General features: G+C 71.8%; 46 protein-coding genes and 1 tRNA gene. 27 read left to right on the forward strand and 20 right to left on the reverse strand.

Annotated elements, in window-relative coordinates:
- Nucleotides 1-245: 245 nt before the first annotated feature.
- The 3 genes from ACIP5M_RS31355 to ACIP5M_RS31365 all read right to left on the reverse strand — a co-directional run bounded on the left by ACIP5M_RS31355 (nt 246) and on the right by ACIP5M_RS31365 (nt 3,637).
- The gene (locus ACIP5M_RS31355) at nt 246-1,058 is read right to left on the reverse strand and encodes a dioxygenase (RefSeq protein WP_401203013.1); all 813 of its coding nucleotides are present in this window, start codon (nt 1,056-1,058) and stop codon (nt 246-248) included.
- A 133-nt stretch (nt 1,059-1,191) separates the two neighbouring features.
- Nucleotides 1,192-2,739, reverse strand: a complete 1,548-nt coding sequence (locus tag ACIP5M_RS31360; RefSeq protein ID WP_401203015.1) for an MFS transporter — start codon at nt 2,737-2,739, stop codon at nt 1,192-1,194.
- 61 nt (nt 2,740-2,800) lie between these two features.
- Entirely contained in the window at nt 2,801-3,637 is an 837-nt protein-coding gene (locus ACIP5M_RS31365; RefSeq protein ID WP_401203018.1) for a TetR/AcrR family transcriptional regulator, read from the reverse strand.
- A gap of 266 nt (nt 3,638-3,903) precedes the next feature.
- Between ACIP5M_RS31365 and ACIP5M_RS31370 the strand changes: the two genes are divergently transcribed.
- From ACIP5M_RS31370 to ACIP5M_RS31390, 5 genes are all read left to right on the forward strand, one after another.
- A complete protein-coding gene (locus ACIP5M_RS31370) occupies nt 3,904-5,181 on the forward strand; it encodes a M6 family metalloprotease domain-containing protein (protein ID WP_401203020.1) in 1,278 nt (425 codons plus the stop codon).
- 79 nt (nt 5,182-5,260) lie between these two features.
- A complete protein-coding gene (locus ACIP5M_RS31375) occupies nt 5,261-5,671 on the forward strand; it encodes a VOC family protein (protein ID WP_401203023.1) in 411 nt (136 codons plus the stop codon).
- A gap of 134 nt (nt 5,672-5,805) precedes the next feature.
- Entirely contained in the window at nt 5,806-6,429 is a 624-nt protein-coding gene (locus ACIP5M_RS31380; RefSeq protein WP_401203026.1) for a glyoxalase, read from the forward strand.
- A gap of 28 nt (nt 6,430-6,457) precedes the next feature.
- Nucleotides 6,458-6,934, forward strand: coding sequence for an iron chaperone (locus tag ACIP5M_RS31385; protein WP_401203029.1), 477 nt, complete (start codon nt 6,458-6,460; stop codon nt 6,932-6,934).
- Nucleotides 6,935-7,047: 113 nt separating this feature from the next.
- Nucleotides 7,048-7,120, forward strand: a tRNA-Arg gene (locus ACIP5M_RS31390).
- A gap of 161 nt (nt 7,121-7,281) precedes the next feature.
- On the opposite strand, the gene ACIP5M_RS31395 is transcribed toward ACIP5M_RS31390, so the two are convergent.
- The 3 genes from ACIP5M_RS31395 to ACIP5M_RS31405 all read right to left on the reverse strand — a co-directional run bounded on the left by ACIP5M_RS31395 (nt 7,282) and on the right by ACIP5M_RS31405 (nt 11,854).
- Entirely contained in the window at nt 7,282-7,485 is a 204-nt protein-coding gene (locus ACIP5M_RS31395; protein ID WP_401203032.1) for a hypothetical protein, read from the reverse strand.
- 111 nt (nt 7,486-7,596) lie between these two features.
- Nucleotides 7,597-9,498 (reverse strand): MFS transporter, encoded by a 1,902-nt coding sequence (locus ACIP5M_RS31400; RefSeq protein WP_401203034.1) that lies wholly within the window; start codon nt 9,496-9,498, stop codon nt 7,597-7,599.
- Between the two features lie 103 nt (nt 9,499-9,601).
- Nucleotides 9,602-11,854: a hypothetical protein gene (locus ACIP5M_RS31405; RefSeq protein WP_401203036.1), complete on the reverse strand. Its 2,253-nt coding sequence runs from the start codon at nt 11,852-11,854 to the stop codon at nt 9,602-9,604.
- Between the two features lie 90 nt (nt 11,855-11,944).
- Between ACIP5M_RS31405 and ACIP5M_RS31410 the strand changes: the two genes are divergently transcribed.
- From ACIP5M_RS31410 to ACIP5M_RS31425, 4 genes are all read left to right on the forward strand, one after another.
- Nucleotides 11,945-12,571, forward strand: coding sequence for a hypothetical protein (locus ACIP5M_RS31410; protein ID WP_401203039.1), 627 nt, complete (start codon nt 11,945-11,947; stop codon nt 12,569-12,571).
- A 46-nt stretch (nt 12,572-12,617) separates the two neighbouring features.
- On the forward strand, nt 12,618-13,355 hold the full coding sequence (locus tag ACIP5M_RS31415; RefSeq protein WP_401203042.1) for a GPP34 family phosphoprotein: 738 nt from the start codon (nt 12,618-12,620) through the stop codon (nt 13,353-13,355).
- A 254-nt stretch (nt 13,356-13,609) separates the two neighbouring features.
- Nucleotides 13,610-14,494, forward strand: a complete 885-nt coding sequence (locus ACIP5M_RS31420) for a helix-turn-helix domain-containing protein (RefSeq protein WP_401203045.1) — start codon at nt 13,610-13,612, stop codon at nt 14,492-14,494.
- Between the two features lie 213 nt (nt 14,495-14,707).
- Nucleotides 14,708-14,917: a DUF397 domain-containing protein gene (locus ACIP5M_RS31425; protein ID WP_030706854.1), complete on the forward strand. Its 210-nt coding sequence runs from the start codon at nt 14,708-14,710 to the stop codon at nt 14,915-14,917.
- Nucleotides 14,918-15,051: 134 nt separating this feature from the next.
- Here ACIP5M_RS31425 and ACIP5M_RS31430 read toward each other — a convergent pair whose 3' ends face one another.
- A complete protein-coding gene (locus ACIP5M_RS31430) occupies nt 15,052-15,924 on the reverse strand; it encodes a hypothetical protein (protein ID WP_401203047.1) in 873 nt (290 codons plus the stop codon).
- 108 nt (nt 15,925-16,032) lie between these two features.
- On the opposite strand from ACIP5M_RS31430, the gene ACIP5M_RS31435 reads away from it, so the two are divergent.
- The 10 genes from ACIP5M_RS31435 to ACIP5M_RS31480 all read left to right on the forward strand — a co-directional run bounded on the left by ACIP5M_RS31435 (nt 16,033) and on the right by ACIP5M_RS31480 (nt 28,928).
- A complete protein-coding gene (locus ACIP5M_RS31435) occupies nt 16,033-17,271 on the forward strand; it encodes a PLP-dependent aminotransferase family protein (RefSeq protein ID WP_401203050.1) in 1,239 nt (412 codons plus the stop codon).
- Between the two features lie 102 nt (nt 17,272-17,373).
- Complete coding sequence (locus ACIP5M_RS31440) at nt 17,374-18,156, forward strand: SDR family oxidoreductase (RefSeq protein ID WP_401203052.1); 783 nt, start codon at nt 17,374-17,376, stop codon at nt 18,154-18,156.
- A 40-nt stretch (nt 18,157-18,196) separates the two neighbouring features.
- Nucleotides 18,197-20,788 carry a bifunctional FO biosynthesis protein CofGH gene (locus ACIP5M_RS31445; protein WP_401203054.1) on the forward strand — a complete coding sequence of 864 codons (2,592 nt, stop codon included), beginning with the start codon at nt 18,197-18,199 and terminating at the stop codon, nt 20,786-20,788.
- Between the two features lie 511 nt (nt 20,789-21,299).
- A complete protein-coding gene (locus ACIP5M_RS31450) occupies nt 21,300-22,406 on the forward strand; it encodes an ADP-ribosylglycohydrolase family protein (RefSeq protein ID WP_401203136.1) in 1,107 nt (368 codons plus the stop codon).
- Between the two features lie 29 nt (nt 22,407-22,435).
- On the forward strand, nt 22,436-23,815 hold the full coding sequence (locus ACIP5M_RS31455) for a glycoside hydrolase family 26 protein (protein ID WP_401203057.1): 1,380 nt from the start codon (nt 22,436-22,438) through the stop codon (nt 23,813-23,815).
- 138 nt (nt 23,816-23,953) lie between these two features.
- Nucleotides 23,954-24,676 (forward strand): hypothetical protein, encoded by a 723-nt coding sequence (locus ACIP5M_RS31460; RefSeq protein WP_401203059.1) that lies wholly within the window; start codon nt 23,954-23,956, stop codon nt 24,674-24,676.
- A 42-nt stretch (nt 24,677-24,718) separates the two neighbouring features.
- Nucleotides 24,719-26,170, forward strand: a complete 1,452-nt coding sequence (locus tag ACIP5M_RS31465) for a glycosyltransferase family 2 protein (RefSeq protein ID WP_401203061.1) — start codon at nt 24,719-24,721, stop codon at nt 26,168-26,170.
- Nucleotides 26,171-26,194: 24 nt separating this feature from the next.
- Nucleotides 26,195-27,439 (forward strand): glycoside hydrolase family 113, encoded by a 1,245-nt coding sequence (locus tag ACIP5M_RS31470; RefSeq protein ID WP_401203064.1) that lies wholly within the window; start codon nt 26,195-26,197, stop codon nt 27,437-27,439.
- A gap of 153 nt (nt 27,440-27,592) precedes the next feature.
- Nucleotides 27,593-28,453 (forward strand): LLM class F420-dependent oxidoreductase, encoded by an 861-nt coding sequence (locus ACIP5M_RS31475; protein WP_401203067.1) that lies wholly within the window; start codon nt 27,593-27,595, stop codon nt 28,451-28,453.
- 76 nt (nt 28,454-28,529) lie between these two features.
- The gene (locus tag ACIP5M_RS31480) at nt 28,530-28,928 is read left to right on the forward strand and encodes a VOC family protein (RefSeq protein WP_401203069.1); all 399 of its coding nucleotides are present in this window, start codon (nt 28,530-28,532) and stop codon (nt 28,926-28,928) included.
- Nucleotides 28,929-28,936: 8 nt separating this feature from the next.
- On the opposite strand, the gene ACIP5M_RS31485 is transcribed toward ACIP5M_RS31480, so the two are convergent.
- The 8 genes from ACIP5M_RS31485 to ACIP5M_RS31520 form a co-directional block, all read right to left on the reverse strand.
- Entirely contained in the window at nt 28,937-29,731 is a 795-nt protein-coding gene (locus ACIP5M_RS31485) for a DUF4239 domain-containing protein (protein WP_401203072.1), read from the reverse strand.
- Between the two features lie 48 nt (nt 29,732-29,779).
- Nucleotides 29,780-30,070 (reverse strand): hypothetical protein, encoded by a 291-nt coding sequence (locus ACIP5M_RS31490; RefSeq protein WP_401203074.1) that lies wholly within the window; start codon nt 30,068-30,070, stop codon nt 29,780-29,782.
- A 179-nt stretch (nt 30,071-30,249) separates the two neighbouring features.
- Nucleotides 30,250-31,815 carry an APC family permease gene (locus tag ACIP5M_RS31495; protein ID WP_401203077.1) on the reverse strand — a complete coding sequence of 522 codons (1,566 nt, stop codon included), beginning with the start codon at nt 31,813-31,815 and terminating at the stop codon, nt 30,250-30,252.
- Between the two features lie 231 nt (nt 31,816-32,046).
- A complete protein-coding gene (locus tag ACIP5M_RS31500; protein WP_401203080.1) occupies nt 32,047-33,522 on the reverse strand; it encodes an aldehyde dehydrogenase family protein in 1,476 nt (491 codons plus the stop codon).
- Complete coding sequence (locus tag ACIP5M_RS31505) at nt 33,519-35,258, reverse strand: amidohydrolase family protein (RefSeq protein WP_401203083.1); 1,740 nt, start codon at nt 35,256-35,258, stop codon at nt 33,519-33,521. The genes ACIP5M_RS31500 and ACIP5M_RS31505 overlap by 4 nt, the downstream gene beginning before the upstream one ends.
- A 402-nt stretch (nt 35,259-35,660) precedes the next feature.
- Nucleotides 35,661-36,782 carry an LLM class flavin-dependent oxidoreductase gene (locus ACIP5M_RS31510; protein WP_401203085.1) on the reverse strand — a complete coding sequence of 374 codons (1,122 nt, stop codon included), beginning with the start codon at nt 36,780-36,782 and terminating at the stop codon, nt 35,661-35,663.
- Between the two features lie 109 nt (nt 36,783-36,891).
- Nucleotides 36,892-37,677: an SDR family NAD(P)-dependent oxidoreductase gene (locus ACIP5M_RS31515; protein WP_401203088.1), complete on the reverse strand. Its 786-nt coding sequence runs from the start codon at nt 37,675-37,677 to the stop codon at nt 36,892-36,894.
- A 10-nt stretch (nt 37,678-37,687) separates the two neighbouring features.
- The gene (locus tag ACIP5M_RS31520) at nt 37,688-38,635 is read right to left on the reverse strand and encodes a TIGR03619 family F420-dependent LLM class oxidoreductase (RefSeq protein ID WP_401203091.1); all 948 of its coding nucleotides are present in this window, start codon (nt 38,633-38,635) and stop codon (nt 37,688-37,690) included.
- 174 nt (nt 38,636-38,809) lie between these two features.
- Here ACIP5M_RS31520 and ACIP5M_RS31525 point away from each other — a divergent pair, with 174 nt between their 5' ends.
- From ACIP5M_RS31525 to ACIP5M_RS31535, 3 genes are all read left to right on the forward strand, one after another.
- On the forward strand, nt 38,810-39,049 hold the full coding sequence (locus ACIP5M_RS31525) for a hypothetical protein (RefSeq protein WP_401203094.1): 240 nt from the start codon (nt 38,810-38,812) through the stop codon (nt 39,047-39,049).
- A gap of 71 nt (nt 39,050-39,120) precedes the next feature.
- Nucleotides 39,121-39,393: a hypothetical protein gene (locus tag ACIP5M_RS31530; RefSeq protein ID WP_401203097.1), complete on the forward strand. Its 273-nt coding sequence runs from the start codon at nt 39,121-39,123 to the stop codon at nt 39,391-39,393.
- Nucleotides 39,390-39,782, forward strand: a complete 393-nt coding sequence (locus ACIP5M_RS31535; protein ID WP_401203099.1) for a type II toxin-antitoxin system VapC family toxin — start codon at nt 39,390-39,392, stop codon at nt 39,780-39,782. Before ACIP5M_RS31530 ends, ACIP5M_RS31535 begins: the two co-directional genes overlap by 4 nt.
- Before the next feature lie 10 nt (nt 39,783-39,792).
- Here the strand turns inward: ACIP5M_RS31535 and ACIP5M_RS31540 are convergent, their stop codons facing one another.
- The 3 genes from ACIP5M_RS31540 to ACIP5M_RS31550 are packed head-to-tail and all read right to left on the reverse strand — an operon-like array spanning nt 39,793 to nt 42,532.
- On the reverse strand, nt 39,793-40,596 hold the full coding sequence (locus ACIP5M_RS31540) for a L,D-transpeptidase family protein (RefSeq protein WP_401203101.1): 804 nt from the start codon (nt 40,594-40,596) through the stop codon (nt 39,793-39,795).
- 32 nt (nt 40,597-40,628) lie between these two features.
- The gene (locus ACIP5M_RS31545) at nt 40,629-41,876 is read right to left on the reverse strand and encodes a sensor histidine kinase (RefSeq protein WP_401203104.1); all 1,248 of its coding nucleotides are present in this window, start codon (nt 41,874-41,876) and stop codon (nt 40,629-40,631) included.
- Entirely contained in the window at nt 41,873-42,532 is a 660-nt protein-coding gene (locus tag ACIP5M_RS31550) for a response regulator transcription factor (RefSeq protein ID WP_401203106.1), read from the reverse strand. The genes ACIP5M_RS31545 and ACIP5M_RS31550 overlap by 4 nt, the downstream gene beginning before the upstream one ends.
- 90 nt (nt 42,533-42,622) lie before the next feature.
- Here ACIP5M_RS31550 and ACIP5M_RS31555 point away from each other — a divergent pair, with 90 nt between their 5' ends.
- The 5 genes from ACIP5M_RS31555 to ACIP5M_RS31575 all read left to right on the forward strand — a co-directional run bounded on the left by ACIP5M_RS31555 (nt 42,623) and on the right by ACIP5M_RS31575 (nt 46,904).
- Nucleotides 42,623-43,129 (forward strand): hypothetical protein, encoded by a 507-nt coding sequence (locus tag ACIP5M_RS31555; RefSeq protein ID WP_401203108.1) that lies wholly within the window; start codon nt 42,623-42,625, stop codon nt 43,127-43,129.
- Nucleotides 43,126-44,253: a peptidoglycan-binding protein gene (locus tag ACIP5M_RS31560; protein ID WP_401203110.1), complete on the forward strand. Its 1,128-nt coding sequence runs from the start codon at nt 43,126-43,128 to the stop codon at nt 44,251-44,253. The genes ACIP5M_RS31555 and ACIP5M_RS31560 overlap by 4 nt, the downstream gene beginning before the upstream one ends.
- Entirely contained in the window at nt 44,250-44,978 is a 729-nt protein-coding gene (locus ACIP5M_RS31565; RefSeq protein WP_401203112.1) for an ABC transporter ATP-binding protein, read from the forward strand. The genes ACIP5M_RS31560 and ACIP5M_RS31565 overlap by 4 nt, the downstream gene beginning before the upstream one ends.
- Before the next feature lie 53 nt (nt 44,979-45,031).
- A complete protein-coding gene (locus tag ACIP5M_RS31570) occupies nt 45,032-46,225 on the forward strand; it encodes an ABC transporter permease (protein ID WP_401203115.1) in 1,194 nt (397 codons plus the stop codon).
- Between the two features lie 238 nt (nt 46,226-46,463).
- Complete coding sequence (locus tag ACIP5M_RS31575) at nt 46,464-46,904, forward strand: NUDIX hydrolase (RefSeq protein ID WP_401203118.1); 441 nt, start codon at nt 46,464-46,466, stop codon at nt 46,902-46,904.
- A 170-nt stretch (nt 46,905-47,074) separates the two neighbouring features.
- Here ACIP5M_RS31575 and ACIP5M_RS31580 read toward each other — a convergent pair whose 3' ends face one another.
- Together ACIP5M_RS31580 and ACIP5M_RS31585 are read right to left on the reverse strand one after the other, a co-directional pair.
- Nucleotides 47,075-47,905 (reverse strand): DUF4037 domain-containing protein, encoded by an 831-nt coding sequence (locus tag ACIP5M_RS31580; RefSeq protein ID WP_401203121.1) that lies wholly within the window; start codon nt 47,903-47,905, stop codon nt 47,075-47,077.
- A gap of 74 nt (nt 47,906-47,979) precedes the next feature.
- Nucleotides 47,980-48,837, reverse strand: a complete 858-nt coding sequence (locus ACIP5M_RS31585; RefSeq protein ID WP_401203124.1) for a trypsin-like serine peptidase — start codon at nt 48,835-48,837, stop codon at nt 47,980-47,982.
- Between the last annotated feature and the right edge of the window lie 420 nt (nt 48,838-49,257).

Consider the following 49,257-nt stretch of genomic DNA (forward strand, 5'->3'; position numbering starts at 1 on the left):
CCTCTTTTTCGCGATCTTGCAGTATCCTGCCCCGCCGCGAGAGGGCGCAGAGTGCCGCAAGGACACGAAGAGGTGCAGGTCAGGCCCGGAACGGAGACGGCCTGGCGGCTCTCGCGGAGGCGTACGACCACGGCGTCCGAGAGACCGCCGTCACGTCCGGCACGACCGTCTTCACCCGGAACAGCGCCGCCCGGGGCTGCACTCCCACCCTGAAGACGGCCCCCACCGGCTTCTGGTTGCCTGGACTAGCCGAACTGGAGGGACCGCTTCGAGAGGCCCATCCAGAAGCCGTCCACCGTGTCCCGGCGGGCGGTGAGGTCGCCCGAGGCTTCCGCGGCGCCGAGGGTGACGAACAGCGGGGCGAAGTGTTCCGTGCGGGGGTGGGCCAAGCGGCCGGAGGGGGACTTGGCCTCGAAGTCGAGCAGGGAGTCCAGGTCGCCGGCCGCCAGGGCCTCGTGGCCCCAGGCGTCGAACTCCGCCGACCAGGCGGGGACGCCCGCGTGCCGCAGGGCGGCAAGGTTGTGGGTGAAGAAGCCGCTCCCGACGATCAGGACGCCCTCGTCGCGGAGGGGCGCCAGCTTGCGGCCGATGTCCATCAGGCGGCGCGGGTCGAGGGTGGGCATGGACATCTGGAGGACCGGTATGTCGGCCCCGGGGAACATCTCGACCAGGGGGACGTACGCGCCGTGGTCCAGGCCGCGGTCCGGGATGTCCTGGACGGGGGTGCCGGGGGCCTGGAGGAGCGCGCGGACCGAGGCGGCGAGCTGCGGGGCGCCCGGGGCCTCGTAGCGGACCCGGTAGTAGTGCTCGGGGAATCCCCAGAAGTCGTAGACGAGCGGGACCGTTTCGGTGGCGCCGAGGGCGAGCGGGGCCTCCTCCCAGTGGGCGGAGACCATCAGGATCGCCGTCGGGCGCGGAAGGCTCGCGGACCAGGCGGCCAGTTCGCCCGGCCAGACCGGGTCGTCGGCGAGCGGCGGGGCGCCGTGGCTGAGGTAGAGGGCCGGCATGCGGGCCCCGCGCGGGGTCGCGGCCGGTGAGGTGGGGGGTCCAGGGGTCATGGGGGCGCTCCTCCGTCGTGGCTGCAGGGTCGCGGTCCGCACGAAAAGACTAACCCCGCTTGGTTCAAATTTGAACCAAGCGGGGTCTTCAGTCATTCCCGCAGCCGTTGCCGCGCGGGCGCCGGCGCGCCCGTCAGTGGGCGATCACCGGGATCTGGACCTCGGCGTCCTCGGCGACCTTGGCGCCGCCGTTGCCCGAGGCCACCGGGCCGCCCGTGCCCGGACGGCCGGTGTTGATCAGGGTCAGCGCGATCGTCGAGCTCGCGACCAGGATGCCGACCGCCCACCAGATGGCCGTGGAGTAGCCCTCGACCATGGCCTGTGCCTGGACCAGCTTGGCCGCCGCGCCGCCGGCGGCGGCTTCGGCCGCGTGGTCGGTCAGGTACGCGGTCGTCGCCGAGGCGGCGATGGTGTTCAGCAGCGCGGTGCCGATGGCGCCGCCGACCTGCTGCGAGGTGTTGACCATGGCGGAGGCGACACCGGCGTCGGCCGGGTTCACCCCGCCCGTGGCCAGTGACATGGCCGGCATGAACGCCGTACCCATGCCGAGGCCGAGCAGCAGCTGCGCCGGCAGGATCAGCGCCGGGTACGAGGACCCGACCTCGAGCTGGGTCAGCAGCAGCATGCCGGTGGCGGCGAGCAGGAAGCCCGGGCCCATCAGCAGGCGCGGCGGGACCCGCGTCATCAGGCGGGCGCCGATCTGGGTGGAGCCCGTGATCATGCCCGCGATCATCGGCAGGAAGGCGAAGCCGGTCTTGACGGGCGAGAAGCCCTTCACGACCTGGAGGTAGTAGGTGAGGAAGAGGAACAGGCCGAACATGGCGATGACGGCCAGGCCGAGCGAGAGGTAGACACCGCCGCGGTTGCGCTCCAGCAGGACGCGCAGCGGCAGCAGCGGGGACTTGACCCGGGACTCGGTGAAGACGAAGCCCAGCAGCAGGACGCCTGCGGCGACGAACATCAGGACGGTCACGGCGTCCGACCAGCCGGCCGACTCGGCGCGCGTGAACCCGTAGACCAGCGACACGAGACCCAGCGTGGACAGGACCACGCCCGGGATGTCGAGCGGCGCGCGGTTGCGGGAGCCGGCGGGCTCGCGGATGACCAGCCACGCACCCACGGCCGCGATGATCGCGAAGGGGATGTTGACGAAGAAGGTCCAGCGCCAGTTGAGGTACTCGGTGAGGAAGCCGCCGAGGATCAGGCCGACGGCGCCGCCGCCGCCCGCGATCGCACCGTAGATGCCGAAGGCCTTGGCGCGCTCCTTGGCGTCGGTGAACATGACGGCGAGCAGGGAGAGGGCCGCGGGGGCGAGCAGTGCGCCGAAGGCCCCCTGGAGGGCGCGGGCGCCCAGCATCATGGCCTCGCCGTTGGCGGCGCCGCCGAGCGCGGAGGCCAGGGCGAAGCCGGTGAGGCCGACGACGAAGGCGTTCTTGCGGCCCCACTTGTCGGCGATGCGGCCACCGAAGAGGAGCAGTCCGCCGAAGGCCAGCGCGTACGCGGTGATGACCCACTGGCGGTTGCCGTCGGAGATGCCGAGGTCGGTCTGGGCGGAGGGGAGGGCGATGTTCACGATGGTCGCGTCGAGGACGACCATCAACTGTGCCAGGGCTATGAAGACGAGCGCCTTCCAGCGGCTGGGATCGGCAGCCTGCGGGGGTGTCGCGGCTGTTTTCGGCATGGGGTTACCCACTCACTGTGCGGAATGACTGAAAAAGGAATGGTTCGGGAGGTCGGGCGGGTCACATGGCGGTCTGCCTCAGGTCGTCCAGCGTGGCGGCCGAACCGGGCAGCTCGGAGCGGGCCGGAGCCCTCAACCCGTCCAGGAACAGCTGGAGATGGCGGTGGGCGAAGCGGTCCGCCTCGAAGCAGGCGGTGCCCGGGAGGGGGCGGCTGAGCTGGGACAGGGCGATCGTCAGGTCGCCGGCGCCGATGTCCGTGCGGATCAGACCGGCGTCCTGACCGGCGGTCAGGAGGGTCTCGATGGCCGCGCCCAACGCGGTGCTCGCCGCGAGGAGTTCGGGGTGCTCGCGGTCGAAGTCATCGGCGAGCATGGGGCACAGGGCACCGATCCGCTCGTCGGCGGCGGTGTGCGTGAAGCGGCACAGCGCGGCGAAGGCGTCCGGCTCCTCGGCCAGGGCCGCCTCGGCCGAGGAGGTGACCCGGGCCATGACGAAGAGGACGACCTCGCGGATGAGGGTCGGGCGGTCGGGGAAGTGCCGGTAGAGGGTGGCGTTGCCGATGCCGGCCCGGCGGGCGATCTCGTCGAAGGCGGCCCCGGAGCCGAACTCGACGAGCATCTCGCGGGCGGCCGTCAGGATCCGCTCGCGGTTGCGGACGGCGTCGGCGCGCGGACGCGGCACCGGCCTGGACGCGGCGGGCTGGGGCGGGACCGCGGTGTGCGGCGGGTCCCCGGCGCACACCGGGGTCACACCCTGCGCCACGCTCGCGGCGGGAGCGGCGGGGGCGGCGGGAGCGGCCGGGGCCGCCGGAGCCGCCGGAGCCGCCGGGGCCACGTCCACCGCCGCGAAGCCGGCGAGGGGCCGGACCGTCGGCGTGGCGGTGGTGGGGCGCTTCATTCCGGGGCCTCCCTCGCGCTGACACGTCGTCGCGCTGGTCGATGCGTACGGGTTCCCCCAAACGGGGAGCCGGTCCCCACTTCGTGGGACTCACGTACAAACGGGGAACGGCTCCCCGGTTATTTCACTCGCCCGTGTGACCTGAGTCACGCGGGGATCCACGTTCGGCCTCTCCCGGCGCGCGGGTGCGCCTACGCCGTCGGAGGGTGATCGAACAGAGCGCAGACCGGGCAGGGCCGGCTGCCGCGGACCCGAAGGCGATCTCCATGACGCAGACCCGCCACCGGATACGCAGATCACGCCGCACCAGCGCGTACATCGGCCTGACCGCGCTGGCCCTCGGCGTCACGGCGACCGCGAGCACGGGGATATCCGGCCGACCCCACTCGGCGGCCGGGCCCGTGGCCGCGACCGCCGAATCGGTTCTCGCGCCGTGCCGGATCGCCGGCACGATGGGCGTCCAGATGTCCGAAGGCCTGCCGACGCCGTCCGGGTACTCCCGTTCCACCGGCGAGGTCCGCGCGCTGAACCTGATGATCGACTTCCCCGACGCCAAGGGCGAGGGCACGGCGCTCGACCGGCTGGCGGAGTTCTTCCCCAAGACCTCCGAGTGGTTCAGCACCAGCTCCTACGGCCGGCTCCGCTACCGGCCCGAGGCGCCGATAAGGACCTGGCTGCGCATGCCGATGCCGTTCGCGGCGTACGGGATCGAGCGCGGGTCCGCGTACGAGCCCGGCTACCGGCAGCTCGTCGAGCACATCGCGAAGGCCGCCGATCCCGAGGTGGACTTCAGCCGGTACGACCTGATCAACATCCTGGTGACCCCGAACGCCGGGCCGTCCGCCCTCGACACCGTCCTGTCCGTGACCTTCTCGGGCAACGGCGAGGCGCCGGTGGCCGACGGGGTGCCGCTCGCCAACACGTCCTTCGTCTACAGCCGCCAGGACGACGGCTCGGGCACCTACCGGGACACCGGCTACCGGGTGCTCCCCCACGAGAACGGGCACGTCTTCGGCCTGCCGGACCTGTACACCGCCGACGGCGGGGGCACGGTCGGGCACTGGGACATCATGAGCGAGGACTGGGGCGCCAACAACGACCTGCTCGGCTGGCACAAGTGGAAGCTGGGCTGGCTGGACGCGACGCAGGTCAGCTGCGCGTCGAAGTCGGGCGCCAGCGACCACACCCTGTCGCCGCTCGCGGTGGCGGGCGGGACCAAGCTGGCCTTCGTACCGCTGTCGGAGAGCTCCGGGTACGCGGTGGAGGTGCGGACGCGGGCCGGGAACGACGAGGCCGTCTGCAAGCCGGGCGTCCTCATCTACAAGGTGGACTCGGACGTGGACACCGGGCGGGGCCCGGTGACGGTTTCGGACAGCGCGGGCGCGAGCGGCGGCTGCACGCGGCGGCCCAATGTGCACGCGGAACTGTCGGACGCGCCGTTCCGGCCGGGCGAGACGTTCACCGACGAGAAGGCGGGAATCAGCATCTCGGTGGTGGGGGAACTGCGCAACGGCAGCTACCAGGTGCGCATCATCCGGCCGTAGGAGCGCAGGGCGGCGGGGGCCGCAGACGCGTCAGGATCGGAGAAGCGCCCTTCGCAGGGCGGGAGTTAACGTTTCGGCCATGGACATCACCATTCACACCACCTCGCTCCCGCACGACGACCCGGACGCCTCGCTGGCCTTCTACCGCGACACCCTCGGCTTCGAGGTCCGCAGCGACGTCGGGCAGGGCAGGATGCGCTGGATCACGGTCGGCCCCGTGGGGCAGCCCGGCACGTCCATCCTCCTGGCGCCGCCGGCCGCCGACCCCGGGATCACCGAGGCCGAGCGCCGCACCATCCTCGAAATGATGGCCAAGGGCACCTACGGCTGGATCCTGCTGGCCACCCGGGACCTCGACGGCACCTTCGAGAAGGTGCGGGCCGCCGAGGCCGAGGTCGTCCAGGAGCCGACCCTGCAGCCGTACGGGGTGCGCGACTGCGCGTTCCGCGATCCCGCGGGCAACCTGATCCGGATCCAAGAGCTCCGCTGAGCCGAGGAGGGGAGACGCCCATGTGCCGTCCCGGATGGGGGGAGGCGCTGACCGCCGCCGCCCGGCAGGAAGGTGACCGGACCGGTCAGGAATCGAGAAGCATCGGCGGCCGGGCCGCACCTAGCGTGAGGGACATGAACCCCATCGCATCCGTCACCCTCGAGGTGGCCGACCCCACGGCCGCCGACCGCTTCTACTCCGCCCTCGGACTGGGTGCCCGGGTACGCCTGCGGGCCTCGGAGGCGCCGACCACCGGCTTCCGCGGGTTCGTGGCGGCCCTCACCGTGTCCCAGCCGGCCAACGTCAACGCCTTCGTCGACGCGGCGCTCGACGCCGGCGCCACGGTCCTGAAGCCCGCCGCCAAATCCTTCTGGGGGTACGGCGGCGTCGTACGGGCCCCGGACGGGACGGTCTGGAAGATCGCGACGTCGGAGAAGAAGGACACCGGCCCGGCCGGGCTGCACATCGACGAGATGGTGCTCCTGCTGGGCGCCTCGGACATGAAGGCGAGCAAGCAGTTCTACGTCGACCGCGGCCTCTCCGTGGCCAAGAGCTACGGCCGCAAGTACGTCGAGTTCGCCGCGCAGCCGGGCGCCGTGAAGCCGGCCCTGTACCCGCGCCACACCCTGGCCAAGGACGTCGGCCTCCCGGCCGACGGCACCGGATCCCACCGGATCGTGCTCGGCACCGGTTCCGGTCCTTTCACCGACCCGGACGGCTTCGTCTGGGAAGCCGCCCCCGTACCGGCCACCCCCTGACCGGCGAAGGAAAGAGGAGAGTCCCGCGATGACATCCACGCAGACGTCCGGCAAGAGCAGCGGCACGGCCGACGAGAAGTACGACGGGTTCACGGAGGAGGAGCGGGGCGCGATGAAGGAACGCGCCCGGGAACTGAAGGCCGCCTCCCGCCGCGGCGCGCGCACCCCCAAGGCGGACCCGGAGACCGAGGTGCTCGCGAAGATCGCCGAGATGCCGGACGCGGACCGCGTCCTCGCCGAACGCCTCCACGCCCTGGTCAAGGCCGGCGCGCCGGACCTCGCGCCGAAGCTCTGGTACGGCATGCCCGCGTACGCCAGGAACGGCAAGGTCGTCTGCTTCTTCCAGAGCGCCCAGAAGTTCAAGACCCGGTACGCCACGCTCGGCTTCAGCGACCTGGCGGACCTCGACGAGGGAACCATGTGGCCGACGTCCTACGCCCTGACGAAGCTCACCCCCGCCGACGAGACCCGCATCGCCGCCCTCATCAGGAAGGCGGCGAACTGACCCTCCCGCTGCGGCGCGCAGGTCAGGCCGGCGCCACCGGTCATTCCTCTTCCCCGAAGCCCGTACTTATGGGGGCGCATCCGCGGAGCACGATCCGCTAGGCTGTCCGCGGCGCCTTCGTAGCTCAGGGGATAGAGCACGGCTCTCCTAAAGCCGGTGTCGCAGGTTCGAATCCTGCCGAGGGCACGGTGCGAGGACCCCCAGCCGGGATACGGCTGGGGGTCCTCGCGTTTCGGGTCGGGCTGTCAGGTCGGCGCAGAGGATGACGTTGTTGGCCAAAGTCCCTGGTCACAGGTACACGAAAGCCCTCCCGGCCGGAACCGGAAGGGCCAGACCACCGCACGGAATCAGCTGAGGCCTCTGCTGCGCTCGCCGATACGGTCACCCTGTGGAGTGCCGGCCCGCTTGAGGGCCGCCTTCGTGTGCGCTCCGCCCTTCACCTTGCTCCGTACCGGACCCTCGAAGCCGTGACCCGCCGCACGCGGCAGCTGGTCCTGCTCCTGCGCCTTCGCGATGGCCGCTCGAACGTCCTGCTTCAGCTCTTTGCCCATCCCGTCGTCAACTCCTTCGGGAGCACCCAATCGGACTACTGGGATCGTATGCACATATACGGACGAACGCACCCGGACCAGCACGTAACAATCCGGAAGGGTCGAGACCGCTCACGGCCGGGGCGGAACGGGACGCTCCGGCACCCCCAGCGCGGCGTTGACCAGCTCCTCCGGGCAGGGCGTGCCGCGCGGCAGCTGGTACTTCGCCGCGACCCGGTACTCCCCCGGCCCCGGCGCCAGCAGCTCCGTCCACACATCGCCCGCCGCGTCCGGAGCCGCCTTGAACAGGCATCCGGCCGCGTTGGTGTACTGCTTCGGCACGGACCCCCGCGCCTTCGAGGCGAAGGACTCCTGCGGCGGCGCCACCGCCTTTCCCGCGCCGTCCACCAGCCCCAGCCACGGCGAGTGCGGGATCCGCACCAGCACCCGCCCGGCCCGCTTCACGTCGATGACGAGCTGATCGGCGCCCGCCCGCACCACCGTCGCCGGGCCGGACACCAGGTCCGTCGGCTCGGCGACCTTGAAGAGCCGCCAGTTCGCGTCGCCCCACACCTGCTGGAGGTACGGGAGCCCCTCGCCCACCAGCCGCGCCTCGGTCTCCCCGCCCGAATCCGGTGTGTCCGCCGGCAGTACCACGTAGTGCACGGCCCAGCGCTCCAGCCACTCCCGGTAGCTGTCGGCGGTGAGGCTGTCGTCGTAGAAGAGCGGGTTCCGCTCCAGGTCGGCCTGCCGGTTCCAGCCGCGCGCGAGGTTCACGTACGAGGGGAAGGCGGAGGACTCCCGATGGCTGCTGGCCGGGACCACCTCCACCCGGCCGCGCTCGGCGCCCGCCTTCTGCAGCTGGTCGACGAGCGGGGCCAGCTCCCGGTTCCAGGCGGCCACCGGGGTGGTGCGGACGATGTCCGTGATGCTGTTGGTGGTGATCCAGGCGTTCATCCCGGCGAAGGCCAGCAGCAGTGCGTACCAGCGCCGCGTGCGCGGGACCTCGTACGGCAGGGCGGCGAGCAGCACCGCCCCGCCGAACAGCATGACCAGCCGGGTCACGTTGGAGCCGATCTGGGAGTCGATCGCCCAGGTCAGGAAGGTTCCGAAGGCGTACACGGCGGAGGCGATCCGGACCGTCTTCCACCGTTTGGGCACCAGGAAGAGGATCGCCAGCGCGAACACGAACGGCAGCCACGCCGAGCCCAGCTTCATCGGCTGCGTCCCGGAGAAGGGGAACAGCCACGCCGAGAGCCCGACCACGGCCACGGGGGCCAGCCCCAGCGCGTACGCACCGGGGCGCCGGCCGCTCAGGAAGAGCGCGGCCGCGATCACCCCGAGGAACAGCCCGGCCACCGGACTGGAGGCCGTCGCGAGCCCGGCCAGCGGGGCCGCCGCGGCGGCCTTGGCCCAGCGGCGCTCCGCCCACTTGCGGGGCCAGCAGAAGACGGCGGCGACGGCTCCGAGCGCGAACATCACGCCGAGGCCGAAGGTGACACGGCCCGACAGGGCGTTGCACAGCAGCCCGTACACCCCGGCCAGGGCGGGCCACAGCGGCTCGCGCACGGCGCCGCGGCAGCGGGTGAGGATCAGCGCGAGCAGCCCGGCCGACACCGTGCCCGCGATCATCATCGTGGTCCGGACGCCGAGCACGTGCATGAGGTAGGGGGACACCACGCTGTACGAGACGGGGTGCATGCCCCCGTACCAGGCGAGGTTGTACGCCGAATCGGGATGGCGGCCCACGAACTCGGCCCACGCGTCCTGCGCGGCGAGGTCGCCGCCGCTGTTGGCGAAGCTGTAGAACCAGACGACGTGCAGCACCCCCGCGAGGAGGGCGGCGACGGCGACGGGGTGGCGGCGGAGCAGGTCGAGGCCGCGACGCCGCATGCCGCCGGGGGCAGCGGCCGGGGCGGCACCGGCGGTGTAACGGCCCGCGGGATCGGGCACGGGGACCGGCGCCGGGCCGGACACGGGAGCCGACGGGGCACCGCCCGGTCGGTGCCGGTCCTGCTGCTCAGCGGTGGTCACGGCCGCACTCCCCAACACCTCGGTCCACTACGGTCCCGCTCCCAAGACGCGTCCCGGCGTCCCGGGGTTGCCCGGGACGCCGGTTCCACGCTCTCACCCGCCGTCAGCCGACGCGCGTCAGCTTGCTGCCGATACCCGGCGCGGCGAGGTCGCTCTTCAGGGCCACCGGCACCTTCACCTGACTGGCGCCCTCACCCACGGTGAGCAGGCCGACCTCCGTGCCCGCCTTGGCGGTCTGCGGCAGCTTGCCGCCTCCGTTGCCGAGCTTCACGTCCACGGTGAGCGCGGCCCACCCGATCGCCTGTACGTCGGCGGTGGCGACGACCGGCGTCCGGCCGCCGAGCCCGTCGTCCACGTAGCCCACGACATCGCCCTTCTTCACGACGGGCGCGCCTTCGAGGGCCTTCTGGGTGGCGATCATGAGCTGCTTGCTGGCGGCGAGCACGCTGTCGATGATCGGCGGCTTGTGCTGGCCGAGGACGGCGCCGACGATCAGCTGGTTGGTGTTGCCGATCTTCTTCTGGGCGGCGAAGAGGAGGTTTCCGCCGGCCTTCGTCGTCGTACCGGTCTTGATGCCGAGCGAGTCGTTGAACGGGACCAGGCCGTTCCAGTTCCGCCACTTCTTGCCCGACGGGTCGATCCACTCCGGCTTCTTGGTGATCTCGAGCAGCGTCTCCATCTCGACCAGCTTCAGGCCCAGCTTCACCTGGTCCTCGGCGGTGCTGACGGTGGTCGCGTCCAGGCCCGAGGGGTCGGTGTAGGTGGTGTTGCTCATGCCGAGTTCCTTGGCGGTGTCGTTCATCTTCTTGACGAACGCCTCCTGGGAACCGGAGTCCCACCGCGCGAGCAGCCGCGCGATGTTGTTGGCCGACGGGATCATGAGGGCGGCGATCGCGTCGTACTCCGAGATCTTCTGGCCCTCCTGGACCGTGTCGAGGGTGGACTCGTTGTCGGTCGAGTTGTTCTTCTTGCCCTCGCTCTCGGCCGTCTTGTCGACGTCGATCATCGCGCCCTTCTCACCCTTCTTGACCGGGTGGTCGCGCAGGATGATGTACGCCGTCATCGACTTGGTGACGCTCGCGATCGGGACCGGCTTCTGCTCGCCGGACTGGCCGAGCGTGCCGAGACCGGCGGCGGCCATGTAGGCCTGGCCTTCGCCGGGCCAGGGCAGCTCGGGCTTGGAGCCGCCGAAGGTGTACGAGGACTTCGCGGTCATCACGAGCTTCGGCTCGGGCAGGGGGCGCACCAGCTGCACGACGGCGAGGATGATCGCCAGGAGCACGACGAGCGGGAAGTAGATCTTGAACCGCCGGATGGCGGTGCGCATCGGGCTCGGCGGCGGGGGCGGGTTGTTGGTGAGGTCCGCCAGCATGTCGAGCGGCGGCTTGGGCGGCAGCGGCTGCTGGGTGGTGCGCTCAACCCGGTCCATGGCGGCCGGCGTGCGGGACGGGGCGGCCGGTGCCGGCGCCTTGGCCTCCTGGGCGGACCCGGGCTCGTCGGTCCGCAGCGGTACGAAGGTGCTCGCCTTGGGCTTGACGGCCCGGAAGGCGGCGGTCCGCTCGGAGTCGGCGGACTCCACGTCACCGGAACCGGACTTCACGTCGGGGGAAGCGGACTTCGCGCCGGTGGAGGCGGACTTCGCGTCCACGGAAGCCGACTTCGCGTCCGCGGAAGCGGAATCCTCCTTGGGCAGCCGGAACACCCCGGTCCGCTCCCGCTCGGCGGGCTCCCGGACGGCAGCGTCCTCCCTCGGCGCACCACCGGAACCGGAACCCGGCTTGACGGCCCGGAACACGGCGGTGCGCTCCGAGTCGGAGGGCTCCGCGGGCGAGGCCGGAGCGGGCGGCTTGACGGCCCGGAAGACAGCGGTGCGCTCCGAGTCGGAGGACTCCTCGGCGGGGGTGTCGGGCGTGGCCCCGGCGTCCGGCTTGCCGACGGGCTTCACGGTGCGGAACACGGCCGTGCGCTCGGAGTCGGCGGCCTCCGAAGCGGAATCGTCCTTGGCGGCCGACGCCCCCGCAGCCGCGGCAGCGGGCGCGGACTTCCCCGCGGTGGGCGGCTTCACGGCCCGGAACACGGCCGTGCGCTCCGAGGCGGAACCCTCGGCCCCTGCGGAAGCGGAACCCTTCGCGGCACCGGGCTCCCCGGCCGGGGAGTCCGACGCAGGAGCCGGATCCTTCGCGGCACGGAAGGCGGTCGTGCGCTCCGAGGTGTCGGACTCCTCGGCCGGAGCATCCGGCGCGGAGGCGGAAGCCTTCGCGGCACGGAAGGCCGGAGCGAGGTCGGAGTCGGCGGACGCGGCCGCCGGCTCGGCGGAACCGGAACCCGAAGTCGCGGATCCGGCGGCAGACTCCACCCGTCCGGAGGAACGGGCGGGCTCGGAGACGGCCTTGGACCCAGGTACCGGGTCTGTCTCCTGCCCGGAATCGGAAACGGAACCGGACTCGTGCTCGGGCTCAGAGTCGGAGTCGGAGTCGGGGTCCGACCCGTCGGCCGCGCCGACCCAAGCCGCCACCGCATCCCGCAGCGCATCCCGCTCGCCGGCATCCGCACCGGCAGGGTCGCCGTCACCCACACCGGCGCCCGCATCGGCATCGGCATCGGCACGTGCAACGCCATCGGCTTCGTCAGCGGCGTCACCGTCGGCATCGACACCGGCCGAATCCCGGCCACCGGCCCCAGTCCCGCCACCCGCAGCGCCATCACCACCGGCACGAACGCCGGCGTCCTCAGCGCCAGCGCCACCGGCACGGACACCGGCATCCTCAGCGGCAGCGCCACCGGCATCCTCAGCGGCAGCGCCACGGGCAGCGCCATCGGCCTTCGGCTCCCTCGGCCGGAACACCGACAGCCTCGGGTCGCGCTCCTCGGAGGACTCCGCAGTCCCCGGCGCTCCTTCATCTACCGACTTGTCGGGGGACTCGCCCGCCACCAGTTCCTCCTCCATCGCCGCCACGTCCGGCTGTCCGAATGTCTAACAGTGTCCCGTCTAGGGGGCATCGCCCACGTGCTAGACGAGAACGACATAGCTGCGGGTTCCCCCACAAAGCGGCCACGCGCTCTCGACAGATGAATGTGAGAGGCGTCACCCTGTCACTCATCCACGCGGGGAGGCATGGATGGGCAGGAGCCGCAGAACAATTCCGGAGGAGCTTCTGCTGCTCGCCTTGGACCCGGCCACGGGTACCACGGCGCAGCCGCAGTCGCTCGACCTCGGCCTGGCCGGGGCACAGCTAGTGGAGCTGGCTCTGGCAGGACGGATAGCCCCTGACGGGGATCGTATCGCCGTGGTGATGCCACGGCCGACAGGAGATCCGACTCTGGACTCCGCACTGGAACTGCTGCGCAGACGCGGCAGCCCGGTACGGGCCGTCCACTGGATCGGCGGACCCCGCCTGGGGCTCCGCCAGATTTATCTCGCCCACCTGGAGCGCTGCGGCATGGTCCATGCCGTCGCGGGACAGATGTGCGGGGTGTTGCCGACGACTCGCTACCAGGCGACGGACACGGCGATCAGCCGGGAGATCCGTGCCCGGCTCGACAGCGCGATCCGCACCGGCGTGCCGCCGGACCCGCGGACCGCGGCGCTCGCCGCACTGGCCCACGCGGTCGGACTCGGCAAGCACCTGTACCCCGGCAACGAGGGTCGGTCGTCCAGGTCCCGGCTGCGGGACCTGATCCGGCACGACCCGATGGGCGGACTCGTGGCACATGCCGTGATGGACGTCCAGAACGGTGTGGCCGCACAGCCGCGCCGTGACCGCGCCCCGGCACCACCGCCCGCCCGGGCCACGGCCGGCAGCATCCCGCTGCAGCCGCGCCGGACCGGTGCGATGGCCCGCGCGGCCGCCCACTGATCCACGCGCTCGACCCGACCCACCGGATCCACCGGATCGATCCGATCCACCCGCTCCACTCGCTCCATCGCACCGCCAACGCACCGCCAACGCACCGCCGGCGCGCGGGGTTGGCGGGGCCGGTTCCCCGGCCCCGCCGCCCCGCGCGTCTGTTTTTCCCGGCCGTTCCCCAGCGCCGCCAGGCGCTTCGGTGGCAGTCTGCTCAACATCAGACACGCAGAGAGACAGCAACAGAAGGCGGAGGTGCCGTTCACGTGGCGTCCAATGTCAATCCCACCGTCCGACGCCGCCGACTGGGCATGGAGTTGCGCAAGCTCCGCGAAGACAAGGGCATGACGGCCGAGCAGGTCGCCGAACGCCTCCTCGTCTCCCAGTCCAAGATCAGCCGACTGGAGAACGGCCGCCGCTCCATCAGCCAGCGTGACGTCCGTGACCTGTGCGAGGTGTACGAGGTGGAGGATCCCCGGCTCGTGGACTCGCTGATGCAGATGGCGAAGGACTCCCGCCAGCAGGGCTGGTGGCACGCCTTCGGCGACATCCCGTACAGCGTCTACATCGGCCTCGAGACGGACGCCGCCAGCCTGCGTACGTACGAGCCGCTCGTGATCCCGGGACTGCTCCAGACCACCGAGTACGCCCAGTCCCTCGTCCGCGGCGCGTGGCCGGAGACGGCCCCGGCCGACGTCGAGAAACGCGTCCAGGTGCGGATGCACCGGCAGAAACGGCTCTCCGCGACGGACAACAACAATCCGGAGCTCGGGCCCCTGCGCCTGTGGGCCGTCATCGACGAGGCTGCGCTGCGCCGTGAGGTCGGCGACGCGCAGTTGATGATCCGGCAGCTCGAGTACTTGATAGAGCAGTCGGAGCAGCCGCACGTCACGGTGCAGGTGATGCCCTTCTCGCTGGGCGCGCATCCGGGCGTCAACGGCCAGTACGCGATCCTGGAGTTCCCGGACGCCTCGGACTCGACCGTGGTCTACATCGAGGGCGTGACGAGCGACCTGTACCTGGAGAAGGCCAACGACGTGCAGAAGTACAGCGTGATGTACGAGCACCTGCGCGCCCAGGCCCTCAATGTCGACCAGACACAGCAGTTCATTTCCGGGATCATCGACCAATATGCGGGCAAGGTGAAATGAATCCGTAGGAAACCGGGGTTTCTGCCCGGGACCTGGCGGGCCGGGGCGGCACGGTACACCGTCCCTCCCCGGCCACAGAAGGCCTGAATGGAATATGCCACTCGGTCGGGTGAATGATCCCTTCACCCCTCAGGAGCGGCGGGTAGCGTCGATCACGTCAGCCGGAGAAGTGGCCGACACGCAACGGAACTACTCGCTGAACCGGAGAGAAACATGGCTATTCGCCAGGGCGCCACGGACAACTGGATCAAGTCCTCCTACTCCGCCAACGGTGCCTGCGTCGAGGTCAAGTCCCCCGTCATGGAGGCCATCGCGGTGCGCGACTCGAAGGTGCAGGACGGCCCGTCCCTCACCTTCGCGCCCGGCTCCTGGACCTCTTTCGTCGCCGATGTCACCGAAGGCCGGCTGGGACGCCTCGCCTGAACGTCACTGCATGCGTCCCAACCGTCCCGACAGACCCAACCGTTCCGACCTTCCTGTCCGACCAGCACCACCGCACGGAGCCCTCTCGACCGGCCCGCCGTCCTGGCCGAGGGGGCTCGGCCATGTCCGGACGTTCAGCGCAGCTGGTCGACGTACCGGTCGGTCCCGGGCACCGTGGGGATGAACGGCGCCACCAGCTCCACCCGCCCCAGCCCCGCCTCCGCGACCTCCGCGTCCAGCCCCAGGAAGCGGTCCCAGCAGGTCCGGGGGTCCTCCTCCAGGAACCAGAGCAGCGTGAGCCGGGTGTCGACCCCCTCGACCTGCTTGACGTACGTCATCCGGTCCCCGGGCAGCGGCGTCGGCCGGAAGACCGTCACCATCGCGGCCGGGGAGCCCTGCAGCCGCTTCGGCAGCGCGCGTGAGCGCAGCCACTCCAGCAGCTCGGCCCGCTGCTCGGGCCCGTCGGCGTCGACGACCTGGACGACGAGTCCGGCGTACGGGTGGTCGAGGGCGTGGAAGTCCCTGGGGCCGGCGGCGCCGTCGCGGTAGACGGTGGCCGCGTGGTCCTGGAAGGCCGTGAAGACGTGCGTGCGGTCCTGGTAGACGCGGCCGTCGCGGTTCAGCCGCTTGTTGATGCCGACGGTCCACTTCATGTGTTCGTCGTAGCGGCCCTCGGTGACCCAGTACGTCGATATGTAGCACCCGGCCGTGACGGGCTGGGCGACCGCCGACTTCTCCGGATAGCGCAGCTCCTGGAGCTCGCGGGTGGCCACCCAGCGGCGGCCGGCGTACATCCAGGGCATGGCCATCGCGCCGGCGTAGTAGTGGTCGTCCTCGTACCAGCGGTTGTAGGCGTACTCGTGGCCCGGGTGCGGCTCCACCATGGTGATCAGCGCGTGGCCGGGGCGGACGCCGTAGGGGCCGACGGCCGCCAGTTCGGCGTAGTCGCCGGCCCGGGTGTCGTCGTCCTGCTGCCGGCCGTCGTGGTCCTGCTCTCTTCTGGTCATGGGACCGGTCTAGCTGATGCTCCATCAGATGAGGAGGGGGCGGGCGCCGTTCACTGCCGGATCCAGGATGCGAAACATAGATGCCGTCTGCATCTTTCTGCCGCTACGATGCGCGCACCCGACTCCCGAGGAGCCCCCGTGCCCGCTGCCGCCGCCACCGCCGTCGCCTCGCCGCCGCCCGCGTTCGCCGCCCGCGCCGCCTCCGTGGGGGCTTCTCCCGTACGCGAGATCCTCGCGCTCACCGAACGCCCCGGGGTGATCTCCTTCGCCGGCGGCCTCCCCGCGCCCGAGCTCTTCGACTCCGAGGGCCTGCGGGCCTCGTACGACGCCGCCTTCGCGGCCTCCGCGCAGCGTGCGCTCCAGTACTCCACCACCGAGGGCGTGCCGGAGCTGCGCGCGGCCGTCGCCGGCCGGGCGACGGCGCGGGGCCTGGCCACGGGTCCGGACGACGTGCTCGTCACCTCCGGCTCGCAGCAGGCGCTCACGCTCATCGCGGCCACCCTGGTCGAGCCGGGGGACGTGGTGCTGGTCGAGAACCCCACCTATCTGGCCGCCTTGCAGTGCTTCGGACTGGCGGGGGCGCGGGTGATACCCGTCCCCTGCGACGAGCAGGGGATCCTCCCGGACGCCCTGGCCGACATCGTCGCGCGGGAGCGCCCCAAGCTGCTCTACACGATCCCCACGTTCCAGAACCCGACGGGACGGACCCTGCCGGCCGCCCGCCGGGCCGCGATCGCGCAGACGGCGGCGCGACTCGGGCTGTGGCTGCTCGAGGACGACCCGTACGGGGACCTCCGCTACGAGGGGGACCACGTCCCGTGGCTCGCCGCCCACCCGGGAGCGGAGGACCGCACCGCCCTGCTCGGCAGCTTCTCGAAGGTGATGGCGCCGGGGCTGCGACTGGGCTGGCTGCGGGCCCCGGCGGCGCTGCGCCGGGCGGCGGTGATCGCGAAGCAGGCGGCCGACCTGCACACCTCGACGGTGGACCAGCTGGCCGCCGCGCACTACCTGGCCTCGAGGGACCTGGACGCGCACGTCACGTCGGTCCGCGCGGCCTACCGGGTCCGCCGCGACGCCCTCCTGACGGGCCTGCCCGACGCCCTCCCGGCCGGCTCCGAGTGGAACCGCCCGGAGGGCGGCATGTTCGTCTGGGCCCGCCTCCCGGAGGGCCACGACGCGACGGCCCTCCTCACCACGGCCCTCACCCACGACGTGGCCTTCGTCCCCGGTTCCCCCTTCTTCACGGGCACCCCGGACCCGCGCACCCTCCGCCTGTCCTTCACGACGCACACCCCGGAGGAGATCGGGGAGGGTCTGCGGCGACTGGGGGCGGCTGCGGGGCGCTGACGGGCCCACCCCTTCCCAACCTCCGCCCCCTCCCCTAACCTGACGAGCCGTCAGCTACGCAGAGGGCTGGCACCGCCTTGTCCCCCGGCCTGGAGGCTCGTCATGCTGCTTCAAGGGAAGACCGTCATCGTCTCCGGCGTCGGGGCCGGGCTCGGGCACCAGGTGGCCGCCGCCGTGGTGCGGGACGGGGGGAACGCCGTGCTCGGGGCCCGGACCGAGGCGAATCTGGCCAAGGCCGCCGCCGAGATCGACCCCGACGGGGCCCACACCGCGTACCGGCCCACCGACATCGGGGACGAGGAGCAGTGCGGGGCCCTGGCCCGGCTGGCCGTCGAGCGGTTCGGCGGGGTGGACGCGGTCGTGCACGTCGCCGCCTGGGACTCGTACTTCGGCGGGCTGGAGGACGCGGACTTCGGCACCTGGCAGCAGATCATCGACGTCAACCTGCTGGGCACCCTGAGGATGACCCGCGCCTGTCTGCCCGCCCTCAAGGAGCGCGGGGGGGCCGTCGTCATCATCGGGACCCAGTCCGCCATCGCCGCGCCCAACGAGGTGCAGCAGGCCGCCTACGCCGCCTCCAAGGGTGCGCTGACCTCCGCCATGTACTCCATGGCCCGCGAGCTCGGCCCGCACCGGATACGGGTCAACACCGTACTGCCCGGCTGGATGTGGGGACCGCCCGTGCAGGCGTTCGTCACCTTCACCGCCCATACGGAAGGGGTCCCCGAGGCGGAGGTGCACGCCCGGCTGACGCAGCGGATGGCACTGCCCGACCTCGCCACCGACGGGGACGTGGCCGACGCCGCCGTGTTCCTCTCCTCCGATCGGGCGCGGGCGATAACCGGCCAGTCGCTGCTGGTCAACGCCGGTGAGGTGATGCGGTGACGCGCCCCGTGCCCGCGCGGGCGGATCGTATGCTCGGCCCATGACCACTCCGAGTGACGCTCCGACCGAAAACGCGATGCGCCGCGCGCTCCGGCGGGCCCGCGACGGCGTCGCGCTCGACGCGACCGAGGCGGCCGTACTCCTGCGGGCACGCGGCGAGGACCTCAAGGACCTCGCCGCCTCCGCCGCACGGGTGAGGGACGCCGGGCTCGTCGCCGCCGGGCGGCCCGGTGTCATCACCTACTCCCGCAAGGTCTTCATCCCCCTCACCCGCCTCTGCCGCGACAAGTGCCACTACTGCACCTTCGTGACCGTGCCCGGCAAGCTCCGCAAGAGCGGCCACGGGATGTACCTGTCCCCCGACGAGGTCCTCGACATCGCCCGCCGGGGCGCGGCGATGGGCTGCAAGGAAGCCCTGTTCACGCTGGGCGACCGCCCCGAGGACCGGTGGCCCGAGGCCCGCGAGTGGCTCGACGCGCACGGCTACGACGACACCCTCGCCTACGTGCGCGCCATGGCGATCCGGGTGCTGGAGGAGACGGGCCTGCTGCCGCACCTCAACCCGGGCGTGATGACGTGGTCCGACCTCCAGCGCCTCAAGCCGGTCGCGCCGTCCATGGGCATGATGCTGGAGACCACCGCCACCCGCCTGTGGTCCGAGCCCGGCGGCCCCCACCACGGCTCCCCGGACAAGGAGCCGGCCGTCAGGCTGCGGGTGCTGGAGGACGCGGGCCGCTCGAACGTACCGTTCACCACCGGGGTGCTGATCGGCATCGGCGAGACGTACGAGGAGCGCGCCGACGCCTTCTTCGAACTCCGCCGGATCCAGCGCAGCTACCACGGCATCCAGGAGGTCATCGTCCAGAACTTCCGCGCCAAGCCGGACACCGCCATGCGCGGCATGCCGGACGCGGAGCTGGAGGAGCTGGCCGCCGCCATCGCCGTCGGCCGCCACATCCTGGGGCCGGGCGCCCGGATACAGGCACCGCCGAACCTGGTGGACGCGCAGTACGCGCTGCTCATCGGCGCGGGCATCGACGACTGGGGCGGGGTGTCGCCGCTGACCCCCGACCACGTCAATCCCGAGCGCCCCTGGCCGCACATCGAGGAACTGGCGGAGCGGACCGCCGCCGCCGGTTTCGAGCTGCGCGAACGGCTCACGATCTACCCGGAGTTCCTCCGGCGCGGCGAGCCCTGGCTGGACCCCCGGCTGCTGCCGCACGTACGGGCGCTGGCCGACGCCGGAAGCGGGCTGGCGGAGGAGGGCGCGCCCGTGGAGGGCCGCCCCTGGCAGGAGCCGGACGAGGGCTTCACGGCGTACGGGCGCACCGATCTGCACGCCACCATCGACACCGAGGGCCGCACCGGGGACCGCCGCGAGGACTTCGACCACGTCTACGGGGACTGGGAGGCGCTGCGCGAGGCGGCCGCCCCCGGGATGCTCCCGGAGCGCATCGACACGGACGTACGGGCCGCGCTCGCGCAGGCCGCCGACGACCCGACGCGCCTGACCGACGAGCAGGCGCTGGCCCTGCTGCACGCGGACGGGCCGGCGCTGGACGCCCTGTGCCGGGTCGCCGACGACCTGCGGAAGTCGGTGGTCGGGGACGAGGTCACCTACGTCGTCACCCGCAACATCAACTTCACCAACGTCTGTTACACCGGCTGCCGCTTCTGTGCCTTCGCGCAGCGCCGCACGGACGCCGACGCCTACACCCTCTCGCTGGAGCAGGTCGCCGACCGCGCCGCCCAGGCCTGGGAGGTGGGCGCGGTCGAGGTGTGCATGCAGGGCGGCATCCACCCGGATCTGCCCGGAACGGCGTACTTCGACATCGCGCGGGCGGTGAAGCAGCGGGTCCCCGGCATGCACGTGCACGCCTTCTCCCCGATGGAGGTCGTCAACGGCGCCACGCGGACGGGCATGTCGGTACGGGACTGGCTGACGGCGGCCAAGGAGGCCGGGCTGGACTCCATCCCGGGGACGGCGGCGGAGATCCTGGACGACGAGGTCCGCTGGGTGCTGACCAAGGGCAAGCTGCCGACGGCGGACTGGATCGACGTCATCACCACGGCGCACGAGCTGGGCATCCGCTCCTCCTCCACCATGATGTACGGGCACGTGGACCAGCCGCGGCACTGGCTCGGACACTTCCGCACGCTCGCCCGGATCCAGGAGGCAGCGCGGTCCAAGGGCGTGGAGGGCTTCACGGAGTTCGTGACGCTGCCGTTCATCCACACCAACGCGCCCGTATACCTGGCGGGCATCTCCAGGCCGGGGCCGACGGTGCGCGACAACCGGGCCGTGACGGCGATGGCCCGGATCCTGCTGCACCCGTACGTCCCCAACATCCAGACGAGCTGGGTGAAGCTGGGCGCGGAGGGCGCGGCCGAGATGCTGCGGTCCGGGGCGAACGACCTGGGCGGGACGCTGATGGAGGAGACGATCTCGCGGATGGCGGGGTCGAGTTACGGCTCGTACAAGTCGGTGCGGGACCTGATCGCCGTCGCGGAGGCGGCCGGCCGGCCCGCGAAGGCGCGTACGACGCTGTACGGCGAGGTGCCGCAGGAGCGGCAGCGGGCCGCCCTGGCCTCGGACGGGCACCTGCCGGAGCTGTTGCCCGTACTGGACTGAGTCCCCTGTAGGCCGGGCGGCGGGGGGAACGTGCGGTGAGCGAGGTGTGGCTGAGAACGGCCGGGCCGAAGGCGAGTGGCAAAACGTGCCACTCGCCTGCCGCGGGCGGCCGAAAATGTTCGGATTCCGGCCGTTCTCCGCGCAGTTATGGACCGCTTGACACGCTCCTTCCGAATTTCGGCGGAACCTGTCCACTAAAGTGCGCGCCAGTGCAGGCACGGTCGGGGGGACGGTGGCGGCGGTGGCCGAGATGAGCGAAGTGATCGGTACGGACATGGCGGGCGGAACGGACGCACGGGGCGAGGCCGAGCCTGTCGGTGCCGCCGTGCCCGCCTCGAGCACGACGGCCGCACCCGGCCCCGCGGGCGCCCTGCACGAGCCCCGCACCGCGGCCGGGAGCGGCGACACCGGCGAGGTGCGCGCGGCCGGGGCCGGGCCGGCTCCCGAGGCCCCCGCCCGCGGCCTGGACGTGCCGGCCGTACCGGTGACGGCCGGGCGGCGCAGCCCCGGCTTGAGCACCGGACTGTGGGGCCGGTTCGAGCAGCAGGACTTCCGCAGCCGGGTGCGCGGGGCGCTGCTCGGAGGCGCCATCGGCGACGCCCTCGGGACCGCGGCCGCTCCGGGCCCGGGCCCGGAGCGGCTGGAGGGGCCCGACGGGCTGCACGGGCTGCACGGGCCAGGGGCCGGAGGCCCCGGCGGGCGGGTCGGGTCCGCCACGCAGCTCACGCTGTTCACCGTGGACGGGCTCATACGGGCCCACGTGCGCCGGGACACCGGCGCCTGGCACCCGCCCACCGACATCCACCGGGCGTACCTCCGCTGGGCCGCCACCCAGCACGACTGGGGTCCCGACGAGCGCCGCAAGGACAACGGCTGGCTGGCGCGGCAGGAGTGGCTCTACGCCCGCCGCAATCCCGACCGCGCCTCCATGACCGGCTTCGGGGACGACATCGTCGGCACCCTGGACAAGCCGAAGAACCCCGCCGCGCGGGACGCGGCCGCCGCCACCCGCTCGGCGCCGTTCGGACTGCTCGTCGGCTGGGAGCCCGCCCTCGTGCTCCAACTGGCCGTCGAGTGCGCCGCGCAGAGCCACGGTCACCCCGGCGCCTACCTCTCGGCCGGCGCCTTCGCCGTCATCGTGCACGCCCTGGCCCGCGGCGAATCCCCCGATGGCGCGGCTCACCGCGCCCTCGGCCTGCTCGCCGCACGCCCCGGCCACCAGTCCGTCACCGACGCCCTGCAGGGGGCCCTTTCGGCCGTCACCCAGGGCCCGCCCACCGCCGAGCGCGTCCGGGCCCTGTCCACCACGGCCGACGCCGAGGACACCCTGGCCCTCGCCGTCTACTGCGCCCTCGTCGCCGAGGACATCCCGCACGGGCTGCAACTCGCCGTCGGCCACGGCGCGGACCCGGCCGCCGCCGGCGCCCTGTGCGGGGCCCTCCTGGGCGCCCTGCACGGCGAGACGGCCCTGCCGGCCGCCCGCCTCGCCGGCCTCGAAGGCCGCGCCACGCTGCTCGAACTCGCCGACGACTTCGCCCTGGAGATGACCCAGGGCCCGGCCCTGCACGGCCCGGCCGCCCCCACGCCCGGCTGGACCGAAAGGTATCCCCCGCTTTAGAAGGAACAACGGACGTGAAGGGAGGGGATGTGAGACGCCGTACGGCGATCCTCAGCGGAGGCGGCGCCGTGATCGGGGCGCTCGGCTATGCCGGTCTGCGGACCGTACGGGGCTCCGACACCGCTCGCGGCGTGCCGTCGGTCGACCGTGAACTCTCCCTGCGCGACCCCGCAGCATCCCCCTCGGCCCGCGCCGTCTTCCGGATGCTCGCCGACCTGGAGAACGAGGCCAGGGCCGGACGCCCGCGCGCCACCGTCATCGGACAGCACATCGAGCTCCACAACGAGCTCAACAATCCCGACTACGGCGACTACCAGGGACTGAAGCAGCCCGGCTACTACTACCGGAAGCCGGCAGACATCACCGGCAAGCTTCCGGGATTCGTCGAGGTGGACCTCGGCCCCGGCTACGAGACGGACGGCTGGGGCGTGGACCGGCCGCGACCCTACTCGTCCGCCTGGCCCTCCCGGCGCAGGGAATGGGCGTACGTCGACGATGCCGTCGACCTGGCAGTGGGTGTCTGGTCGGGGCTTCCGCGCGCCGACGAGGGCACGTACAACCGGGACGGCAAGGAGAGCCGCAGCGACGGATCCGCCTCTGAGCTGCCCCAGAACGGCGGCCGGCCGGCGGGCCTCGTCGGTATGTCCTTCCACCAGCCGTGGCCCGGCAGCAGGATCAAGGGCTACGAGGAAACGATGCGGCGGAACTCGCCCGCCGCCGCGGATCCCGGCTGGATCGGCAGACTGCTGACGCCCGGCACCCAGGAGCACCGGGCGCTGCTCCTCGATCTGTCCTTCCTCGCCGACCATCTCGGCTACCTGGCGGCCATCGGCGTACCCGTGCTGCTGCGGCCCTACCACGAGATGAACGCCGGTGGTCAGGACGGCTTCTGGTGGTCGGGCCTGGCGCCCGAGGACTACAAGACGCTCTGGCGGACGCTCTACGCACAACTGGTGGAGACCCGGCGCCTGCACAATCTGATCTTCGTCTGGTCGCCGAGCGCCTGGGACCACATCCATGGCAGCGAACCATGGGACTACTACCCGGGCGAACGGTACGTGGACGTCGTCGGCGTGGACGACTACAGCGGCAGCCCCCGCAGGCCCTTCGGCGGTGGCGTGTGGACGAAGAAGTGGTACGACGATCTCGCCGACTACCGCAAGCCGCGGATGATGGCCGAATCGTTCCACGTACCGGTCAACAGCGCCCAGCCCCGAACGCTGGAGAGGACTCCCTGGGTGATCTGGACGGTGTGGGGCCAGGGGCTCACCCAGCACAACCGGTCGGGACCGCAGGGAATGAACACCCCCGCCGATCTGATGGCCACGTACGGCTCGCCGCGCGTGCTCACCGGCGGACCGGACTCCGCCGACTCGCAACGGATATGGCGATCGCTGAGACCAACGTGACACGTCCAGGACCGGACCGTTTTCAGCGGTGAAGACCCGGACGCCATACTCCGCTGCCAGAATTCGAGCGGTGTCACTCCGGTGCCGCCGTGTCCCTGCCATCCAGCTGTTCCCCTCCATCCAGACGAGGTGAGAGCAATGCCCCTCTCCACGGGTCCGGGCTCCGGCCGGGCAGCCGCCGCGGTTCCACTCCTCCACCGCGTTGCCGCGTACATCGCCCTGGGCTGGGCTGTGGTTCTGCTCGGCTGGGCCGCGTACAGCTGCTTCTGGCAGGTCGGCGCCGCCGACTTCGCCAAGGGCATCGTCTACTTCGGGCTCGGTGACGGCTCCGGACGCGCTGACACCGCGGACCTGAACCTGGCCGTGGTGTACGTGGCGGCCGGCCTGCTGATCCTGCGCGGCAACTCCTGGGCCCGCGGGCTGGCTTGTGGCGCCGCCCTCATCGAGGGGTACAACAGGCTCCGCAGCCTCACCGGCGCGCTGTTCGACAGCCGGCAGAACGACTGGTTCATGCACACCACCGAAGGGCAGCTGAAGCTGGCCACGTTCGCCGTGGGGTTGCTCGTCACGTCGACGCTGGTCGTCTCGCTGGTCAGGGAGGCCGCTGTGTACGAGCCGTGGGTGCCGCCCGTCAGCCCCTGGTCGCAGCAGGCCGCCCCGTTCGCGCAGCAACCCGCTCCCCCGGTGCCACCGGGCCAGTACGGATACCCGCAGCATCACCAGCAGGCACCACTCGTGCCGCCTGCCCATCAGGTGCAGCAGATGCCCTACCAGACGCCGAACCCGTATCAGTACCCGCAGCAGCCGGGCCCGCCCCACCCCGGACAGCAGCCGCCGCAGCCGCCGCAACCCGGCAGTTAGGCGGCGGCACGTTCCATGTCGCCTTACTCGGAGACCCGTTCAATGACCGCCACCACCCGTCACACGGACCGTTCAGCCACCCGGCACGGCGCCAGGATGGCGCAGCGTCATGCCTCCTGGAAGCCCGGCATCCTGCCGTTCCTGCTCCCCTTCCTGATCCTGCTCGGCTTCGGGCTGTGGTCGTACCTGCCGAACAACACGCCGTTGGCGTGGGCACTGACGATCGTGTGGTCGCTGCCGGTCGTCGGCGTGCTGGTGGGACTGCAAGGTGCTCTTCTGATCAGACGCCGGGTGCGGCGTGCGCACGAGATGATCCCGGCGGCGTCCGTGGAGCAGGACTTCCTGATCGCCCTGGTCCCGACGATCGGGCGGCACGACACCTACCCGGCACTGGAACGTTCCGTCCTGTCGTACGTGGATCACCTTCCCCAGTACTTCCCGCACATGCGAGTCGATGTGCTCACCGAAGAGGGCTGTGAGGCGGCGGATCGGATCCAGGCGCTGGAGGATCGCAGTCCGCTCATCCGGGTCGTCACCGTGCCGAAGGCGTACGCCACGCCCAACGGGACCCGCTTCAAGGCGCGAGCCAACCACTATTCACACGAGCTGCGCATCGCCGAGGGCGAGGCGCTGGACGACGTCTGGGTCCTGCACATGGACGACGACACCGCCGTCGGACCGGACACCTCGGCCGCCGTCGCCCAGTTCATCAACCGGCAGCGCAGGAGCCACCCGGACGACGCCAAGCACATGGCGCAGGGCATTCTCACCTACCCGCGCGAGAACGCCGTCAACATGTTCACCTGGCTCGCCGACGCGGTGCGCCCCGCCGACGACATCGCCCGCTTCAGGGCGCTGACCGGCATGGGCACCCCCGTGGCCGGCGTCCACGGCGAGCTGCTGCTGCTGCGCGCCTCCATCGAGGCCACCATCGGCTGGGACTTCGGCCCCAAGGCCATCGTGGAGGACGCCCAGCTGGCCTTGAACTTCTGCCGCCTCTACCCCGGTCGCAGCGACTGGTTCAACGGCCGGTGCTACGGAGCCTCTCCGGCCAGTGCGCGCGACTTCGTCAAGCAGCGTGAGCGCTGGGCCTGGGGTCTGGTGGCCCTCTGCTTCAACCGGACCATTCCGCTGCGCTACCGGTGGTTCCTCTCCATCTGCGTGACCACGTGGATCCTCGGTCCGCTCCAGCACATCGGGGCCGTGCTGCTGATCGCGTGGTTCACGGGAAACATGAACACCTCGCCCGTCGCGCAGTCGGTCGTCGTCCTGTGGTCCCTCAACTTCGCCTACGTGGTGTGGACCTACTGGGAAGGACTGCGGCTGAACGCCCTGGTCTCTCTCAGCGGCAGGCGCAAGTGGTGGGAGCCCATCGTCGTCATAGGCCTCATACCCTTGTTCTCCATTCTGGAGGGACTCGGCGGGTTCCGCGGATTCATCAAGTTCGTGCGACGCGAAGAGAACAAGTTCGTCGTCATCGCCAAGCCCGCCTGACCCCTCCCCAGGAACCTCCCTCTCATGAAACGATCTCGCATACCCCTACTCGCGGTCTTCCCGGTCACGGTCATCACCAGTGTGATCGTCGCCCCGCTGGCCTTAGGCAACCACCCCGTGCGGTGGACATCCGGATCCGCGATGCCCCACGTGGTGATGGGCGGTGCGCACACCGGCCCCAAAGCGACCGCCGATGCGCCCGGCAGCGACGCGAAGCCACCGGCCGGTGCCGGCACCGGCACCCAGCCCCCTCCTGCCCCTCCCGTCACGGTGGCCCATCCGTGGAAGCCGGGCATGCCGCAATGGGGCGTACAGATCTACTGGGAGGACAATCCCCGGCAATCGGACACCGAGATCAGGGAGAAGGCGCACCTGCAGGCCAGGTACCTGATCGGCCTCAAGGCGAATTCGGTGTCGATCTCCTTCCCCTTCTACACGGGGACCGTCACCTCGACCAAGACGACCGCCGGTCCTGGCACACCGAGCCCGGAGCGCCTCGAAACCGTGATCAAGGTCTTCCAGGACGCGGGTCTGCGCACCACCGTGCGGCCGCTGATGGACGAGAAGTCGCTCGGCGGCTACCCCAATTGGCGCGGAACCATCAAACCGTCCGACAGGGACGCCTGGTTCGCCTCCTACAGGACGTTCCTGGGCCCGTACCTGGACGTGGCGGAGAAACACAAGGTCGCCTCGTTCACTCTGGCGACGGAGCTCAACTCGCTGGAGGGCGACCCTCACTGGAAGGCGCTCGCCGACACCGCGCGGAAGCGCTACTCGGGCGAGATCGGCTACGACGCCAACTACGACAACTACGTGGCGGGCCGGGTCACCATGCCGGTCGAACAGCTTGGGGTGGACGCCTACTTCCCGGTGAAGGCACCCGACACCGCTCCGGTGGACACCCTGGTGAAGGGGTGGAACGACTGGCTGGACAAGAAGTCCCGTGGCCCCCTTTCCGGGATCGTGATCTCCGAGGCAGGCATCGGCGCGATGGCGGGCGCCTACGAGAAGCCCGGTGATTTCCACGTCACGGGACCCCTCAATACGCAGGTGCAGGCGAACTGGTACCGCGCCGTCTGCCGGGTCGTCAAAGAGCGGAAGATGAAGGGCGTCTACTGGTGGTCGATCTACTTCGACGACAATCCGTTCGCCAAGCCGGCCGAGAACGCGTCGCGGCTTCACTTCTCCGGCCGCCCGGACACCGAGAAGGCCATTCAGGACTGCTTCGGCTCGGATTACGCGCTGCCCGGCAGCACCTCTGCTCCCTGACGCCGCCCAGGCGGCTTTGCCAAGGGGTCGGCAGATCTCGTACGAGGCCTGGTCGACTCGCCGGCAGGAGGGTGGCTGGCCTGACACCCCCTCAACTTTCGTGCGCTCACCCCGTACCGTTGCGGTTCCCACGTCTCGGAGGTGCCTGAAGCCATGCGGATCGCCACGACCATCTTCCTCACCGACCGCACCGTCTCGCCCGTCCGCCTCGCCCGGAGCCTGGAGGAGCGCGGTTTCTCCGGCCTGTACCTGCCCGAGCACACGCACATCCCCGTCGTCCGCGACACCGGCGCGCCCATGGGCGGCGAGCTCCCGGAGATGTACGGGCGCACCCTCGACCCCTTCGTGGCCCTGGCGCAGGCGGCCGCCGTGACCGAGCGGCTCCGGCTCGGCACCGGGATCACCCTGGTCGCGCAGCACGACCCCATCGACCTCGCGAAGCAGATCGCCACGCTGGACCACCTGTCCGGCGGCCGCTTCACCCTCGGCATCGGATACGGGTGGAACGTGGAGGAGGCCGCCGACCACGGCGTCGACTGGGCCACCCGCCGGGAGCTGGTCCGCGACCGGATGGCGCTGATGCGCGCCCTGTGGGCACCCGAGCCCACGGCGTACGTCGGCGAGTTCTCCTCGGTCCAGGCCAGCGCCGCCCACCCGAAGCCGGTCCAGGCCCCGCGCGAACTGGGCCCCGGCGTCCCCCTGTACGGCCCCCGCACCCTGATCGGCGGCGCGGCCGGCCCGAAGCTCTTCGCCGCCATCGCCGACCACGCCGACGGCTGGCTCCCGATCGGCGGCCGCGGCCTGACCGAATCCATGCCGGTCCTGCGCCAGGTCTGGGAAACCGCGGGCCGCGACCCGAAGTCCCTCCAGGTGATCCCGTACGCCGTGCAGCCCACCCCCGGCAAAATGGCCCACTACGCCGACCTCGGCCTGGAGGAGATCGTCCTCCAACTCCCCTCGTCCGGGGAGCCGGAGGTCCTGCGCACCCTGGACGACTTCGCCCAGTACCTCTGACCTGCGACACGTTCTTGGTTTCGTCGTGCCGGATCGCGGCGGTCACCGGCGCCCGCGGATTTCGTACGCTGAGGTCATGATCGACTCACGTACCCACATCCGTGTCGCCCGGCCCTCCCTGGACCTGAAGGCCGCCGAGCGGTTCTACGTCGACGGGCTCGGGCTCGAGGTCCAGTGGCGCAGTGCCGAGAGCGTGCCCGGCGAGCACGACCTGCTGATGGTCGGGCCGGCCGGGGGCGGCTGGCACTTCGAGCTCACCCGGGACGCCGGGAACCCGATCGTGCCCGCGCCCACCGTCGACGACCTGTTCGTGGTCTACCTGGGCGAGGCGCCGGACGAGGCCCTCGTCCAGCGCCTCGTCGACCACGGCGGGACCCGGGTCGCCGCTCACAACCCGTACTGGGACGAGTGGGGGGTCACCGTCGAGGACCCCGACGGCTACCGCCTCGTGCTCTGCTCGCGCACCTGGGGCTGAGGCGTCGGTCAGCCGGCCGCCCAGAACTGCGCCAGGGCCGCCTCCTTGTAGGGAGCCGGGCTCACGCTCAGGTCCCCCGCGAAGGGGCGGTCCAGTGCCATCACCAGGAGCAGGCTGAAGCCGATCAGCCCGGCCACCGCCGATACGAAGAGCAGCTGCATCCTCAGGCTGCGGAGCCCGAACAGGAAGGTGAGCGGGACGATCACGAGCGCGCCCCCGTAGACCAGCACCTGGAGCAGGACCGGCAGGGAGGTCTCGGCCATCGTGACGCGCGCCCGGCGCTGGGCGGCGACGTCGTTGAGGCGGGTGACCGCCTCCGCGTAGAAGGTCTCGGCGCGGGTGCCCTGCGGTTCGTACGCCTGGAGGGCCGCGTACAGGGCCCGCGTCTGGGCTGCGGTCGCTTCGTAGCTCGGCCGCCCGTCGCGCATCAGGGGCCACTGGACCTCGACGACGGCGTGCGTGTAGGCGCTGACCGCCTCGTTCACCTTCGCGCGGTCGGCCGCGGGGAAGGCGTCGGCGCTGCGTACGACGAGGGCCAGGTCGGTGGCCTCGGTGGCGACGATGGTCTGGGTGTTCTCCAGCTGCGTCCACAGGGTGACGACGACGAAGGCGAGGATGATGCCGTAGATCGCGCCGAACATGCCGAGCGCGACCCCGACCATCTCGTTGTGGTCCCCCTTGGCCAGGTGCGGGAAGCGGCGGCGGGCGGCCACGCTCCCGGCCATGGCGAGGGCGGTGATACCGCCGACGAGGAGGACGGCGATGACGAGGGTGCTGAGGTGATTGAGCAACCAGAGGATCATGCCCTGCTCAACGAGCGCCGCCGCCCGATGGCCCGGTCACCCGTACGGTTACTTGACCTTCGGGGTCTTCGGCAGTCCCGACAGGGCCGTGCCGGTGCCGGCGAGGGAGGAGTCGGTGGCCTTGGTGGCAGACCCGGCCGCCGCGGCGGTCACCCCGACCGCGGTCTTCGTGTCCTGGACGGTCTGGCCCGGGTGGTCGACGATCTCCGTGAGCCGCTGGGCGATCGGCGGCGCCTCCTTGCCGCTCGCGTCGGCCGTCGCGTCCGCGTGCGCGGCGACGGGGGTGAGGGCGAGGGCTGCGCCCCCGGACAGGATCAGGCCGGCAAGAGTCCGCTTCATGGCAGTCATGCCCGGCCCAACGACCCCGGCCCCGCCCGGTCACCGTCCCGGCCCCCTTTTGGAGGGAGACCTCCGCCGGCCCGCGGCCGCCCGTACGAACGCCCGCGGCCCCGGATCGGGGCGATCCGGGGCCGCGGGCGATGACTCGGCCGGTGGTGCGGGGCGCTGGGCGCCCCGGGTCAGTCCTCGACGACCAGGGCCGGGGTGGAGGTGGTGAGGACCTCGCCGCGGAAGAAGGCGGGGCTGCGGCGCTCGGTGACGAACATGATGACCAGGCCGAGGGCCAGCAGGCCGACGCCGATGACGAAGACGTTGCCGACGTCCAGGCCGGGGATGTGGGAGCCGGAGCCGTAGGACGGGTCCCAGGCGTCGTAGAGGGTCTTGAAGAAGACCGCCGCGAGCAGCACGCCGCCCAGGACCGGGAAGACGCCCTTGAAGAAGAGGTCGCGGGCGGAGCGGCCGAGTTCCTTGCGGAAGTACCAGGCGCAGGCGAAGGCCGTCAGCGCGTAGTAGAAGCAGATCATCAGGCCGAGCGCGAAGATCGTGTCGGTGAGTACGTTCTCGCTGACGAGGGTCATCACCGTGTAGAAGGCGCCGGTGGCGAGGCCCGCCATGACCGTGGCGCGGCCCGGGGTCTTGAACTTCGGGTGGACCTTGGCGTAGGAGGCCGGCAGGGCCTCGTACGTCGACATCGCCAGGACCGTACGGGCCACCGGGATGAAGGTGGTCTGCAGGGACGCGGCGGCGGAGGCCAGGACCGCGACGAAGAGCAGGATGCCGAGCACCGGGCCCATGACGGGGCCGGCGAGGGCGGCGAAGACGTTGCCGGAGGTCTCCTCGTTGCCCAGGCCCAGGCCCTCTCCGCCGGCGCCGACGGCCATCTGGGCGGCGATGCCGGTGGCCAGGTAGGAGCCGACCAGGACGACCATCGCGATGAGCGAGGCGCGGCCGGGGGTCTTGGCCGAGCCGATGGTCTCCTCGTTGGCGGTGAGACAGGTGTCCCAGCCCCAGTACATGAAGATCGAGAGGGAGAGCCCGGCGGTGAAGGCCGCCATGGACTCGACCGCGAAGGGGTTCATCCACTGCCAGGAGAAGTCCAGGCCGGTGTCGAAGGTGCCGGCCGAGGCCTTCTGGAGAGCCATCGCGACGAAGATCGCGAGGACCACGAGCTGGAGGCCGACGAGGGTGTACTGGACGCCCTTGGTGGCCGTCATGCCGCGGTAGCTGATGGCGGTGGCGACGGCGATCAGGGTGAGGCAGGTGGTGATGTGGACGAGCTTGTTGTCGTCCAGGGCGGCGATCGACGGGTTGCCCGTGATCTCACCGGCCAGCAGCCAGAAGTAGGAGGTGGCGACGCCGGCGAGGTTGGAGAGGACGATGATCGTGGCGATCACCAGGCCCCAGCCGCACATCCAGCCGATCCGCGGGCCGAAGGCCTTGACGGTCCAGGTGAAGGAGGTGCCGCAGTCCGGCACGGCCTTGTTGAGCTCGCGGTAGGCGAAGGCCACCAGGAGCATCGGGAGGAAGCCGGCCAGGAACACCGCCGGCATCTGCACGCCGACCTCGCCGGCGGTGGAGCCGAGGGTGGAGGTCAGGCAGTAGACGGGGGCGACGGTGGAGATGCCGATGACGGCACTGCCCACCAGTCCGACGGATCCCTTGCCGAGTCCCTTGCCGCGGACGTCGCCCTCGGCGACGCCGCTTACCGTGTCTCCGACCTGAGGCCGAACGTCCAGCTGAGTCATGAGTCAGGACGTTAGACGGTACGCATTCCACATCCGGAGGTTTCGAGTCCGGATCCGGGCGAGCCAAAACGCCTTCGAAATCTGAGGTCCCAGGACTTAACAATCACTTAATGAAAGGCGCACGAGCCCGCCGATCATTGTTTCGGCGGGCCTGGATGTGCGCTTTCATCATGCGGAAATCGCAGCGTTGTCCGTTTTGACCGGTTTCAAAGTTTCCCGGTCAACTTTTGGTCAAGTCCATACGATCGACTGGGTTTCGCTGTAGGCGTGGAGGGCGTATGAGCCCACGTCCCGTCCCACGCCCGACTTCTTGAAGCCGCCGAAGGGCGCCTCCATGTTCCGGCCGATGGTGTTCACGCCCACCCCGCCGGCCCGCAGCCGCCGCGCCACGCGGAACGCCCGGGCCGCGTCCCCGGACCACACGTAGCTCAGCAGGCCGAAATCGCTGTCGTTGGCCAGCCGGACCGCCTCGTCCTCTCCCCTTTCCCCGTCCCCGTCGAAGGGGACCACCACGACCACCGGGCCGAAGATCTCCTCCCGGACCACGCGCATGTCGTTCGTGCAGTCCACGAGCAGGGTCGGCGCCACGTAGAAGCCGCGGCCCTCCCCCACCACCGGGCGCTCGCCGCCGTACGCGATCCGCGCCCCCTCCTTGCGGCCCAGCTCGACGTACGACTCCACGCGGTCGCGGTGCGCCGCCGAGATCACCGGCCCCACCACCGTGCCCGGCGCCGCCGGGTCGCCGACCTTCATGAAGGCCAGGTAGCCGGTGAGCTTCTCGATCAGCCGGTCGTAGACCGCCCGGTGCGCGATCACCCGCGTCGGAGCCGTGCAGATCTGCCCGGAGTAGAAGGAGAAGGTCGTCCCGATGCCCATCACCGCCGCGTCCAGGTCCGCGTCGTCCATGACGACCGCGGCTCCCTTGCCGCCCAGCTCCATCAGCTGCCGCTTCATCGTCCGTCCGCAGACCTCCGCGATGCGCTGGCCGACGCCCGTGGAACCGGTGAAGGACACCATGTCCACGTACGGGGAGTCCACGGCGGCCTCGCCGACCTCCACCGACTGCCCCGACACCACGTTGACCACGCCCGCCGGCACCCCGGCCTCGTGCAGGGCCTCGGCCATCTTGAACACCGACAGCGGATCCTGCGGGGCCGGCTTGACCACCACCGTGTTGCCCATGGCCAGCGCCGGGGCCACCTTGCCCGCCGGATTGGCCCACGGGTTGTTGTACGAGGTGATGCAGGTGACCACGCCGACCGGCTGGCGCACCTCCAGCGCCCCCAGGATGCTCGCCTTCCCCATCGGGCCGGCCTCCGTCACCTGCGGCGGAAGACCCCGCTCGACCGGCTCCAGGGCGCCCTTCGCGTACCGCCGGAAGCGGGAGACCCCGACCCCGACCTGCATGCCGCGCGCGATCCCGGTCGGCGCGCCCGTCTCCGCCCGGGCCAAGGCCGCCCACGGCTCGAACTCCCGCTGCATGATGTCCGCGGCCCGGTCGAGGATCGCCGCCCGCTCCTCAGGCCGCGTCCGGGACCAGGCCTCGAAGGCCCCCGCCGCGGCGCGCGCCGCCTCCTCCACCTGCCCGCGCGAGGCCTCGGGCGCGAGACCGACGACGGATTCGTCCGCCGGGTTGACCACCTCGTAGTGGCCGGCGTCCGGCTCGGCCCACTCGCCGCCGATGTACAGCTTCTGCGCGTCCGTCACCGGGTGCTCACCGTCCTCGTGTCCCGGCCGGACCGGAGCACGATGCCCGGTACCGCGCCCGTCACCTCGTCGTCGCGGATGGTCTCCACGCCGTTGACCCGTACGGACACGATCCCGATCGCCCGCGCGTCCAGCCGGGGGCTGTCGCCGGGCAGGTCGTGGACCAGCGTCGCCGGGCCGGCCTCGATGCGTTCCGGGTCGAAGAGCACCAGGTCCGCGTGGTAGCCCTCCGCCACCCGCCCGCGCTCGCGCAGCCCGAACAGTCGGGCCGGGTCGTCCGTGAGCATCCGTACCGCCTGCTCCAGCGGGACCAGCTTGCGGCCGCGCAGGCAGTCGCCGAGGAAACGCGTCGTGTACGGGGCCCCGCACATCCGGTCCAGGTGCGCACCGGCATCGGAGCCGCCCAGCATGACGTCCTCGTGCTGCCAGGTCTCGGCGCGCAGCGCCCAGCTCGCCGGGTCGTTGTCGGTGGGCATCGGCCACAGCACCGTACGCAGGTCGTCGTTGGCGCAGATCTCCACCAGGCAGTGGAAGGGGTCCTGGCCGCGCTCGGCCGCGATGTCGTTCACGACCCGGCCGGAGAGGCCCTCGTTCTCCTTGCTGTACGTGTCCCCGATGACGTAGCGGCCGAAGTTGGCCAGGCGCCGGAAGACGCCGGCCTCCTTGCTGTCGGCCCGGCGCAGCATCCCGGCCCGTACGTCCGCGTCGCGGAGCTTCTCGATCCGCTCGGGGACGGGCAGGCCGAGGATCTCGCCCCAGCCGGGGATGAGGTTGAGCGCGCAGAAGGTGCCGAGCGACATGTTCATGGGGGTGAGGATCGGCATGGTGAGGGCGACGATCCGGCCGCCGGCCTTGCGGGCGCGCTCGCTCGGGACCAGCTGGCGCGGGACGCGCTCCGGGACGGCGGCGTCGATGGTGAGGACGTTCCAGTTGAGGGGGCGCCCGGCGGCGGCGCTCATGTCGACGAAGAGGTCGATCTCCTCGTCGGAGAACTGGTCGAGACAGCCCGCGACGATCGCTTCGAGCTGGGTGCCCTCGTGTTCGGCGACGGCCCTGGAGAGGGCGAGGAGCTCGGCCGGCCTGGCGTGCCGGGAGGCGACGGGGGCGCCCGAACCGTCGGAGTGGGTGGACGACTGCGTGGTGGACAGGCCCCAGGCGCCGGCGTTCATGGCGTCGTGGAAGAGGGCCAGCATCTCCTCCATCTGCGCGGGGGTGGGCTGGCCTCCGACGGCGTCCTCGCCCATGACGTGGCGGCGCAGGGCGCAGTGGCCGACCATGAAACCGGCGTTGACGGCGATCCGCCCCTCCAGGGCGTCGAGGTACTCGCCGAAGGTGGACCAGGTCCAGTCGACGCCCTCCTCCAGAGCCTTGAGGGCCATGCCCTCGACCTTGCTCATCATGCGGCGCGTGTAGTCGGCGTCCTCGGGGCGGGCGGGGTTGAGCGGGGCCAGGGTGAAACCGCAGTTGCCGCCGGCGACGGTGGTGACGCCGTGGTTCATGGAGGGGGTGGCGTACGGGTCCCAGAAGAGCTGGGCGTCGTAGTGCGTGTGGGGGTCGATGAAACCGGGGGTGAGCACCAGGCCGGTGGCGTCCTCGCTGGTCCTGGCCCCTTCGGTGACCGTTCCGGGCTCGGCGATGAGGGCGATCCGCCCGTCGCGAATGCCGACGTCTGCGACGCGGGCGGGGGCGCCGGTGCCGTCCACGACGGTCGCGCCCTTGATGAGGTGGTCGAGCATGACGTCCCTTCTCCGTGTGGGCTCCACGCCTCAAGCGCCGGCGGGGCTGGGATTGCCTTCGTGTGCGGCGCCGCTGCTGGGGCTCCGCCCCAGACCCCGCGCCTCAAACGCCGGCGAGGCTGAAAGACCCGGGGCTCCGCCCCGTACCCCGCTCCTCAAACGCCGGAGGGGCTGAAATTGCCCTGCGGGCAATCCAGCCCGGCCAGGCGGACGGCAGCAGCCAAATCCAGCCTCGCCGGCGTTTGAGGCGCGGGGTCTGGGGCCGAGCCCCAGCAGCAGCGCCGCACCTGCGTCCCCGTACCCCGGCCGGAGGCCACCGGGCGGCCGCGGCTCGGCGGGGCCCCGGCCGGGGCACGGGCGGGACGGCGGTCCGGGAAGGCGCCGCCCCGGTCCTCCGCCGGGTCAGACGGCCTGGCGGAAGCGCGTGGTCCGGTGGACCGGGTCGGTGTCGATGTGCGGGATCACGTGCTCGCCGATCAGCTTGATCGTGGTGAGCGTGTCCTCCTTCGAAACCCCCGTGGGCAGACCGAAGGAGAGCTGGTCGGCACCCGCCTGCTCCCACCGCTTGCACTGGGCGCGGACCTCGGACGGGTCGCCGCAGATCAGCAGCTCCTCCGCGATGAGGAGTTCGATGATCTCCGCGTTGTACTCCGGCAGGGTCTCGGGCCACTGCGGGATCGCCTCGGGCCGCGGGAAGGTGTCGTGGTAGCGGAAGACCAGCGACTGGAAGCGGTTCATGTTCGCGTTGACCGCGATCTCCACCGCCTTGTCGTGGGTCTCGGCGCAGATCGCGGTCGAGGTGACCATGACGTTGTCGTTGACGAAGGCGCCGATGGCCTTCGCCTCCTGGATCGCCGTCTTGTACTGCTCCAGGACCCATTCCATGTCGGAGACCTTCTGCACGCTGAAGCCCAGCACGCCGAGCCCCTTCTTCGCCGCCATGGCGTACGAGGAGGGGGAACCGGCGGCGTACCACATGGCCGGGTGGGCCTTGCCGTACGGCTTGGGGAAGATCTTGCGCGGGGGCAGCGACCAGTGCTTGCCCTGGAACCCCTCGTATTCCTCCTGGAGGAACATCTTGGGGAACTCCGCGATGGTCTCCTCCCAGATCTCCTTGGTGTGGTTCATGTCGGTGATGCCGGGCAGGAAGCCGAGGATCTCGTGGCTTCCGGCGCCGCGGCCCGTGCCGAATTCGAAGCGGCCCTTGGAGAGGTGGTCGAGCATGGCGACCTTCTCGGCCACCTTGACCGGGTGGTTCACCGGGGCGAGGGGGTTGAAGATGCCGGAGCCGAGGTGGATCCGCTCGGTGGCGTGGGCGAGGTACCCGAGGAACACCTCGTTCGCCGACAGGTGCGAGTACTCCTCCAGGAAGTGGTGCTCCGAGGCCCAGGCGTACTTGAAGCCCGACTTGTCGGCCTGGATGACGTACTCGGTCTCCTCGATCAGCGCCTTGTGCTCTGCCTCGGGGTCGACCTTGGACCGCGCCTCAGGCACGTATCCCTGCACAAAGAGCCCGAATTCCAAGGGGGTTCACCGTCCTTTGGTTTCTGACGTTGCGTCAGATTCGATGTCTCGACTGTTCCATCGCGGGGGCGCGAGCGTCAATACCTGACACTCCATCAGATAAGCGAGATCAGAGGATGCTGACGCCGGCCATCCAGCCGCCGTCGATGACGAACGGCTGGCCGGTGATGTAGGAGGAGTCCCCGCCGGTCAGGAAGAGGGCCAGCCTGGCGATCTCCTCCGGCTGCCCGACCCGCCCCATCGGCACGACCCGCTTGTACAGCTCGGCCATCGCGTCCCGGGCCTCGTCGGTCATGTTCGCCGGATCCAGCAGGCCGGGGTTGGCCATCGGGGTGTCCACGGCACCCGGGCACATCGCGTTGACCCGGATGTTCTTGGCGGCCAGCTCCAGCGCCGCCACCCGGGTCAGACCGAGGATCGCCGCCTTGGTCGCCGCGTACGTGCCGACGTACGCCATGCCGGTCAGGCCGGTGTAGGAGGAGGTGTTGACGATGGTGCCGCCGCCGGCCGCCTCGATCTCGGGGGCGACCGACTTGATGCCGAGGAAGGCGCCCACCTGGTTGACCTGCACCACCTGCTGGAACTCCTCCAGCGGGGTCGCGGTCAGCTCGTTGAAGCGCAGGATGCCCGCGTTGTTGACCAGGCCGTCGATCTTGCCGAAGGCCTCCTTGGCGGCCGCTATGGCCCCCGCCCAGTCCTCCTCCCGGCTCACGTCCATCCGTACGTACCGGGCCCGGTCCTCTCCGATGTCCTTGGCGACGGCGGCTCCCTGCTCGTCCAGTACGTCCCCGAGGAGCACCTTGGCGCCCTCGGCGGCGAAGAGACGGGCCTCCTGCTCGCCCTGACCGCGTGCGGCGCCGGTGATGATCACCACGCGCCCGTCCAGCTTGCCCATGCCCGTACCCCTAATCGTTGAGGAGGGGGGCCACCTCGGCCCCGAAAGCGGTGATCTGGTCCACCAGTTCGGCGCGGTCGCGATTGCGGAAGCGGACCTGGATCTGGTCCACGCCGAGCGCCCCGTACTCCCGCAGGGACTCGGCGAGTGCCTCCGGCGCGCCGGTCAGGGCCCGGCGGCCGGTGTCCCAGCCGGGCCGGCCGACATAGAGCGGCTCGGTGATCGCCCCGAACTCGATCGGACCCTCGACCCCGGCCGCCTCCCTGAGCTCCTTGATCCGGGCGATCTGCCCCGGCAGCGCACCGCGCGGGTCGCCCTGCGGGAGCCAGCCGTCCCCGCGGACGGCGGCGCGGCGCACGGCGGCGGGCGAGGAGCCGCCGACCCATACGGGGATCCGCTCCTGGGCGGGCCGGGGCAGCTGGCCGAGGTCCTTGAAGGAGAACAGCTCGCCCTGGAACTCCGGATACTCCTCGGGGCCGAGGGCGGCCCGCAGCGCGTCCAGGGTCTCGTCGAGCACGGCCCCGCGGCGGGCGAAGTCCGCGCCGAGGACCTCGAACTCCTCCTGCACGTGCCCGGCGCCGACGCCGAGGATCAGCCGGCCGCCCGAGAGGTGGTCGAGGGTGGCGTACTGCTTGGCGCTGATCAGGGGGTGGCGCAGGCCCAGGATGGCGACGTGGCTGAGGAGCCGGACGTTCTCGGTGATGCCGGCGAGGAAGGAGAGGGTGGCCACGGGGTCGTACCAGACGGTGCTCATGGGGCCGGCGAGCCGCCGCGGGATGGCCACGTGGTCGCAGGTGGCCACGTACCCGAAGCCGGCCCTGTCCGCGGCCCGCGCGACCTCGGCGAGGTCGGCGGCGGTGGCCGACGCCTCCCAGGGCTCGGCGTAGAGGGTGCTCTGCGACTGGACCGGGAGCTGCATCCCGTAGACCAGCCGACCTTCCGGAAACACGCGCGCCATGCCGGGCCCGCCTCGCCTTCGTCTGACTCGACTGCCGATTCGTCATATCGGTGCCGGGCCATCGTCGTAGCTGACGGTCCGTCAGGCAAGGGGTGAGCCCCGATCCCGCGTGGCGAATGGAGGACGGGCGATGAGCCGTACCCGTACCGTGACGCCACGGGAAGGAGCACGACGATGACCGATGCCCAGATCCGCATCCCCCGGGAAGCCAAGGACCGACTCGCGGCGATGGCTGCCACCGAGGGGCTGTCGCTGCGCGCCTACCTGGCGCGTCTCGCCGAGAGCCTGCCGACTCCGGCCGAGCGGGCGGGCACCGTCCCGCAAGCAGGGAGCGGCTACGCCCCGACCGCTGCCGAGCAGCAGGACCTCGACCGGGAACTGGACCGGCGCTTGGCGGAAGCCAGGGACCAGTAACGCCGCCTGGCGGACCTCCGGACGACGACCACACAGAGGCTGAATAACATGAGTTTTGTTACGATGGCGGCATGACAGACCAGCCCGCACCTGGCGAGGGCCCGACGCGACCCGTGTCCGTTTCGCTGCACGAAGGGACGATCGCGGCACTCAAGGCGCGCACCGGCAAGCGCGGCATGTCCGCATACATCGAGGCGATCATTCAGCGACAGCTGGAGCGCGACCGGCTCCGAGAGCTGATCGAGGACTCCGAGTCCGTGAACGGACCGGCCGACCCGGCCGCCGTCGAGGCGAAACGAGCGGTCCTGCGCGGCGAGACAGCTGCCTCGTCGGACGCCGCGTGAGCGGGGCGCTGGTCCTCGACTGCGAGGGGCTCTCTCGGCTCGTACGCCAAGAACGCGGCCTGCTGGAGTGGCTGACTGCTGCCGAAGCCGAGGACATCCGAGTGGTGATCAGCTCGGTCACCCTCGTCGAGGCACGGGACCCCCGGGTCAAGCAGGCCCGATTCGATTACGCGGTCTCCCGAGTGAACATCATCCCGCCGAGCGAAGCCATCGCACGCCATGCGAGCAAGCTGCTTGCCGCCGCCGGGCTGCACGGGCACAAGTACGCGATGGACGCCATCGTGGCGGCGACCGCTCTCGACCAGCCCGGACCCGTCACCTTGCTGACCTCGGATCCCGAGGATCTGTCCCAGCTGTGCGGGAACCGGATCCGGGTCGTCAGGATCTGACGGGGAGGGATCAAAAGCCGGACGGGCCCATCGCGATGATCGGTTTGGCGGAGGGGTCCAGGGTTTCCAGGAGTTTCTTCATCGCTTCCTTCGGGATCCCGACGCAGCCCTGGGAGGGGCCGTCGTGGTCCACGTGGAGCCAGATGTTCCCGCCCTTGCGCTCGCCCTCCGGCTTGGTGGGGTCCAGCGGCGAAGTGCCCGGCCTGCGGTTGAAGTCGATGGCGACGACGTAGTCGAAGGACCCGGCCAGGGACTCGCCGTTCACCCCGCGGCCCGTCGCCACGAAGGCGCGGTTCTTGTCGTACGGGAGCCGGGTGCCGGGCGGGGGCGGGAGCAGGCCGCCCGCGTCGGTCAGCGCGAAGACGCCCTGCGGGGAGGTCAGATCGCCGTACGTGCGCTCCGTGGACCAGCCCTTGGCACCGTTGCGGGCCGGCCAGCTCGCGACCCGGACCCAGTCGGCGCCGACCTCGGGGCGGGTGTACAGCGTGGCGGTGGACTCCGAGGAGTCCTTGGCCTTGCCGGTGACCAGGACGAGCTGGCGGGACTCGGCCGGGATCTTCGCCCGGGTCTGCTCGCTGATGCCGCTCAGGCCCTGGAGGCCGGCCCGGTCGGCGTCGCGCGCGGCCCGGCCGGCCCGCTCCGGTGCCGGCGGGCGACCGTCCGCGCGGGCCTGCGGGGCGGCGGCGCCGCCCGCCTCGTCCTCGACGGCGTACACCCAGCCGGCCGTGCAGGTCAGCAGGCAGAAGGTGGCGGCGAAGGCCACGCGACGGGACGTGCTCGGTCGGCTGGAGCGGGCTCGGGCGTGCTTGCTCATTCAACCGACCGTACATCAGCCGCCCTTCGAAACTACCGACCGCTCTCCGCCCGCCGGGGCTCCGCCGGCCGGAAGCGGACGCTGACCGTCAGCCCGCCGTCGGGCGCCGGATTGGCCCGCGCCACCAGCTCCGCGCCGTGCGCCCGCGCGATCGAGGCCACGATCGAAAGCCCCAACCCGGCGCCCTCACCTGCGGTGTGCTGCCGCTCGGCGCGCCGCCGGAACGGCTCCAGGAGCATCGGCACATCGACCGGATCGATCAACGGGCCGGTGTTGGACACCACCAGCTCCCCGTCGGCGGTGGTGGCCACGCCGAGCCGGCCGCCCGCACGGTTGTGACGTACGGCATTGCCCAGCAGGTTCCGGACCAGGTGGCCCAGCAGCGTCCGGTCACCGGTCACGGTCAGCGGCGCGAGCGTCCGCTCCACCGTCAGCCCCTGGTGCGGGCAGGCCTCCAACTCGGCCGCGGCGAGCGCCGCGACGTCCACCCGCTCCGCCGGCCGGCCGGACTGCGGTCCTTCCTCCGACACCGCGAGCAGCAGCAGCGACTCGATGAGGTGCTCGCTGGAATCCGCGACCCCGATCAGCTTCGCCCGGATGCGGGCGACCCGCTCCGGCGGCGGATCCCCCGCCAGCCCGATCTCGGCCGCCGCACGCTGCACCGCGAGCGGGGTGCGCAGCTCGTGCGCCGCGTTCGCCGCGAACCGCCGCTGCGCGGAGACCAGATGCTCCATCCGCCCCAGCATCGCGTCGAAGGTGTCGGCGAGTTCCTTGAGCTCGCCGGGCGGGGCGTCCAGGGCGATCCGCTCGTGCAGGTTCTCCCCCGACAGCCGGCGCGCCGTCGCGGTGATCACGGCGAGGGGACGCAGCACCCGACCGGCCATCCACCACGCCAGCCAGATCGACAGCACGGCGAAGACGGCCAGGGCGACCAGCGAGACGGTCAGCAGCCGCCGCTGCATGGCCTCGGTGACGGCGTCCGACAGGGTGTGGGTGAAGCCGTAGGCCTTCAGGTCCTTCAGGTCCGGTCCGGGAGGCTGTTCTCCCGGCGCCACGGTCCTGGCGGGCTCCGGGCTGCGGCCGGGGTCCGGTGGCGGCACCTCGCCGCGGCGCAGCGCGGGACTGACCGTACTGACGGCTCCGCTGACGCTCGTGTACAGCCCCTGGCCGACCAGGACGTAGACCAGCGCGACCAGTCCACCGCCCGCGAGGAGCAGCAGGGTCCCGTACAGCCCCGTGAGCCGGGCGCGTTCGGTGCGCAGGACGCCGAAGCCCTTCATCCGGCGATCCGGTAGCCCGCGCCCGGCACCGTCTCGATCACCGGCGGCTCGCCCAGCTTGGCGCGGAGCTTGCTGAGCGTGACGCGCACGGCGTTCGTGGAGTAGCTGGTGTCCTGCTCCCACACCTCCTCGATCAGGTCGTCGCTGCTGACCACGGCGCCCTCGGCACGCAGCAGCGCCTCCAGTACGGCGAACTCCTTGCGGGACAGCGCGAGCCGGTGCCCGTCCCGCGCGGCGGTGCGGCGGGCGGTGTCGATGGCGAGACCGGCCCGCTCCAGTACGGGTGGCAGGGCGGGGCGGGCGCGCCGGCCGAGCGCCAGGACGCGGGCGAGGAGCTCGTCGTAGGCGAAGGGCTTGGTGAGGTAGTCGTCGGCGCCCAGGCCCAGGCCTTCGACGCGGTCCCGTACGGTCCCGGACGCGGTCAGCATCAGCACCCGGGTCAGCAGCCGCTCCCGCACCACCTGCCTGCACACCTCGTCGCCGTGCAGGCCGGGCAGGTCCCGGTCGAGGACGAGGACGTCGTACGCGCCCAGGCGCAGCCGCCGCAGGGCCTCCAGGCCGTCGGCCGCCTCGTCGACGGCCAGCGCGTCACGGCGCAGCCCTTCGGCGATCATCTCCCGGAGGAATTCCTCGTCCTCCACCACCAGTACGCGCATGCCGTCCTCTTTACCGGAGACCGGCATTTCGTCGTTGTAAGCGGAGTCGGAGAGGGAAGCGAAATCCCGTTCCGGCGCAGGCTCGGGCCCATGAAGCGAACCCTCATCATGACCTCGGCCGCGGTGTTCACCGGACTGGCCCTCGCCGTCACCGGATGCTCGGCCGGCACCTCCGGCGGAAACGGCTCCGGCGACGAAGGCTCGAACGCCGGCGGCAGCGGTGGCGGCAACGGGCCCAGCGCCCAGCAGATCGACGACGCGCTCAAGCTGCGCAAGTGCCTGCGCGACAAGGGCATAGACGCGCCCGACCCCGAACCCGGCAAGGACCCGCGCGGCCTGACCATGGGCGCCGACGTCGACCAGGCCAAGCTCCAGGAGGCCATGAAGGCCTGCGGCGCGCAGGGTCCTGGCGGCGGCAACGGGCTCACGCAGGAGCAGAAGGACCAGGCGCTCAAGACGGCCCAGTGCCTGCGCACCAACGGCGTGAACGTCAAGGACCCCGACTTCAGCGGCAACACGATGACCGCGATGGAGGTCCCCCCGGGCCAGGAGAAGGCCTTCGAGGAGGCCATGAAGAAGTGTGAAGCCGCCCGATGAGGAAGCGGCGGGCATGGCTGCCGGTCTCCGTGGCGGCGCTGCTGGCCGTGTCGGGGGGCGCCTACGCGGTGCTGGCCCAGCCCCGGCAGCAGGACACACGGCACCAGCAGCGGACGGAGGGGCTGCCTCCGGACACGGCGCCCGTCCAGCGCGGGGACCTGAGCGCGGGCCTCCGGGCCGAGGGCACCCTCGGCTACGCGCAGGAGCGCAGGCTGAACGCGGCCGGACCGGGCGTGATCACGTGGATCGCGGGCGAAGGCGCGGCGGTCGAGCGGGACGGGAAGCTGTACGAGATCAACGGCCGGCCGGTGCGCCTGCTGTACGGGGCCGTCCCGATGTACCGGCCGCTGAAGGCCGGCGACAAGGGCGAGGACGTGCGGCAGCTCAAGCGGAACCTCCAGGCGCTGGGGTACGGGACCGGACTCGACCCGGAGGACCCGGTCTTCACGGCCGGCACGGCGACGGCGGTCAAGCGCTGGCAGAAGGCGCACAAGGCGGCGGAGACGGGCGAGGTCGGCAAGGAGGACGTGGCCTTCGCCTCCGGGCCGCAGCGGATACGCAAGTACGAGGCGGCCGTCGGCGACGAGCCGGGGCCGGGCCGGCCGGTGCTGACGCTGACCGGCACCGAGCGGATCGTGCGCTTCCGGCTGGACGCGGCGAAGGCGGGGGCGGCGGCGGTCGGCGAGAAGGTCACCGTACGGCTGCCGGGAGGCGCCTCCGCGGGCGGACGGATCGACTCGGTGGGCGGCGGCACCCCCGGCCCGGAGGGCAAGGACGGGCCGGGGGGCGGGGCCGGAGGCGGCGGGGGCGCGGGCGGTGGCGGCGGCGGTGACAAGAAGGGCGAGGTCGAGGCCGTCGTGGCCTTCGACGACCCGGCCGCGATCAAGGCCCCTGACCAGTCCCCGGTGACGGTCGGCCTGACCGGTGAGATCCGCAAGGGCGTGCTCTCCGTACCGGTCAACGCGCTGCTGGCGCTGACCGGCGGAGGCTTCGGCGTCCAGGTCGTCGAGGACGGCCGGGTGCGCGAGGTCAGGGTGGAACTGGGGATGTTCGGCAACGGCCGCGTCGAGGTGACCGGCGACTCCCTCAAGGAGGGCATGCGGGTGGGGGTGCCGAAGCCGTGACCGACACGCATCCCGACCTCACCGGACCCGAGGCGGTCGTCGAGCTGGCCGGGGTCACCAAGGAGTACCCGGGCGGGGTCGCCGCGCTGCGCGGCGTGGACCTGACCGTCGCGCGCGGGGAACTGCTCGCCATCGTCGGCCCGTCCGGTTCCGGGAAGTCCACCCTGCTGCACATCGTCGGCACCCTCGACCGGCCGACGGCCGGCCGGGTCGCCATCGCCGGGTACGACGTCGCGGCCCTGTCGGACCGCGCGCTGTCGGCCCTGCGCTCGCGCCACGTCGGCTTCGTCTTCCAGTCCTTCCACCTCGTACCGGGCATCAGCGCCCGCGCCAACGTCGCCGAGGGACTGCTCTACTCCGGCCTGTCACGGTCGCAGCGCCGCCGCCGGGCGGCCGAGGCCCTGGAGCGGGTCGGCCTCGGCGACCGGATGGACCACCGGCCGCACGAGCTGTCCGGCGGGCAGAAACAGCGCGTGGCGATCGCCCGCGCGGTGGCGGGGGCGCCGGACCTGCTGCTGGCCGACGAGCCGACCGGCGCGCTGGACACGGCGTCCGGGGAGGCGGTGATGGAGCTGCTGCACGAGCTGAACCGGGACGGGGCCACCATCGCGGTCATCACCCACGACAACGAGATCGCGGCGAGCCTGCCGAGGCAGGTGCGGATCCGGGACGGGCAGATCGTGGCGGACGTGCGGCGCGGGGCGGCGTCGGCGGTGGTCGCGTGAGGCGTACGCGCGGCAGAGGCAGTAGCAGTACGCGTACGCGTGCCGGTACCCGTGTGCGGAAGCTGCGCCCGCCGAGGCTCTCCCCGCGGGACGTCCTGCACGTCGGGTCGGCGGGTCTGCGCGCGCGGCCGACGCGGGTCTTCCTCTCCGCGCTCGGCATCGCCATCGGCATCGCCACGATGATCGCGGTGGTCGGGATCTCGGCCTCCAGCCAGGCCAAGTTGCTGCGCGAACTCGACCGGCTGGGCACGAACATGCTGGTCGTCACACCCGGCCAGGGGATGTTCAACGGGCAGGACACCAAGCTGCCCGAGGACGCCCCCGGCATGATCGCCCGTATCGAGGGGGTCGAATCGGTGGGCACCACCGGTGACGTGGCAGAGTCCGTACGCCGGTCGGAGAACATCCCCGAGGAGGAGACCGGCGGCATCGTGCTGAAGGCCGCCAAGGACGACCTGCTCGGCACCCTGCGGGCGCGGATGAGCAGCGGGACCTGGCTCAACGACGCCACCGGCCGCTACCCGTCGGTCGTGCTCGGCGACGTCTCCGCACGCCGGCTCGGCATCTCCCGGCCCGGCGGCCAGGTCTTCATCGGCGGCCGGTACTTCACGGTGATCGGCATCCTGGGGCCCATCCCGCTCGCCCCGGAGATCGAACGCTCCGCCCTCATCGGGTGGGACGCGGCCGAGCGGCTGCTCGGCTTCGACGGCCACCCGACGGCGGTCTACGAGCGGTCGGCGGACGAGCGGGTACGGCAGGTCCGCGCGCTCATCGCCCCGACCGCCAACCCCCGGAGCCCGAGCACGGTGGCTGTCAGCGACCCGTCGGCGGCGCTCCAGGCGAAGGCGGCCACGGAGGGCGCCTTCAGCACGCTGCTGCTGGGTCTGGGCGGAATCGCCCTGCTGGTGGGCGGGGTCGGGGTGGCCAACACCATGATCATCTCGGTGCTGGAACGCCGGCACGAGATCGGCCTGCGCCGTTCCCTGGGCGGCACGAAGGGGCAGATCCGGATCCAGTTCGTGACGGAGTCCCTGCTCCTGTCCGGTCTCGGCGGCCTGGCCGGCATCGCCCTGGGCGCGGCGGCCACGGCCGTCTACGCCCGGGCGGGCGGCCTCCCCTGGGTGGTCCCGCTCTGGGCGGTGACGGGCGGCTTCGCGGCCACCCTGGCCATCGGCACCCTGGCCGGTCTCTACCCCGCGACCCGCGCGGCCCGCCTGTCGCCGACGCTGGCGCTGGCGGCGGGGTAGGGGCGCGGCCGGGACCGGGGGAACGGGCCGGCACCTCGCGCGCGCCGGGTCGGCGGGCGCGAGGTGCCGGGGGCTTCGCGCGGACGGCAAAGGGCAGGGGCGGGCGGGGAGACGGGCGGGCGTGCCGGTGTGCACACGGGCCGGTGTGCAGACGGGCAGGCGTGCAGACGGGCAGGCGTGCAGACGGGCAGGCGTGCAGACCCATCCCGCCCCGGCGATCACCGGCGTAGGCTGAACCATGCGAACTCCACGTCACGCAGCGCGCGTTGTCATCGTGTCCCCCAACGGTTCGGTGTTCCTCTTCCGCGAGAACAACGTGGAAGTGGGCATCCACTGGCTGCCGCCGGGCGGCGGCATGGACCCCGGCGAGAGCCCCGAGGAGTGCGTACGGCGCGAGTTGCGCGAGGAGACCGGGTGGACCGACCTCGAGCCCGGGCGGCTGCTGTGCACCTGGGAGCACGACTTCACGCACCAGGGGATCCCGGTCCGCCAGCACGAGCACATCTACCTCACCACCGGCCCCCGGCGGGAGCCGGTGCTCGAGGCACCCGACATCCACTGGCAGTGGCTCTCCCCGCAGCGCCTGGCGACCCTCGGCGAACCGCTCTGGCCGCCGCACCTGCCCGACCTCCTGGCGAACGCGCCCTCGGAGCCCGTGCACTTCGGGCTACTGGCCTAGGGGGTGTCTTACGGATCAGGCCGGGCTCGCGGTGGCTGGTGCCGCGCCTCGCCGCGTTGTCCTCACTCGCCGACGCTCCGCGTCGACTCCCTCGTCCGCCTTGCGATGCACGGCACCAGACACCGCTCCCTCATCCGGCCTGATCCGTAAGACACCCCCTAGCCGGTGGCTCAGGGGGCGCGCCGGCCGGTGGTGCGGGCCCGTAGCGCGGCGACGGTCTCCTCGACCAGGAGCCGCGCCTCGGCCACCGTCGCCACCAGCCGCTCGGCGGTCGCGCCGGGCTCCCCCAGCAGGGCGCGGACCCGCGGGCCGAAGCCGGGCGGCGCGCCCGGGAGCGTTTCGGCGACGGCCAGCGCGCCCTTCTCGTTGAGGCACCAGCGCCTGTCCTCGGCGTACAGCGCCTGCACCAGCACGCCGACCGCCCGGGACAGGCAGAGCGAGACGTACAGCGTGTCCGCGCGTCGGGCGCCCTTCGCGGCGGCTTCGACGAGGAACTCCGCCTCCCACGCGCCCGCCGTCAACGCCCGGCGCAGCGGCTCCGGGTAGCGGCCGGTCCGGTTGCGGAGCTCCGTCAGCTCACCGGCCGGGTCCGCCAGCACCCGGCCGAGCGCCACCTCGCCGGCGTAGCAGGGCGACCAGAACCCGAGCGGGTGCCCCGCCTGCACGCCCACCTCGTACCGGCCCTCGCGGCAGTCCTCCCACACCCGGCCGACCCTGTCCGCGTCCCGCAGGATCCAGTCCACCGCCACCCCGTCGACCGTCAGCCACGCGCCGCCGTCGACCCACGGTCCCCAGCCGCCCGGTCCGGCCACCTCCACCCCGGGGCCGGCGAGCGCGCCGAGCGCGGCGAGGTCGAGCGCGCCGCGGTAGTAGACACCGAGGTCCCAGTCGGAGTCGGGCCGGTGCTCCCCGCGCGCCCGGCTGCCGCCGAGCAGCACGGCGACGACACCGGGCACCTCGGTGGCCAGGCGGTGAGCCATGTCTTCGATCTTCTGCTGCATGGGCACGAGTCTGCCGGGGCGACGGGGGCGGGGGCGGGATGCAGCGTTGGCGGTCAGGCGCTCGGTGGTTGCGGTCAGCGCTTGGCGGGGGCGGCGCCGGTGGCCTTGGCGTACAGCGAGGCGGCGTAGTCGCCGAGGATGGTGCTGGTCGACACGTCGTCCGTGTCACCGCCCGTCAGAATGCCGATGATCTTCCCGTCACGGGCGATCCACGCGCTGCCGCTGGTGCCGCCCGGGAAGTCGGCGCAGTCGAACCGCTGCTGGGTCGCGCTCTCGCGTACGGTGACCGCCGTGCACGTACGGGGAACCTTGCGGTCGGCGGGGTACCCGGTGACGGTGACCTCCTCGGCCGCGCGGCCGCTCGTGTCCAGCACGGCCGCGCCGGTCACGTCCTCGATGGTGCGGCCCTGCGCGTCGGGGGCGAGGCGGGCGAAGGCGAGGTCGTAGTCGTCGTCCGTACCCTCGGCCCAGCGGTCGTCCTCGAAAGCTTCCTCGATCTTCCATGTGCCGTACGGGGCAAAGCCGTTGGCGTACGCGGGCGCGAAGACGGCAGTGCCCTTGCTCTGATCCCCGTCGAGCAGGCAGTGCCCGGCGGTGACGATCAGGTTCCGGCCGGGGCTGTGCACGACGGTGGCGGTGCAGAAGTGGTCACTGTCCAGGCCGTTGGTGAACAGCGCCCCGGTGAAGGCCGCGGGCCCGCCGGGCTGGGGGGTGACGGCCGGCGGCAGCGTGGTGCCCGGCGACGCGGAGCCCTGAGGCTTCGCCGCCTGCGATCGCGGCGGAGCCGTCGCCGCCCCGGTCGGTGCGGCCTTGGCCCGTACGGGCGCAGCCCCTTCGGGCGGCGGCACCAGCTCGGCCACGGCGGCGGAAGCCCCCAGAGCCGCCGCAGCACACAGCACCACCGTCACCACGGTCCGCTTGTCCACCGGCATGATGATCCTTCCGCTTCGCCCCGGCGAGCATGCCCCGGGGGCGGGGGTGGGTGCAAGGGGCGGGGCCTTCGCCCCCCTCTCACCCCCCTGCCGGTCGGCGGCTGCCCACCCGCCGCGGGCGGGGGGTGTGGCGGGGGCGGGTTGACTGCTGGGCGGGGGCGGGGCGGGCGGTGGCCTGCGGGGGCGAGCCGATATGCGGGCGGGACGTGGAGGGCGGAAGCGTGCCGGGCGGGACGGGGATGTGAAGCGGCACGCGAGGGCCGGAAACCTGCCAGGCGGCACTGTGATCGTCAAGCGGCACACGATGGGCGGCAGCCGACTTGCTCGGGAGCGGTGAGGGTTTGGGGGTTTCCCGTCAGTCCCATCGTCTCTCCGGTTCGGGCCGGTCCCTCAAGGGCGCTCCCTGCGGTCGCGTCGCTT

The organism is Streptomyces sp. NPDC088762 (assembly GCF_044750905.1).
Taxonomy (GTDB): domain Bacteria; phylum Actinomycetota; class Actinomycetes; order Streptomycetales; family Streptomycetaceae; genus Streptomyces.

Bases quoted from the DNA above. Each gene is read 5' to 3' on its own strand.
- ACIP5M_RS31355 (WP_401203013.1), bottom strand. From the start codon at position 1,058: ATGACCCCTGGACCCCCCACCTCACCGGCCGCGACCCCGCGCGGGGCC.
- ACIP5M_RS31360 (WP_401203015.1), bottom strand. From the start codon at position 2,739: ATGCCGAAAACAGCCGCGACACCCCCGCAGGCTGCCGATCCCAGCCGC.
- ACIP5M_RS31365 (WP_401203018.1), bottom strand. From the start codon at position 3,637: ATGAAGCGCCCCACCACCGCCACGCCGACGGTCCGGCCCCTCGCCGGC.
- ACIP5M_RS31370 (WP_401203020.1), top strand. From the start codon at position 3,904: ATGACGCAGACCCGCCACCGGATACGCAGATCACGCCGCACCAGCGCG.
- ACIP5M_RS31375 (WP_401203023.1), top strand. From the start codon at position 5,261: ATGGACATCACCATTCACACCACCTCGCTCCCGCACGACGACCCGGAC.
- ACIP5M_RS31380 (WP_401203026.1), top strand. From the start codon at position 5,806: ATGAACCCCATCGCATCCGTCACCCTCGAGGTGGCCGACCCCACGGCC.
- ACIP5M_RS31385 (WP_401203029.1), top strand. From the start codon at position 6,458: ATGACATCCACGCAGACGTCCGGCAAGAGCAGCGGCACGGCCGACGAG.
- ACIP5M_RS31395 (WP_401203032.1), bottom strand. From the start codon at position 7,485: ATGGGCAAAGAGCTGAAGCAGGACGTTCGAGCGGCCATCGCGAAGGCG.
- ACIP5M_RS31415 (WP_401203042.1), top strand. From the start codon at position 12,618: ATGGGCAGGAGCCGCAGAACAATTCCGGAGGAGCTTCTGCTGCTCGCC.
- ACIP5M_RS31425 (WP_030706854.1), top strand. From the start codon at position 14,708: ATGGCTATTCGCCAGGGCGCCACGGACAACTGGATCAAGTCCTCCTAC.
- ACIP5M_RS31430 (WP_401203047.1), bottom strand. From the start codon at position 15,924: ATGACCAGAAGAGAGCAGGACCACGACGGCCGGCAGCAGGACGACGAC.
- ACIP5M_RS31435 (WP_401203050.1), top strand. From the start codon at position 16,033: ATGCGCGCACCCGACTCCCGAGGAGCCCCCGTGCCCGCTGCCGCCGCC.
- ACIP5M_RS31440 (WP_401203052.1), top strand. From the start codon at position 17,374: ATGCTGCTTCAAGGGAAGACCGTCATCGTCTCCGGCGTCGGGGCCGGG.
- ACIP5M_RS31445 (WP_401203054.1), top strand. From the start codon at position 18,197: ATGACCACTCCGAGTGACGCTCCGACCGAAAACGCGATGCGCCGCGCG.
- ACIP5M_RS31460 (WP_401203059.1), top strand. From the start codon at position 23,954: ATGCCCCTCTCCACGGGTCCGGGCTCCGGCCGGGCAGCCGCCGCGGTT.
- ACIP5M_RS31465 (WP_401203061.1), top strand. From the start codon at position 24,719: ATGACCGCCACCACCCGTCACACGGACCGTTCAGCCACCCGGCACGGC.
- ACIP5M_RS31470 (WP_401203064.1), top strand. From the start codon at position 26,195: ATGAAACGATCTCGCATACCCCTACTCGCGGTCTTCCCGGTCACGGTC.
- ACIP5M_RS31475 (WP_401203067.1), top strand. From the start codon at position 27,593: ATGCGGATCGCCACGACCATCTTCCTCACCGACCGCACCGTCTCGCCC.
- ACIP5M_RS31480 (WP_401203069.1), top strand. From the start codon at position 28,530: ATGATCGACTCACGTACCCACATCCGTGTCGCCCGGCCCTCCCTGGAC.
- ACIP5M_RS31485 (WP_401203072.1), bottom strand. From the start codon at position 29,731: ATGATCCTCTGGTTGCTCAATCACCTCAGCACCCTCGTCATCGCCGTC.
- ACIP5M_RS31490 (WP_401203074.1), bottom strand. From the start codon at position 30,070: ATGAAGCGGACTCTTGCCGGCCTGATCCTGTCCGGGGGCGCAGCCCTC.
- ACIP5M_RS31495 (WP_401203077.1), bottom strand. From the start codon at position 31,815: ATGACTCAGCTGGACGTTCGGCCTCAGGTCGGAGACACGGTAAGCGGC.
- ACIP5M_RS31505 (WP_401203083.1), bottom strand. From the start codon at position 35,258: ATGCTCGACCACCTCATCAAGGGCGCGACCGTCGTGGACGGCACCGGC.
- ACIP5M_RS31515 (WP_401203088.1), bottom strand. From the start codon at position 37,677: ATGGGCAAGCTGGACGGGCGCGTGGTGATCATCACCGGCGCCGCACGC.
- ACIP5M_RS31520 (WP_401203091.1), bottom strand. From the start codon at position 38,635: ATGGCGCGCGTGTTTCCGGAAGGTCGGCTGGTCTACGGGATGCAGCTC.
- ACIP5M_RS31525 (WP_401203094.1), top strand. From the start codon at position 38,810: ATGACCGATGCCCAGATCCGCATCCCCCGGGAAGCCAAGGACCGACTC.
- ACIP5M_RS31530 (WP_401203097.1), top strand. From the start codon at position 39,121: ATGACAGACCAGCCCGCACCTGGCGAGGGCCCGACGCGACCCGTGTCC.
- ACIP5M_RS31540 (WP_401203101.1), bottom strand. From the start codon at position 40,596: ATGAGCAAGCACGCCCGAGCCCGCTCCAGCCGACCGAGCACGTCCCGT.
- ACIP5M_RS31545 (WP_401203104.1), bottom strand. From the start codon at position 41,876: ATGAAGGGCTTCGGCGTCCTGCGCACCGAACGCGCCCGGCTCACGGGG.
- ACIP5M_RS31550 (WP_401203106.1), bottom strand. From the start codon at position 42,532: ATGCGCGTACTGGTGGTGGAGGACGAGGAATTCCTCCGGGAGATGATC.
- ACIP5M_RS31555 (WP_401203108.1), top strand. From the start codon at position 42,623: ATGAAGCGAACCCTCATCATGACCTCGGCCGCGGTGTTCACCGGACTG.
- ACIP5M_RS31560 (WP_401203110.1), top strand. From the start codon at position 43,126: ATGAGGAAGCGGCGGGCATGGCTGCCGGTCTCCGTGGCGGCGCTGCTG.
- ACIP5M_RS31575 (WP_401203118.1), top strand. From the start codon at position 46,464: ATGCGAACTCCACGTCACGCAGCGCGCGTTGTCATCGTGTCCCCCAAC.
- ACIP5M_RS31580 (WP_401203121.1), bottom strand. From the start codon at position 47,905: ATGCAGCAGAAGATCGAAGACATGGCTCACCGCCTGGCCACCGAGGTG.
- ACIP5M_RS31585 (WP_401203124.1), bottom strand. From the start codon at position 48,837: ATGCCGGTGGACAAGCGGACCGTGGTGACGGTGGTGCTGTGTGCTGCG.